We start from the raw sequence: 57,671 nt of genomic DNA on the forward strand, positions 1-57,671 counted from the left end.
GGTGCAGCTGGGGCAGTAGGTTCTGTCGTAGGACAAATCGCTAAGATAAAAGGCTGTCGAGTTGTCGGCATCGCTGGTTCCGACGAGAAAGTTGATTATATTACAAATACGTTAGGCTTTGATGAAGGCATCAATTACAAAACTTCCAACGTATACGAAGCACTTAAAAACGCATGTCCAAATGGCATCGATGTTTATTATGAGAACGTTGGTGGCGAGATTGGTGATGCAGCGATCAGTTTACTAAACAAATTTGCACGCATTCCAGTTTGTGGTGCGATTTCTTCTTATAATAAAAAGGAACAAGACCTCGGACCACGTGTACAAACAAAGCTAATCAAATCAAGTGCGCTCATGAAAGGTTTCGTTGTGGCTGATTACGCAAACCGCTATCAAGAAGGTGCAGAAGCACTTGGTAAGTGGTTAAAAGAAGGTCAGCTCACATACGAAGAAACAATCGTTGAAGGATTCAATCGTGTTCCTGATGCTTTTCTTGGACTATTCCAGGGGAAAAACCTTGGGAAGCAAATTGTAAAAGTCGCAGATCCAGACATTGCAGTACTTCCACATAATTAAAGAAATTTGGCCCGCCTTCCAATGGAAAGCGGGCCATTTTTGTTTCTCAACCTATCATGATGGTTATCTGTCCAATCATAGAGGAATAGTATTTACTAATAAACTATTTCCAGGAGGGCAACGATGGCAAAACTACTCCTTAACATTCTCGCTTACTTACTCGTCATTACCGTGAATGCACTGGCAAACATCATACCGCTAAATGGACAAACCACAGGAGAAATTTCAAATAAACTCAATGTGCTATTCACACCAGCAGGTTACGTGTTCAGTATCTGGAGTCTCATCTATCTTCTACTTGGATTATGGATACTTCGGCAATTTCCTAAAGCCAGAAGAAACCTCCCTGTTTATCAAGAAACCAGCAGTCTGTTTGTTTTAAGCTGCTTATTAAATAGCCTTTGGATCTTCATGTGGCATTACGAGAACTTTGGAGCGTCTGTGATTATCATGATTTTATTACTCCTAACACTCATTCGCCTTTACATGAAAGTCAAAGCGTCAGATGCTTCGTTTTGGGATCTCTTACCTTTTTCTGTTTATCTAGGATGGATTAGCGTTGCGACCATTGCAAATATAAGCTACTTCTTAACTAATATCGATTGGAATGGTTTTGGTCTCTCAGCCTCATTTTGGACAATTCTACTAATGATCGTAGCATCCTTACTCGCTAGTTATTTTTTGGTATACGAAAACGACTGGGTGTATCCGCTTGTCATCGTATGGGCATTGATTGGCATTGGCGTTCAAAACAAAGATACAGACGTACAGACCGTTGTTTTCACTGCCTATTGTCTAGCAACCATCATCACCCTATCGACCATTATCTACATGGTGAAGCAATTCAAGAAATAACAGAAACCCCCTTTCGCATTGGAAAGGGGGTTTTATCTATTTTATGCGAGTGATTTAAAGTCTTGTCCAAGTATTTCTTTCATACTATGCACCGTAATAAATGCCTTGTGATCAACATTACCTACATGCTTTTTCAGCTTAAGCAAATCTTTTCTTCCTAGAATGGTTGTGATCACTTCTTTTTCGTCTGAAGTAAATGCACCCCGAGCTGTATGAATCGTTGCGCCTTTACCTATTTCATTAACGATGAACGTACGGATTTCTTCGCTCTCTTTACTAATAATAACAATTTCTTTCTTTGCCTCAAAGGCTTGAATCGTATAGTCGATCACAAATCCATTCAAAATAACACCAAAGATCGCATACATACCAATTTCAGGACCGAACAAGAAAATGGAAAGCAATGCAATCGAAATGTCAGAGATCAATACTCCCTTACCAACTTCGATTGAAAAATACTTATTTAGAATCATTGCGATGATATCAGTACCACCTGTTGATGCTTTTTGATGAAAGACAAGTCCCATGCCCGCAGCTGCGATACATTGACCAATAATTAATTGAATAAGAATGTCCTGGCTAAATGGTTGAGTTACTGGGATAAATCGTTCGAACAACCAAACAGCTAACGATAAAGCAAAGCTTGAATAAATCGTTTTAACTCCAAATTTGGGACCGAGAAACAGAATTCCAACTAACAAAAGCACTGCGTTTAAGATGATCATGAACATACCGACCGATAAGTTTGGGACCAAATGGTTCATCACGATCGACAAACCGCTGACTCCCCCCGTTGCGAGACTGTTTGGAGAAAGGAAAAAATGTACGTGGGTGGCTACACCGAGCGCCCCTAGCGTGATAAGCAGATATGTTTTGATGTGATGAAGCATCATGTATCCCTCCCGTTGTTTTGTTTTCGTTTCATAAGCACAATCGGGATTATAATAGGGATTCATAGGTTTGTAAACAGCTTAAACCTAAGATTTCATAAGCAAACGTTTCCAGTTTCAAAATAGGCACTTATTACTACGATATTTAGGTATTTCGACAATAATTAGCAATTATATTCATAATTATCTAACTAAATCGACAAGTTTTACCACCTCAGTTTTTTCAATCAAACGTTTGTTTAACATCTGAGATTTCCCTCACATTCCTTCACTATTTCTACCTTTCACGAATCAATCGTGGTAAAGTAGAGGCAAAAGACACGAAAGGAGCTTTCCCGTGGTCATAACATCGATCATTATTGTTGTAGTCATTATGACGATTATTATAGCGGCAGCCTTCGGTCTAGCTGTTTCCAAAGGATATAGCGTCAAACATACAGTGGATCCGCTCCCTGAAGATAAGAACCATTCTCATGATGAGGAGGAAGAAAATGAACGGACAAAATCGAAGCAACATTGAACCAGGTAAAGAAGTTGAAATTGTATTGAAGAAAGACCAGCGCACTGGGAAGGTAACGAAAGGCATTGTGAAAGATATCCTAACAAAATCTTCTACTCATCCTCACGGCATCAAAGTTCGTCTTGAAGATGGGCAGGTCGGCAGGGTCAAAAGCATACTATAGAAAAAAGAGATCAGGCATGCCTGATCTCTTTTTTCTACTTTATTAATGGTGATAGCTGTCCGTTATAAAACACACTAAGTTCATGAAGTGCACGTGTACACCCTACATACAGCAGCTTTGCATCCTGTGCGTTATCTTTGTAGCATGTTTCTGAAGCATCGGCTAATATAACCGCATCAAATTCCAGCCCTTTTGTGAGGTAGATCGGCGTAATGGAGATTCCACCAGAATAGGAACGATCGTCGACGGTAATCAAATTCGCTTCAATGTTTTCTTTTTCAAATTCGTTGAAAAGAAGCTGACATTCATGAGCCGTCCTACCAACAAGCGCAATTGTCTTCATCCCTCGTATTTCCATCTCTTTAGCAGTTTCGAGTAACTGTGGTATCCGATGATCGCGAATACGGTGCACATTCACGCTTTTGCCACTTCGAAACACCGGAATTGCAGGCCGAACAGGTACGTTCGCTCGAGAGATGATGTTGTTTGCATACTCAATGATTTCAACTGTTGATCGGTAACTCTGTTCAAGTTCCATATAGAGTTCTCTTCCCTTAAATAAATTCCTAAATTCACTCCAGGTATGAATTCCCTGATAGCCATGAATACCTTGGGCTAAATCACCTAGGATTGTGAATGACTGACTGCGATTCACTTTCTGTAGTAAAGCGATTTGAAATGGAGAAAAATCCTGCGCCTCATCAATAACAGCGTGCTGAATCTTATCTTCATCTTTTATTCCAAATATCATGAACTGCAAGTATAACAGTGGTGCAAGGTCTTCAGCGGAGACCTTCTTTTCCCTTAGTCTTTTCTGTGTTTGTTTAACCATTTCATTCGGTAATACACTTGCCTTTTCCGTACCTTCTGACTTATTTTGAAATAACATTTTGTAAAATGTAAACGCGGTGTGTTTTGGCCATTGTTTAAAGTATGCATTCAGTTCTTTATTAGCAACTTTCCGATATTCTTTCTGAAGGTGGCTTCCCTCTATTTTCTTCACTTCATCTTTTATCCAAAGCTTGATACGGTTCATCAGCATCTCTCGTCGTTTTCCAACTGGATACACAGAGAGGTCATTCATCCAAACTGTTATCTTCTTAGATGGTATGAAAGCACCTTTCCATGCTACGAACTCGCCAGGAGTACCAATTGATTCTGAGAATGATTGAAGTGCATCATCAATCCATTCTTTAAAGTGAATCGAGCCCTTTAATCTGCCCTCACTCTTTTCAAAAGACGGCCGTTCCTCTTCATCCGCGAACCATTTATTGATTTGCATGTTTGAATCGTCTATAGATACCTTGTCATCTAGTTTTTGAATAACCCAATCCGCAAAAGTAGACTGCTGAATCCCTCCTACTCCAAGCTCTGGAAGAACTCCAGAAATATAATCAAGAAACATGCGGTTTGGTGCAAAGATGATCATGCGGTCCGCTGTAACGGTTTCACGATATTCATAGAGGAGATAGGCGAGTCGGTGAAGAGCAACCGTTGTTTTCCCACTTCCTGCAACCCCCTGAATAATGAGAGGAGTCGTTCGCTCCGCTCGGATAATATCATTTTGTTTAGCTTGAATCGTGGAGACGATATCTCGTAACTTGTTATCTTTCGTCTCACTCAATCGATACAACAAATACTCGTCAGAACCTGAGAGATCCTCGCTACCTTCTACATATGAATCAACAACTCGTTGAAGCGTTTGATCTCGTATCACGATGTTTCTCTTTAACTCGATATTGCCCTCTACGATACCATCCGGGGATTGGTAATAAGCTTCTTCCTCCCCACCAGTAAACGAATAGAACATACTGGCAACAGGTGCTCTCCAATCGACTACTAGCGTTTCCTGTGTTTCATCATCAGCAACGCCTACCTTACCTATGTAGTACGCTTTGGACTCTTTGCTGTCTTCCTGGAAGTCCATCCGAGCAAAGTACGGCTCTTTCGATGCAATTTGTAACGACGATCGATTCTGCTCACGAATACTTTCAAGAACTTGTTCAGTAACATCATCACCAGAATATTTAGGGTACTGTTTGAGTTTTTCTTTTTGCTTATTAATCTCCGCAGCGATTTGGCTGAGTTGCTGCTTCTCTTCACGATAGGCACTTTGAATTCGTTCATCCAATTCAGTTACCTCCTTTAGAGATATTTATCTCGATAGTAGAGACAGAAATCTTATATTATCACAAATACTCCCAAACAACAGTATATTTTCGGAAAATTTTAAATTCGTTTGATCTGCACAAAAAAACTCTCGCCGTAAAACGGCAAGAGCCTCTTCCTTTATACACTCACAGGATGACTTTCTTTTTCAAATGCAAGCACTGCTTCTTCAAACACTCGCAATCCTTCATCAATCTGTTCTTTTGAAACGATAAGCGGTGGAATCATCCGAATGACTTCCTGATGCTTCCCACAAAGATAGAACAGCACACCCTTTTCTAGTGATAAGTCCAGGATTCTCATCATACCATCTCCATCTGGTGCACCTGTTTTCGGATCGATGATTTCGATGCCAATCATAAGGCCTACGCCTCTGACTTCACCGATTACTGAATGTCTAGATTTAATCTGCTCCAATCCTTCAAGTGCATATGCTCCCATATTCTTTGAATTATCCAGAAGGTTTTCTTCCTCAATCACTTCAAGAGTAGCTATAGCTGCTTCACAGGCGATCGGATTTCCACCGAACGTTGTTCCATGAGTTCCCATCGGCCATTGACTCATCAGTTCTTTCGATGCAACGGTTGCACTAAGTGGCATACCTGATGCAATTCCCTTAGCGATCGCCATAATATCAGGGGTTACATCAAATGTCTGTGCTGCGAACCAGTCACCTGTTCGTCCAAACCCAGTCTGAACTTCATCAAAGATAAGAAGAATGCCATGACGATCACAGATTTCGCGAACTTTCTGTAGCCATTCCTTCGGTGGAATAATATATCCACCTTCACCTAGAATCGGTTCCACAATCATACAAGCTACTTCTTCGGGTGTAACTTGATGATCAAATAAACGCTCTACATCTTTTTCAAGCTCAGTAGCACAATATTCTCCAGGGTCTTCTCCTTCTGGGCAAGCTTTCGCGTCTGCGAATGGAAGTTGATAGGTTAACCCATTCGGTTGTAGAAACTTACGATATTTACTTTTAGATGTACTTACTCCTAGCGCACCAAGAGAACGTCCGTGGAAGCACCCTGTAAATGAGACGACGTATTGGCGCTTCGTCACATATTTTGCTAGCTTTAACGCACCTTCGATCGCTTCTGTACCGCTGTTGGCGAAGAAAAAGCAATCAAGATTCGGCGGCATGATGCCACCAAGACGTTCAGCTAAATCCAAAATCGAATCATACATAATGACGCCTGATGGGCCGTGCATAAGCGAATCAGCGCCTTTTTTAATCGCCTCGACAACCTTTGGATGACGGTGTCCTGTATTGGCTACGGCAATTCCTGAGGTAAAGTCTAAATATTTCGTTCCGTCAGCACCATAGTAGTAGCAACCTTCTTCTTTAACTACTGGAAGGTTCGGATGATCTTTCGCCATGCTTGGTGCTAATAGTTCTGACATTCTGTTGTATCTTTCTTCAAATGATGGATTCATAATGTCCTCCTTAAGGTGTCAGTTAAAAGAAAAAGTGAGCCATCACCACGATGATTGGCAATGTAATAATGGTTCTTTGGATAAAGATGATTGCTAATTCAAGAACAGAGATCGGTATCTTTGACTTCACTAGCAATATACCAATTTCAGACATGTAAATTAGCTGTGTTAACGAAACTGCTGCAATGACGAATCGAGTAAGCTCGCTCTCGATCCCTGTTCCAATAACAGCTGGTAAGAACATATCAGCAAAACCAACTAACATCGCTGGTGCCGCTGCTGCCGCTTCAGGAATTTGCATCCATTGAAGAATCGGGACGATCGGCATTGCTAAATATGTAAAGAAAGGCGTGAATTCTGCAATGATCAAAGCGATTGTTCCTAGTGCCATGACAAGCGGAATGAGGGCAAAATAAATATCTAGTACAGTATGCAGCCCCTGGCGAGCAACCTGTTTTACACCTTTGACATGAGAAGCCTTCTCTAATGCCTTTTCTAGTCCCCATCTGTAATTGGATACACCTTCTGGAACATCTTCAGAAATTTGCTTACCGGTTACTTCATAATACGTATCTTCTTTTCGTGATAGGGGTGGAATTCTTGGACACACAACTGCTGCGATAAGTCCTGCCACTACAACTGTTGAGTAAAATGGAACGAACATATCCTCAAGTCCTATGAAACTAATAACTACTAAACTAAATGCGATTGAGTTGATTGAGAAGTTTGTCGCAATGACAGCTGCTTCTCGTTTCGTATAGTACCCTTCTTCATACTGTTTTGTTGTAATTAGTACACCAACCGTACCCGCTCCCATCCAAGAGGCAAGAGCATCAATTGAGGAACGTCCTGGTAGCTTGAATAATGGGCGCATCACGCGTTGAAGTGATGTACCAATAAAGTCCATCAATCCAAATTCAAGAAGAAGTGGCATCAAGAGACCCGCAAACAAGAACCAAGCAGCAAGTACTGGCACAAGTGCATAAAGCATTGTTCCACCTGAAACATCTGAAATGACGAATTCAGGACCAAATTTGTATAGCGTCATAACTGCGAAAAGCGCACCTATCATTCTGGTAGCAACCCAGAACCAATTTACATAGAATAGTTGCTTAAGAAACGGGCGTAGCATAATCGATTTCGGTTCAAATATCTTTGTAAATATAGGAATGATAGCAGAAATAATTAATACGATCGTCATCAGTCCTGGAAGCACAGACTCAAGGCTTGATTGAATGGATTCAGCCATGATCCCAACACCGATTGTGATTTTCCCTTTAAACGGTATTGGAACAAGAAATAATAGAACACCGATCAAAGATGGAATCAAAAACCATAAGTAATGACTTAAAGGGTGATTTGATAGCTCACCTTTCCCTGCTCCTTCTACCGTATATTTGCTTTGTTGTTTCGCTTCCATTGGTCACGCTCCTCAATTTAATATTAATACAAATTCTTGCATATTAATTTAAAAGAAGCAAGAAGAGATTTACTCCTTCTCTTCTTTTTAATGCAAGATGCGTGCCAATTGTCAGTTAATTCTGTATTTTTTCATCTTTCTTACCACGCTTGGCTGGCTGATGCCTAGTGCTTCTGCCATTTTGGTAGTGGTTCTAAAACTCCGTTTCGCTTCTTCTAGTTTCCTTTTTTCCACTTTTTCTAGTGATTCTTGTAAGCTCTCACGAAAATTATTCATTTCTGAATAGCTATCCTCTTCCAATCGGTATGGTTCTGGTAGATCTTCTAATTGAATAATAGGTGTATTGGATGTGACCACAACCCGCTCGATTAAATTCATTAATTCCCTAACGTTTCCTCTCCAATCAAGTTGACTTAATTCATGAAGCACCTTTTTATCCATGACTCTCTTTCGGTTGTATTGCTGACAAAACTTGTTTAATAAGTTGTGAATCAGGGGGATAATGTCCTCTCTTCTATCTCTTAATGGCGTAAGAGTAATCGGCACGACATTAAGACGGAAGTATAAATCTTCACGAAACAATTTTTCAGAAACTGCTTTCACTAAATCACGATTTGTCGCACTTATAAGCCGAAAATCGGAGTGAATTTCCTTTCTCCCACCTACTCGATAGAACCTTTTTTCTTGAATAAGCTTTAACACTTTCACCTGGTTTGATAATGACAGTTCTCCCACTTCATCGAAAAACAACGTTCCGCCCGCTGCCAATTCTGCTAAGCCCATACGACCGCCTTTTCTCGCTCCAGTAAATGCACCATCTTCATAGCCAAAAAGCTCTGCTTCAAAAAGCGATTCGGGTATTGCACCGCAATTCACTTCAATAAAAGGCTGCTCCTTTCGCTCACTATTCTTATGAATAAAACGAGCCATTTCTGATTTTCCTACTCCTGATTCTCCTAATAGTAGGACATTTACATCTACTCCTGAGATTTGCTTAGCAGTCGCCACTAGTTTTCTTATATCTTCACTTCGACCGATAATGCCATCGACTGTATCCTGCTGTGATTTAAGCCAATTGAGTTCATTACGAACTCTCTCCATTTCTGCCGACATTTCTTCCATTCCTGCTTTGATCTCCATCAATTCGGTAACGTCGTGAGAGTAGCTAACAATCCGTATTAGCTTTCCACCTTCATCGTGAACCGGAAGACCCGTTACAAGAAGCTGTTGCCCTTTAGGACCCGTCTGAACAAACGTTACTCTTTTATTCGATTCGACAACCATCGGAGTAGCAAGAGGCGTAAACAGCCCTTCCTTCTCAAGCTCATATACCGAGCGACCCATCAAATCTCCTGCTTTCACACCGTACACTGTGCCTGTTCCCTCACTCGCTTTGACAATAATTCCACTTGGATCCGTCACTAGAATATCATCCTGTAGTGAATGAAAAATCGCCTTATACTCATTCCATGCATCCATGTTGATCCCACCTGCTATTCAATTATGAATAATTTTTTTATAAACTTAAGTTAAACTCTATAAATAAAGGGTTTCAAACTATTCATTTTTGAATAGTCTGATATCAATTTTAACATACCTGTGTATGTACTACATTTGTTCACAAAAAAGCATGGAGAAAAAAATAAAATAAAAAAGCACCCGTTTTCCATATGAGGAAAACGGGCGCGTTACTTCTACCAGATTGATTCTACCCATTCAGGGTGATCGATAAATGGATTTCGGTTGTGCTGATATTGACTGTAAATCACTTCGTTACGATTTCTTTCAAAATCATCTACTGGATCAGATTCATGCCATGTTTTAAGTACAGATACTTTTCCTATATAAGGCGAGGAGCCGTTGCTGACTTGATCGTTCACCTCAAGATCTACTTCCCCACTATCTCCTTCATATCGAACAGCCATATAAAAAATCATTCTCGCGACATCGCCTTTTACACTATCACGAGGTTCCCATGAATCACTGTCGTAATAATTACCTGGTGCCTCAGAATTTTGAGAACCACCATTATCAAAATCTAAATTTCCTCGTGAACCGTTCACTGTTACATCAGTAGGTCGCAAGTGATGGATATCGGTACCTGGTCCCATTGCAGTTCCAAAATCTCCGTGAGATTTTGCCCAAACGTGTTCACGGTTCCAATCGTCAACGTTCCCACCATTCTCATACTTACTTTTCGATTGACCGCTGTAAAGCAAGAGAACGTTGTTTGTATTCATTGGATCCTCATCTGTTACTCGGAGAGCATCCCAAACCTGACTATATGAAAGTTCTGTATGATCATCGATGACTGAATGGAGTTCTGATTTTAAAGAGTTTCCGCTCTTGCCTTCTGCGGAACTATAGTATTCTTCATAATCCCCATTGCCACCATCTCCGCTGCTACCTTCTACCAACTCCATTTCGGAAGCATTCTTCTCACCTGGATGGGCAAAATAATCAGCCAAAGAACCAGTAATCTTAATTTTTTCTCCCATTAATTCAGGGTTGCTCTTCAACCCAAACTCGCTTCTAAACTGTGAAGGAATCTGGACAAACAACATATCCTCCATGTTCGACTCTCCAGCTTGATCGGAGATCGCCATAGCATAATTATCTTGAAAGTTACTCGTCGAAACAGAAGTTGTCGATTCTGGTTTCCCAACAATATATCCCTCTACCGTTACACCTGTTTCTCCCTGATTCGCTATTCCCTGTGCAACTGAATAAGGTGATGAAGAAGTGCCTGAGCCCGATGCATTTGAAGGTGTGATCGACATATACAAAAAGGTCAGCGAAATGGCGATCATGATTAAAACAGTAACAAGTACACGATTTCTAGCAGTAGTCATATGGAACCCTCCCTGGTTTAATAGCCCTCCTAAAGGCTACTACTAGACTAAACGTACATTATTAAGCTGATTGATACACGATGTAAATGTTACTTAATTTAAGTGAGACTTTTGAACTAATTGCCCAACCAAGGAGACTATAGACCTAGAAATTCGCATTTCTTGAAGTTACCAAAGGTTTTAGTTGTCATCACCTTTCATCAATGCGTTTTGTCATATATAATCAATTAAGATTGTTAAACATTAAACAAAGGGTGTTTCCTATGAGTATATTAACCGTGAAAAACCTTACTCACGGCTTCGGTGACCGAGCAATATTTGATGATGTATCGTTTCGTCTTCTAAAAGGCGAACACATTGGACTAATTGGTGCCAATGGTGAAGGGAAGTCTACCTTCATGAACATAATTACTGGTAAACTTGAGCCTGATGAAGGAACTGTCGAATGGTCAAAAAATGCAAGAGTTGGGTATCTTGATCAACATACAGTATTAGAAAGAGGTATGACGATTCGCGACGCTTTAAAAGGCGCTTTTCAATACCTATTCGATTATGAAACAGAAATGAATGAGCTCTTCGCAAAGATGGGCGATGCTTCTCCTGATGAGTTAGAAAAACTCATGGAAGATACCGGTACATTACAAGACGTGCTAACGAACAACGACTTTTACGTCATCGATGCAAAGGTTGAAGAAATCGCGCGGGGACTTGGGCTTGATGAGATCGGACTGGAAAAAGACGTCCAAGATTTAAGTGGAGGACAAAGAACGAAAGTACTTCTTGCTAAGCTTCTGCTTGAAAAGCCTGAAATCCTTCTTCTTGATGAGCCTACAAACTATCTTGATGAACAGCACATCATATGGCTTAAGCGCTACTTAAAAGAGTATGAGAATGCGTTCATCCTAATCTCACATGATATTCCATTCTTAAATAGTGTTATTAACCTTATTTATCACATGGAGAATCAAGAATTAACAAGGTATGTAGGCGACTACGATAATTTCCTTGAAGTCTATGAAGTAAGAAAACAACAATTGGAGTCTGCTTATAAGAAACAACAGCAAGAAATCTCTCAGCTGAAAGATTTTGTCGCACGAAACAAAGCTCGTGTAGCGACGCGTAACATGGCGATGTCCCGTCAGAAGAAACTGGATAAGATGGACGTCATCGAACTTGCAAAAGAAAAACCAAAGCCTGAATTTAACTTCAAGCAAGCGAGGGCATCAGGTAAATTGATTTTCGAAACGAATGATCTTGTGATTGGTTACGACGAACCACTTTCACGTCCTCTTAATTTATCTATGGAACGCGGGCAGAAGATTGCACTTATGGGTGCCAACGGTATTGGTAAAACCACTCTACTCAAGAGTATTCTTGGTGAAATCAAGCCAATCAACGGATCAGTTGAAAAAGGGGATTACCTTTACATTGGCTATTTTGAACAGGAAATTAAAACGAAAACAAACAATACATGTATAGAAGAAGTGTGGAGGGAATTTCCTCACTACAGCCAAGCCCAAATTCGAGCAGCATTAGCTAAATGTGGCCTTACAACCAAGCACATCGAAAGTAAGGTAGAAGTTCTGAGTGGTGGAGAAAAAGCAAAAGTTCGACTATGTAAACTGATGAATAATGAATCGAACCTCCTTGTACTCGATGAGCCTACGAACCACCTTGACGTTGAAGCGAAAGCAGAATTGAAACGTGCTCTACAGGCATATAAAGGGAGCATCATCCTGATTTCTCACGAACCTGAATTTTATCAGGATGTTGCAACTGACGTTTGGAATTGCGAAGACTGGACGACGAAATTAGTATAATTCATCGGACGAGACTTATCTCTTATAAAGGGATAAGTCTTTTTTATGTGTTCAGTGAAAGACACCTGAGATCATTCGAGTACAACACTCTATTTCCGTGGAAATATTCTATTATTCGATCCTAATCGACTCATATTCCCTGACTATTCTGCACGAATTACAATCCTTTACATTCCTTTACTCAAGCGTTAAACTGTATTTCATGATTTTATTTACCTAGGTAACTATTTTAACGGAGGGCTTTATGATAACAACTAATGACATCTTTCATTCTCTTAATCAAAAAATGCGCTTCATTATTAAAGAAGCGAACGATAAACTTAACGAATTCAATTTATATACCTCCCAATGGGCTATTCTTTACTGCCTGGATCAGTTTGGACCTATGAAGCAAACTGACATATGGAAATATTTAAATGTTGAAGCCCCTACTACCACGCGTACGATTACTCGAATGGAAAGCAACAACTGGATCAAGCGTTCTGAGGGGGAAGACAAACGCGAGCGTATCGTTTGCTTAACTGAATATGCACAATCGAAACTTCCTGAAATTAAAGCATCGATCTTCGAAATGGAAGAATCGTTGCTGCATGGTTTGTCTCAAGATGATCAAGAACAATTCATGACCCTTCTAAATAAGATTGGGTCAGAGAAAGAAGTGGTTACACATGGCTAACAAACGCCCTATTTGGTCAAAAAGTTTTATTAATATCTTTGTGAGCAATTTATTTATCTTTGTTGTTTTTTACGCTCTGCTAACTCTATTACCTATTTATGTAACAGATGCGATGGGTGGAACGGAGTCTCAAGCCGGCTTAATTATTACGATCTTTCTATTATCAGCAATCTTCGTTCGTCCCTTTTCTGGTAGATTGATTGACCGATTCGGAAAAAAGAAAATGCTTGTCATTAGTGCCGGTATGTTTGGTATTGCTACGTTTCTATATCCAATAACTGATCAATACATTCCACTTCTATTCCTTCGTTTTTTCCATGGAATGTGGTTTAGTATCGTCACGACAGCAGCTGGTGCGATAGCTGCAGATTCCATACCGCGAGAACGACGTGGTGAAGGACTCGGTTATTTCGCAATGAGTATGAATGTAGCCGTTGTCGCAGGTCCTTTTCTTGCATTGACGCTACTCCAGTTCGTTTCTTACCTCTCGATCTTCTTAGTCCTTAGCGGCATTATGATTATAGGTTTATTCTGTACGATTTGGGTCAAAACGATCGAGCCTGAAACGATCAAAAAGAAAAGCTTAACGATGGAAGACTTATTTGAACGTCGTGTATTTCCTATCGCAATGGTAGGTCTATTTCTAGCATTCTCATACGCCAGCGTGATTTCATATATATCGTTATATGCAAAATCACTAGGACTTCTTGATGCTGCAGGTTTCTTCTTTGCAGTTTTTGCTGTTGCAATGCTTGTCTCTAGACCATTTACCGGAAGAATGTTCGATACACTCGGACCAAATACCGTTATCAAACCAGCTTTCATGCTATATGCTCTCGGACTTTTAACCCTGAGCTTTACAGGTACATCATGGATGCTGCTTGTTGCAGGTGGCCTTATTGGGCTCGGCTATGGTTCTATCGTGCCCAGCTTTCAGACCCTTGCAATCCAAGCTGCTCCAGAATCGAGAAGCGCTCATGCGACAGCAACCTTTTTCACACTATTTGATATCGGCATAGCTACAGGATCATACGTTCTTGGACTGGTTGTCCATTCACTTGGTTATTCAAAATTGTACCTCTTCCTTTCTGTTTTCGTAGCAGGCATTTTAGTCCTTTATCAGTGGATTTCAAAACGTAAACCAACAGAAAAACAGCTTCAATCCCAAGCAAATTATTAAGAAATAGTTACCATAACGTGTTAATGGGTTGAAGTACTCAGAAAAAATAGCTATTATTGGGGAATCTAATTTTTCTGAGAGAGAGTTGACAACCATGAGTGTAATCGAAGAAATAAATTCCATTTTATGGGGACCCATAATGATTTCACTTCTTTTAGGAACCGGACTATTCTTTACGATCAGACTTGGTTTCATCCAATTCACCGGACTAAAAGAAGGATTTCGCCAAACATTTGGCCCCCTCTTTTCTAAAAAGAAGAAAGAAGGAATTTCATCCTATCAGGCCTTATCTACTGCAATCGCAGCGCAAGTTGGCACAGGAAACTTAGCAGGTGTCGCTACCGCAATTGCGGCAGGAGGTCCTGGTGCAATATTCTGGATGTGGATTTCTTCTTTTCTAGGTATGGCCACTATTTTTGCTGAAGCTGTCTTGGCACAAAAATTCCGTAAAAAAGAAAATGGCGTCGTCAAAGGTGGACCTGCCTACTATATTCGTGATGGACTTGGTAGTAAGAAGCTAGCAGTATTTTTCGCCATCGCCATTATTGCAGCGCTTGGCTTTGTCGGGAACATGGTTCAATCAAACTCGATTGCCGACGCCTTTCATACCGCCTTTAATATCCCCCCACTACTGATCGGGATTATCGTTGCGATTCTAATTGGACTAATCCTACTTGGTGGAATAAAGCGAATCGCCACGTTTGCAGGAAATGTAGTTCCAGTAATGGCTCTTCTCTATATTATCGGAGCAATGGCAATTCTAATCTTAAACATTGATCTCGTACTTCCAGCGTTGTCTCTAATCGTCGAGTCAGCTTTCACACCTGAATCTGCAGGCGGAGGAGTACTCGGGGCTTCCATTAAGGAAGCCATCAGATACGGAGTTGCACGAGGATTATTTTCGAACGAAGCCGGAATGGGGTCTACCCCACACGCACACGCGGTTGCAAATGTGAAACACCCCGCTGAACAAGGTTTTGTTGCGATGGTCGGTGTTCTAATCGACACGGTCATTATCTGTACTGCAACGGCACTCGTCATCCTCGTTACAGAAGGCGCTGGATCTAATTTAACTGGAATTGAGCTTACACAAGCTAGCTTTTCGAGCGGACTTGGTAGCTTCGGTATCTATTTTATTGCATTCAGCCTATTGTTCTTTAGTTTCACGACAATTCTAGGCTGGGCTTACTTTGGTGAAACGAATGTGAACTTCTTATTCGGAGAGAAAGGTGTACCCATTTATCGCGGGCTCGTCCTTTTATTCATAATCGGGGGTACCGTGCTTAACGTTCCTTTCGTATGGCAACTTGCCGATACGTTCAACGCTTTTATGGTGCTTCCTAACTTAATCGCGCTGATTGCACTAAGCGGCATTGTGAAGAAAGCATATAAAGAAATTAAGCCTTGATCCTATAAGCCATAACGCAAAAAAAATCGCTAACCTTTCCAGGAGGTTAGCGTTTTTTTGTTAAAGATGTGCGTTGATATTTAAGCTTTTTAAAACAATCTCTTCCTCGGAAACATCTACAACATTTATTCCCGTATTGTCTTGAAAAATCTTACGATAGTTAGTAAACGGCATCCCAAGTACCCCTGCTAGGAAGAAACGAATCGTATTATTATGAGCAACAACAAGGATTGTATCCTCTGGATGCTTTATAGCCATCTCTTTAAAGAAATCAGATGCTCTTTCATACATCTCTTTGGCTGTTTCTCCTGTTCTACCAGCTCTCGTTTCCCATGGATTAGCCATCCAGCTATGCCAGGACTCTGGGTCTTCAGCGATGAAGTCTATCTTTGCTCTACCTTCCCACTCCCCGAAGTCTCCTTCAAAAATACGTTCATCGGATTGAACAGTTAGATGCAGATCGCCGAGAATGAGTTCTGCTGTATCACGCGCTCTAATTAAGGGAGAAGCATAAGCAGCATCAAAGCGCACATTCTTTAAGAAGTTGCCTGCATTGACCGCCTGCTTTCTACCAAGAGAAGATAATCCTATATCCGTTCGTCCGCAGTATAGATCTCCAGCTGCGTTCCATTCACTTTCTCCGTGTCTGACGAGATAAATACGCGTCATTCTTCAAATCCTCCTATGTTAACCTGCGCCTTCAATAGGCTTTATACAGCTCCAGTGTGCCAAATCTTTCGGTCGTTTCGCCATTTCGATTGAGACATAAATCGTCTCATTCTCAAGGGCTCCAACGCCCTTCAGATTTAAGCGGCCCACTTCCGCTTTTATTATTATGTAGGGCTATTCTTCATCATGCAAGTCACAAAGGAATCCGCCAGCAATTTACTGGCGGACTTAACTTACTGAACTGCCTGAAGCCCTGCCTGGTTCAAGAAGTTCCAAGGCTTATTAAAGTGTGGTTGGAAGAAGAAATCTACGAACCCCAGATCATCTACTGTCATGTTATTTTGAATACATACAGACAGTGTATTCACAGATTGAGTAACATCGGCTTTTGAAATGACCTGAGCTCCAACAATGCGGCGACTCTCTTCTTCATATACAACTTTTAACGTGATCACTTCATAGTCTGGCATAAATTCAGGACGATTGTTTTCTTTTATTGTGATTGCTTTCACATTCATACCCGTACGAATCGCCGCTTTCTCAGTTAACCCAGTTGATGCCATACTGTGGTCAAAAAGATGCAAGCCTGAGGTTCCCTGTGTTCCCATATACTTGATCGTTGGTTTCATGATATTCCTACCTACTAGCGTTCCCATTCGTACAGCATTTGTTGCTAGAGGGATATAAGCATGCTCACCAGTAGGGTTATATTTAATCGCACAGCTGTCTCCTGCTGCGAAAATATCTTTATTACTTGTTCTCATATACTCATCTACGATGATAGCCCCGTTATCCAACATTTGCACCTGTCCTTTTACAAGCTCAGTGTTCGGTCGAAAGCCTACACAAAGAATAACGAGATCAGTACTATATTCACCCATGTTTGTATAAACCCTCGTTACTTTACCGCCATTCCCTTCGAAACGTGTTACTGTTTCGTTTAGCGCAAGACTGATTCCCTTTGTTTTGAAATCCTCTTCGATAACGTCTGTGAACTCCGGATCCAAATATTTGCTCAAAATACGATCTTCACCATCGATAAGCGTCACTTCTTTTCCGTACTTCTGAAAAGCTTCTACAAGTTCAACACCTATATAACCAGCCCCAATGACTGTAACACGTTCTGCATTCGCTGCTCGTTCAATAATTTTGTTAGCCTGGTTATAGTTCTTTGATAGAAGAATGTTATCAAGTTCTATTCCTTCAATTGGAGGAACCACAGGCCAAGAACCTGTTGCCATGACGAGCTTATCAAATTCATCCTCAAGCTGCTCACCAGTTTCTAAGTTTCTCACTTTAATTGTCTTTTGATCTGAATCTATAGAAAGCACTTCATGCTTCATTTTCATGGTAACACCCATATTTTCTAACTGGTCAGGAGAAGAGTAGAATAATCCTTTAGGGTCTTTCACAACGCCACCAACATACAGTGCTATGCCACACGATAAGAACGAGACATTATCGTTACGTTCGTAAACCGTAACCTCTGCTTCAGGATAGAGATTTGCTATATTTGAAACAGATGCTGTTCCAGCATGTGTACAACCTACTACTGCTACTTTCATAGATATTCCTCCTGCACATGTGAAATTATTCACATGTATGTTATCAGTTATGTGAAGTGATTCACAATTAACTGTAACCTTAGTATATTCCAGGATTGATGATTTCGCAATCACCATGCTCACTGTTTCACAAATCATTCACTTTTAGTAAATACCCTCCCTCCTTACCCATACTTGTTTTGATGATCCTTCTTTTTCTCTAAGTATTCTTCATCCGTTCTGACAATTTTCCACGTTTCTTCAAAGATTCTTGCTGATTCAGCTTTCTCTTCATCTATTTGCCTTTCTTTAACCTCACCATCCTCATTATACTTTTTTCCACCTTTGTAATTCGCATAGCGTCGAGACCTTGTATAGCCCATCTGAATGAACTTTCTAGACATATCCATTCCTACGAAATCATCATTTTTCTTATACTCTTCAAACATTTGATAGATTTTCTCTGAAGATTCTTTAGCAATCTCAGGAGTCTTAAATCTCCAGTGTGGCAAGATTTCACTTTTGTATGGTTCCACTAACAAGACTCCCTGCTCTCCTCTTCCTACCCTATACTTCTCTGGACTTTCACGAAAATCTATCTTTTTAAAGTCACTATCATAATCAAAACTCATTTTAATGACCTCCTCTTGCATTACTTTTCCCATTTAAAGAGAGAAGGTAACCAGTTTCAGCCTATCATGCAGGTTTTAAGTTTCAAACAAACGTTTGATTGAATCAAAAAAGACGCCCGTAACGCTACGGACGTCTCGTTCTTTATTCGTGTGATGACTCCTCAACCATTTCCTTTAGATCAGCCAGGTTTTCACCCTTAAACTGTTCTCCATCTACGAAAAGTGTTGGTGTCTCGCTCACATTTAATTCTTCTGCATACCTTAAATCTTCATCAACAGCATTTCTTCCGGATCCATCTTGAAAAGCCTTCATAACTTCTTCCGTTTTTTCTTCACTCACTAATCCATTAAGTGTTTTCTCAAGAAATTCATCCGTATAGATATCTTGTTTCACAGCTTTTGAATTCTTAGGTTGTTCATCAAACATCACATGGTGAAATTGCCAGAATACATCGTTCCCAAGCACTTGATAGACAACTTCAGAAAACCTCGCTGCTCGCTTTGAGTCTTCATGAATAACAGGGTAATGGACATAGTAGAATGTCACTTTACCCGTAGCTATAAGCTCCTCTTGTATTTGAGATAAGAAGCTTCCATTAAACTCTTTACAAGCAGGACATTTGTAATCTCCGAATTCAATGATTTCAACAGGTGCGGATGCTTTCCCGAGACTCGGCTGTTGATCAAGATTAAAGCTATCAGCCTCTGATGATCCTTTTGAAACAATAAAGATGATGAGACCAATCAAAGTAATCCCTACTGCCCACACTATTGGTCTTCGGATCGACCACTTCATCTTGCCACTCTCCTGTTAGTCTCTTGATTCTACTTTCTGACTTGTTATTTCAATCGTCCAGCCTTTCTTCTTTAAGAAGTCCCAAAGACTCAATGGACCACCGCCTCCTAGAATCAATGAAAATGCCATTGCCAAAAGAGCAATGTCCAGCTCATAACCACCTAGCATTCCTGTTGACCGCTTCACTGTAAGTAGCGCACCGATAAGTATGATAGAGAATAGCACGCCCACAACACGAGTTCCAAAGCCAAGAATCATTAACACACCACCGGTCAATTCAATGATTCCTACTACATAAGCAAGAAACCCTGATAATCCAATTGTTTCAAAGAAAGCTACTGTATTTTCAATTCCGTCCGAAAACTTAAAGAACCCATGAGAGAAAAATAGGATTCCAAGAGCAAGTCGAATTATTACTAACCCAATATGGGGGTAGGTCTTCATTATCGTTCCTCCCCAAGATATATTTTGACATCGTTCGACATATCTATTTATATCAAAGGTATCATAGCCAGATTGCTTATTGCAAAGCTATTTAGGTATTCATTGCTTTTCTTGACGAATCATCGTAGCATTTCTAATAATTTGATTGATTACCTCTGAAAAGACGAGCCCAACAGCAATCGATCCGGAGATCATGAATGCTTTCGCTGCTAGATTGATCGCCGTATTATAATCATTTTGCACAAAATGCCTCATCGCATCATATGCAAGACCACCAGGGACAAGAGGGATAATACCTGCAACACTAAAAATAATCACAGGTGTTCTATATACCTTCGCAAATATTTGACTAATTACAGCTATGAAAAAGGATGCGGTTACGGTAGCGATGACTGCATCGATTCCAGATCTCTCCATTAGAAAATAAATAACCCAACCACTCATGCCGACCAATCCACCTTTTAATAAAGAGGATTTAGGGGCGTTAAACATCACACCAAAACCGGTGCTTGCAATAAAGCTTGTAATAAGCTGTGCAACGAACGTCATCAACTTTCTTCCCTCCTATAAGAATGACACGACAACTGCTATCCCAGCTCCGATTGCGAAAGCAGTCAGAAACGCCTCTGCCCCTTTCGAAAGCCCAGATATAAGATGTCCTGCCATCAAATCGCGTACAGCATTCGTTATCAACAGCCCTGGAACGAGCGGCATAACAGATCCAATTATAATTTTATCTAGCTGAGTCCCTAATCCTGTATACACAAAGAATACAGCCATCAGTCCAATAACAAACGATGCTAGAAACTCTGAGAAAAACTTTATAGGAACAAGTCGATTAAACCATGTCACGCTAAAAAAGCCTCCTCCACCTGCTAAAACAGCAGGGAAAAAGTCATCCCAGCTTCCCTGAAACATGATAAGAAAACATCCACTAGCTATAGCAGCAGCAACTAATTGCACTCGAAATGTATATCGCTCTGATTGTTTGTCTAGTTTCTGAAGCTCGTAGTAAGCTTCTTGTATAGAAAGGTCTCCACCACTGATCTTTCTTGAAATACTGTTCACCATTGCGACTTTATGGAGATCGGTCGTGCGTTCTAGAATACGTATTAACTGTGTTTTTGATGGCTCTGGTCCTTCTACTGTGAAGAATATACCTGTTGGCGTAACATAACTATCCGAATCGGCAGCACCATAGGCTTCAGCTATTCTTCTCATCGTGTCTTCAACGCGATACGTTTCTCCGCCGTTCTGGAGCATAACCTTGCCAGCGAGTAGACACACTTGAATGACCTCGTACGTATTTAAATGTTGTTTTTCCATGAATTTCTCCTGACACGTTTTAAAATCACTCTATTTAACACTTAGTTTATATGAACAGTATATTCCTTATCAAATCCCTCTGTATACAGAAGGATTTGATGATAGAAAACAAAAAGCAAGCGCAGGTGGTCACCTGCGCTGTTAATTCGATACTCTCTGCATTTGAGTATAAATGGACATATAGGTATTCGATTCTTCAATTTTGCCCATTTCTCTGTACACTTTCGTTAGCCATTGGACAGGCGTAGGATCAGTTGGGTGCATTTCCATTTCCCAATCAAAACATTTGATCGCTTCATCATACTGACTTAGTTTGTGATAGAGCTTTCCTAGTTGAAATTGTTTATCTGGATCATCCTGTATCTCTGCCATCGTCTGAATAGTCGTCAAAATAGGGAGGTCTTTATTGTCCTCGTACAATGGCTTGAGCCAATCGAAGACAAAGTCGATATCGTACCGTTCAAGAAGTTTCGGTACCAAAGTTTGAAGTAGTAAAGGAAGATGTCGGCGATTTTCTTGTACGCACAAACATTTTTGTAAAAGCGTGAGTTCGATAGCGTCCATATCGGTTTCTAGATCTTGAAACGCTTCTATCATTTGTTCACATTCTTTTTCTGTGATTTCATCTTGTCGTGATGCGAGTAAATTTATAGCTTCAGTGGTTTTCTTTAATTCAATTAGGGATTGAAAGACCTGTTTACGGAGAACATTTAAATGTGGCGCTTCGGAGTACATATTCCACAAAAGGAGCGCTCGTTCATGATTGGAAAGAGGAAAATCAATGGCAGGAAGTGATTGTTCATTCTGATTATGTGAGGATTGGAGGTACATCTTTAAAGTCAGAGCAGAATGATCGATCTTTCGACCATCACGTTTATATAGGGAATCGAGGTATGTCTTGTTAGATGCTAAATCTTTATATGCATTTATTTCTGCGTATAGAGGATCGGCTTCATGAAGCTCTCGTCCTCCCCATTCATAGATCGATTTCACTTTTTGAAATTCTAACTGATTGGACAGTTCTTGGGCCCATTTCGTTGAGAAGTCTGCGTATAAAGCCACCATAAGGATTTGGAATGCAAGACGAAGCTGGCCGTTTCTTCTATATTCATAAAAGTACTTTCTTTGTAATTGCATGATTTTTTCTTTTGGAAGAAAGGAGTCGAAATAGGAAAAGATAAAAACTACTTCTTGAGGAGAATACTTTTTTTGAATGTTTTGTAAGACGTGTTTCGTGGACTTCAAAACAATAGTGTGAGGTTCAAGGAATTTCGTTATCAATGGATGTGGGGCATTGAGGACAATACCATCCTGAAAGGCTTTTTCTATGAGGGATCCAGACTGTACTTCTATACTTTTACCAGTGATAAAATCGTTTTGATAAAAGAATAGATAAAATTTACTACCGTTCGCCTTCACCGTCTTGAGAATCTTCATTCTATGATGAATCGCCATACGTTCGATACGTAATTGGACAGGCTTGTGATTCGAGATGAGTGTGACGCTTTGTTTTTGCTCGATCATTCAAATCCCTCCGGGCAGAGCTGATTTTATTACTACCCTTATTCTACCATTCAAATGTCTAAGAGAAAAGCACGCTAAGAAATGCTTCGTTCACCATTCCTTTATTTGGATAAAGTTTTGATGTTAGTTTTTCTAACATGATTTCTAGAATATTTTCTCTTTAGCATGTATAATAGGATTTTGTATTTCAGAAAAGTCAACTCAAACTATCTGAAAAGTTAAATTTTTATAAAAAATTCCAGTAACTGAGTTAGTTTTTACTTCATAATGGGAAGATGGGTAATATAGCATATTCTTCTCAAAATCTAATATATAGGGGGAAATACATATGGATCTTTTAGAATCAATTGTATCCGCCGGAAACACGCTCGTCTGGTCGAACGTCTTGATCTTCGTCCTCATTGGCGTAGGACTGTATTTCACGATTCGCTCACGATTTGTGCAATTCCGTCTTTTCGGTGAAATGTTCCATGTCCTTGCAGAAAAGGACACGATGAAAGGTAGAAAGAAATCGGTCTCCAGTTTGCAAGCATTCTTCATTAGTACAGCATCACGTGTTGGTACTGGTAACCTTGCAGGTGTTGCTTCTGCTGTAAGTATCGGTGGTCCAGGTGCAGTATTCTGGATGTGGCTGATCGCATTACTAGGTGCGGCAAGTGGTTTTGTTGAAAGTACCCTTGCTCAAATTTATAAAGTCCGTGATGGAGACGACTTCCGCGGTGGTCCTGCTTACTATATGCAGCGTGCCCTTAAGGCGAGATGGCTTGGGATTATCTTCGCCGTTCTCATCACATTTAGTTTCGGTCTCGTCTTTAACTCTGTACAATCAAACACGATTGCACTTGCATTCGAAAATTCCTTTGACGTCAACCGTTGGGTTCTAGGCGCAATTCTTACTGTAGCAACTGCAATCATCATTTTCGGCGGTGTTCGCCGAATTGCTGTTGTTTCGCAAATTATCGTTCCGATCATGGCTGGAATTTATGTTCTTGTTGCGGCATACGTATTGATCGTTAATTTCGCTCAGGTTCCAGACATGTTCGCACTCATCTTCCAACATGCCTTTGGACTTAAAGAAGTGACTGGTGGTGGTGTTGGTGCAGCCATGATGCTTGGAATTAAACGTGGGCTATTCTCAAACGAAGCTGGTATGGGTAGTGCGCCAAACGCCGCTGCTACTGCCGATGTATCACACCCGGTCAAACAAGGTCTTATTCAAGCACTCGGCGTATTCGTCGATACTTTATTAATCGCTACTGCTACTGCATTTATGATTTTGATGTCTGATGGATATGTTGATTCTAAACTTGATGGTGTACAGCTAACCCAGGAAGCGATGAACCAACACCTTGGTGGCGGTGCCGGTATATTCGTAGCCATCGCAGTCTTACTATTTGCCTTTAGTTCGATTATCGGGAACTACTACTATGGTGAAACGAATATTGAATTTATCAAATCTAGTCCAACAGCTAAATTCATCTATCGACTCGCTGTTCTCGGTATGGTTATGTTTGGAGCGAATGCCGGATTTGGAATCGTTTGGAGCATGGCCGATCTTTCAATGGGACTCATGGCATTACTTAACTTAATCGTCATTGCGCTCATTGGTAAAGTTGCTTTCGTTGCCTTGAAAGATTACCGCGATCAACGAAGAGCCGGACAAGATCCTCAGTTCTATAAAGATACGATTAAAGGGCTAGAATCCGACATCTGGACAGATAATCCAGTAAAAGATAAGTCTAACTAACGATTTTTTACCCTCTGACGAATTAGCCAGTTTCGCTAATCTCTTCAGAGGGTATTTTTGTTTATAAGTTAATCTTTGAAAGGAGCGTGTTTTACAATGAGTAATAACAAAGGTTTGAGCGACAAAGTAAAAGGTGCCGTTTCTAAGGCAAAGGGTGAAGTGAAGGACCAGGTAGGAAACGCAAAGGATGACGCTCAACTTCAGGAAGAAGGAAAACGAGATAAATCGAAAGGTGAATACCAAGAGCGCACTGGAGAAGTGAAAGACCGAAACAATAAATAGCAAAGAATGCGGGGATATTTACCCGCATTCTTTTTTTTAGGATAAGGAACGCACAAACTCCTCCACTACCTTATTAAATCGCTCAGGTTCTTCAAGAAATGGACAATGGCAACTATTTGTGAAAATTTCAAGTTTTGAATGAGGGATTTCTTTATTTAAATGCTCTCCTGCTGCAATAGGGATTAATTTTTCTTCCTTCCCAAAACATAAAAGTGTCGGGATAGAAATTTCATTAAGATAAGGACGACAATCCACGATCGATTGGTCGAATAAGATTGCGCTAGCGATTGATGCAGGAAGTTTGGTCGTCTCTTCAAGCATCCATTCTAACTCTTCATCCGGAACTTCATCTTTGAACATTAATGGTAGAAATCCCTTCAGTAATCCCCTCTGGTCGGTTTGAATTTGTTGCATCATACCAGTTAAAGCCGGGAGATCAAATGCACCGATTTCAAAGTCAGGCCATTTAAAATCAGATGCCAGCTCATCTACGATAACGGTTCCTTTTAATCCTTCTTCACCAAACTGGTGAATGTATTCCCAAATAACAAAAGCCCCCATCGACCAGCCGACTAGAGTAACGTCTCTTAGATCTAGCTTCTGTATAAATTGTCTCAGGTCCTTTGCATAGGTTGCCACAGTGTGACCAGAATCAGAATGTGTAGATTGTCCATGCCCTCTAAGGTCTAGGGAGATTGCTCGATACTTCTGTCTAAAGTACGGAAGTTGTTTCTTAAAGAAACGACTGCTCATCCAAACGCCATGGATAAAAATTATTGGGCTTCCCATCCCGACATCTTCATAGTACAGCTCTACGCCATCTTCAAGTTTCATTAACGCCATATACACTGCCTCCCTACAGCTCTCATTCACTCTCTAGATTGATTGGATTCACTTAACAATTTACGCTCAACCTACTTAAAACATTCTCTATTCCTTTCGACACAAATCGATTGGTACCTGTCACTCAATTTGGTAGAATACGAATCAAAAGGAGGAATAACAATGGGGATACTCAGCGGTTTCATGGGTAACGCTTCGACAATGGATAAAGGTGAGGTCAAGAAAGAACTCTCGAACATCCTTTCAGAAACAGAAGAAGTCAATGCGGCATTCAAGCTTTTGCGTGACTTAATCGTATTCACAGATAAGCGCCTACTGTTTGTAGATAAACAAGGGATGACCGGGAAGAAAATTGAGTACCATTCCGTCCTTTATAAGAGCATCTCACACTTCTCTATTGAAACTGCGGGACACTTCGATCTAGATGCTGAATTAAAAATCTGGATATCAGGATCTCAGGCACCAACAGTTTCAAAGCAATTCAAGAAAGATGATAGCATTTATGATGTACAAAAGATTCTCGCGGAATTATGCGGATAACAGTAAATTCTTCAAAAGAAAGCAGGCCAGCGAATGGTCTGCTTTCTTTTTACGCACTTTCATTATCTGAACGTTTTCCCTGACACCTCTTCCATTAACTCACAGAACTGATCCCACGTTTTTGGATATGCATTCGAGCCATGCTTTTCAATAACTTTATCGTCTGTTTGTATCTCTACGGACCAAGAAGTGCCATCTAATATTGGTTGTTCTGGTTGGTAATCTTTCTTCCACCTCAAAACATTTGTGGATTGTAGGGAATCTATAGAATGAAGGTTTTCATAGATTGTGTTAATCGTTATAGGGTCCTCCCCCATTGAATTTTCCCACTCCAAGTAGGTTACTTCACCTGTCTTCAATACCCACTCAACTTGATAGCTACAACCAAAGAACCCACCTACATACGCTTTGACCTTATTGATTTTGCGATAAGCATGTGCCACCGCTTCGTCTCTTGACCATTCAAACTCACAACTCTTACAGTGATATTCTTTGTTCAGTGTGGGAAGAGAACCACCTCCTAATAAGACTTCTCCTCTTTCCACTTGAGGCAATACATCACGTGTAGGCATACCATATATGATTCTCGCCGATTGCTTTGATCCACAAACCGGGCAAACGCTGTACTTAATTGTCATCGAACCACTCCTCGTCATTCTACCTAGAATTTATCCTCACTTTATCACAATTGTTAAATTAAGGAATGTATTTATTCACCGTCTGTTTTCCCTCGCTGATGAAAAGCAGTATAATGAAAAGAAACCGCTCTATTATTCGACATTCTTCGATACAATACGGGTGGTGACAGGTACCAATATCAGGAGGCTTTACGATGTTTGAATTGCTACTTACGATGCTTGAGCGTCTTGGGATTATCGTAACGATTGCGTTTGTGTTAACGCGCTTTCGCTTTTTTAGAGAAATGATTTACAATGAGCGTCTTGCTCGGAAGCAGCAGTACGTTGCGATTGGCTTCTTTGGGTTCTTTGGCATCATTGGTACATATACAGGATTAACGTTCAACACCGAGTCATTTCAGTTCAATGCATGGCCTCTTGGCGTGTCTTCAGATGAAGCAATTGCGAACTCTAGGGTGATTGGGGTTGTTCTGGCTGGACTACTTGGAGGCTATCGTGTAGGAATCGGTGCAGGTCTTATCGCAGGTGCCCACCGTTATTTTCTCGGAGGCTTTACCGCTCTCGCTTGTGGGCTAGCAGCAATCATCGCAGGATTAATCTCAGGGGCCCTACATAAACGAAACCGTCATGTGAAACTTCAATCAGCTTTTCTGATTGGAGCTGGTGCAGAAGCAGTCCAAATGATGGTCATACTCGGACTATCAAAACCATTCGAGAACGCATTAGCACTCGTAGAAGTGATTGGTCTACCAATGATATTAGCAAATGGCATAGGGTGCGCATTATTCTTACTGATCATTAAGAACGTGGTGAATGAAGAGGAAAAAGCAGGTGCTCTTCAAGCGCAGAAAACACTCCGTATCGCAGACCAAACGCTTGGCTATTTACGAAAAGGACTTACAACGAGTTCGGCAGCTGAAGTATGTCGTATTCTCCATCGAGAAGTTGAGGGCAGCGCGGTAGCTATTACGGACAAAACTCATATTCTAAGCCATGTTGGCATGGGGGACGATCACCATCAAGCTGAAAATACGATTCAAACAAGTATCACAAGAGATGTGATTCAAGATGGAGAAATGATGATTGCAAACGATCAAACGATTCATTGTGCTGACAAAGACTGTCCTCTTGGTGCCGCAATCGTCGCTCCATTAAAGCAACGAGGGGAGACAATTGGAACATTGAAATTTTATTTTCAATCTGAAAAAGAGATTACGAATGTCATCACAGAACTCGTTACTGGTCTAAGCGTTCTCTTGAGTAACCAGCTAGAAATAGCTGAAGCCGATAAAGCCTATCAGCTCGCGAAGGAAGCTGAGATCAAAGCGTTGCAGGCTCAAATTAGTCCGCACTTTTTATTCAACTCTCTGAACACGATCGTCTCTCTAGTGAGAACGGAGCCAGCAAAAGCACGGAAGCTTTTACTATCCCTATCCCATTTTCTTAGACAAAACTTGTCTGGCACGACAGCGAATATGACTACCCTTAATCAAGAATTAAAACATGTAAAAGCATACCTTGAAGTGGAGGAAGCGCGCTTCGTGGACAGGCTTCGTGTAAACTATGATATAGAAGAGCACACACTATATAGAAAGCTTCCACCACTGACTTTACAACCGATCGTTGAGAATGCGATCAAACACGGTATAAAGAATAAAAACACAAACTGCATCGTCGAGATCAGCATTACCTGCCAACAACAAGAAACTCTTGTTAGTGTGAAAGATAACGGTGAAGGGATTTCACCAGAGAGACTGAAAGAGATCGGCAAAGCCCCTCTAGATTCTGAAAGCGGAACAGGTCTCGGGCTTTATAACGTTAACCGCCGTCTCACAATGCTCTATGGGGATCGTGCTGGTCTTCAGATTACTAGTGAACAAGACAATGGAACGACAGTCCGCTTTTTGATTCCATCTATGGAGGAGTAACAAATGAATGTAATTAAAACATTAGTTGTCGATGATGAACGATATAGTCGTGAAGAACTCGTCCACCTTCTTGGTGATTTTAACTTGATAGACATTACGGGTGAGGCAGACTCAGGACAAGAAGCTGTCGTCAAAGCAATACAGCTTCAACCTGATGTTGTTTTCTTGGATGTGGAAATGCCTGGCATGAATGGGATGGATGCTGCTAAAGCGCTTCTAGAACTGAAAAAGCCCCCTTTCATCGTTTTTGCAACAGCTTATCCTGAATTTGCAGCTGAAGCATTCCGTTATGAAGCGGTAGATTATTTGTTGAAGCCTTATGATGAACAGCAGCTCGCCCAAACCGTGCAACGTCTGGAGAAACTGACTTCTTCTACAAATAAAGAATCATCGCCTCAAATAACAAATGGGAAGCTATCTATTGAAACAGATGGGGAAATCCATTATATCGATCCAACCGATATTCTTTATATTTGCCGTGACGATCGAGTTTCTCGCATCATTCTTAAACTCAATGCGTTCGAAGTCAAAATGACTCTGAAAGAATTAGAAAACCGACTATCTACTTATCCTTTCTTCCGCATTCATAAAAGCTATATCGTCAACCTTACGTACGTTTCTAGGCTGACACCCTGGTTTAATGGGGCTTATCAACTTGAGCTAGATGGAGTCGATGATAAGCTCGCTGTCAGTCGAAATTATGTGAAGTCTCTTCGCTCGAGGCTTGAGTTATAAACGTGCATGTTAAACGCTTTCACATACATCTTACCCACCTTTTTCTACATCTTGTCCAAATCCCCCCCACTCTTGCCCAATCTTTCCTATAATTTATGTAAACGCATACAAGGAACGGAAAGGTAGGAGTTAACATGATTACATTTCTAGTAGGTATAGCACTTCTAGTAATAGGCTACTTCACGTATGGAAAGTTTGTTGAAAAAACGTTCGGAGTAAACGGTGCAAGACATACACCTGCATATACACATCAAGATGGTGTCGATTATCTTCCAATGAACACACCGAAAAATTCACTGATTCAGCTATTGAATATAGCAGGAGTAGGTCCAATTTTCGGCCCAATCCTCGGGGCACTTTATGGTCCAGTCGCTTTCATATGGATTGTTTTTGGGTGTATTTTTGCCGGGGCAGTGCATGACTATTTAACAGGTATGATTTCGATTAGAAACCGTGGCGCTCACTTACCAGAGCTCGCTGGGAAGTTTCTAGGAAAAGTTATGAAACATGTTGTAAACGCATTCGCAGTACTCCTTCTATTGTTAACGGGTACAGTATTCGTTACCGCACCAGCAGGACTTCTAAACAACATGATGAACGGCTGGGCAACGATGGGGCTCATTCTAGGAGCTATTTTTATATACTATATTATCGCTACCCTATTACCGATCGATAAGATAATCGGACGCTTTTATCCTATCTTTGGCGCACTTCTACTTATTAGTGCACTTGGAGTTGGGGCTGGACTTGTATTTACAGGCGCGCCGATCCCTGAAATCAGCCTTTCTAACTTACACCCAGACAGCGCACCAATCTTCCCACTGTTATTCTTAACGATTTCTTGTGGTGCACTTTCAGGCTTCCATGCGACACAGACACCTATTATTTCGCGAACGACACAAAGCGAAAAACAAGGACGTCGTATCTTCTATGGCATGATGATTGCAGAAGGTATTATCGCTATGATCTGGGCGGCAGCTGCTATGAGTCTATTTAACGGACCAGTTGGATTGAACGAGCTACTTGCAAACGGTGGTCCTGCTGCGATTGTAAGTGAAGCTTCCACTCTTATGCTCGGTGCGATCGGTGGAACACTTGCAGTGCTTGGTGTTATCGTACTACCAATTACTTCTGGCGATACAGCATTTCGTAGTGCTCGTATGATTATTGCGGACTACTTCAAGTACTCTCAGAAAAAGATTGCGAATCGTCTATGGATCGCACTACCGCTATTCGCAGTCGCATTTGCTCTAACAAAAATCGATTTCACGTTGCTCTGGCGCTACTTCTCTTGGGCAAACCAATCAACAGCAATGATTGCCTTATGGGTCGGTGCGATGTATCTATTTATCGCTAAGAAAAACTACTGGATCGCAATTATTCCGGCAGTATTCATCACAATGGCGACTACAACGTATATCTTGAATGCACCTATTGGATTTAGCTTGCCACTTAACGTTGCCTATATCGGTGCAACGATCATCACGATCAGTGTCATCATCACCTTCTTCTACGCCGCTCGTAAACAACGTGCAGCTAATATTCCATTAGAAGAAGACATAACCGGATGGGACAGTGTTGCGTAATGGGTTGCTGCAACCCTAAATACAGAGAAACAGTCAATGAAGAGGAACAAAGAATCAACACGAACGGCAAACAAACCCTTCCTCTCGTAGGAAAAGTTGTTCTCGTTAGCATCTTCCTGTTCGGATTAACACTGATCGGACTATTGTAACGAAAGCCCGCTGGCAAACGCCAGCGGGCTTTCTTAATTTGAAAAACGACTAGGTCGAACGCTTCACCTATTTCTTTCATATTCTATTAGAACAATGGGAAGGTATCCTCTCCCTGCTATCCGTTCAATTACTACTAGAAATGAGGAGAAGCATGTCCTTTTATGAAGAATTCACTAACAACATTGATAAATGTGTGAAGATCCTTTGTCACGACGGTCATGTTTATCACGGCTATATTGATCAAGTAGATGAAACTCATGTTTATCTACGCCCTCTCGGTAGTAAGCAGAAGGAATCAGAAGATACGAGTTACTTCTTTCTTGGAGCTGCCCTAATCTCAGTTCCCTTTACTGCAATCGATGATATTTCGTTTAATCCCTTCCATTATTGGTAAAGTAAACTACTAACTTAACATAATAAAACGCTCAGCATCTGAGCGTTTTAAACGTGGCTCTCACTCACTTTTTTCTCAAACATAGCAAGCTCCATCAGCTTCCCGCTCGGACCTTTTTCAGTTACTGTTTTGACCCTTCTGAAGCCATTCTTCTCTAATAATGAAATTGAGCGTTCATGATTTTTATGCGTATAGGCCTCAATTGTTTCAAGTCCCATTGCATGAAATCCATATTTAAGAACTTCTTTGAGAGCTTCAGTCATCAGCCCTTTTCCAGTATTGCCTGGATGAAGTCCATAACCTAGCTCACCTTTTCTTCCGTCACTAGAAAGATTCCATAATGAAATCGTCCCAATAACAGCGTTTGTTGAAGCATCTGTAATCGCCCAGATCACCCAGTTATTCTCCTCAACACCCGTATTCATCTTTTTAATGAATTGGCGGCTGTCTTCGAGGGTCTGGTGTTCAAGCATATCAACATATGGAAAATGCTCTTTATTACAATGATAATTATAAATAGGAGCTACGTCACTCTCAGATAGTTTCCTAAGGCATAACCGGTTAGTATGCAAAACTGGAAAAGGGTGAAAATTATGTGGGGTCACTAGTGTTCATCCTTCCTTTTGGTAAATTACTGCTGTGAACATTGGAATATAGGCTATGGTAATAAGTCTCGTGTCCAAGCACTTTAATGGTTTGTCCATATACTATTATAGATAAACCGGGAGTGTGAGACCATGCCTTGTATAATTAAAGGACCAGTTATCATTGAGAACAATAGTGGTACCGTTGTCCAATGCGCTCATACGATTTCCCCTATCTCTGCTAGTAAAACAGTTACAGGATCAGGCGGAGGTAATACGGGTTCATTTATGATCGTCAATAATTTCATTAGTATTACTGTTAAATATAAGTAGCCTCATTATAACTTATAAATCTTATCATTCCTCCCCAATCGTCACGCACGATTGGGGAGTTTTATTTTGTAACGGATTCGCTCTACCATCTCGATGTGAGATAATAAACAGAGTACCTATTACATAACGAGGTGAAATAATGGAGAAATTATTCTACGGAAACGATGAAAACCAATTTGGGGAGTTACGCATCCCAGAAGGCGATGGCCCCCATCCAGTTGCTGTCGTGATTCACGGTGGGTTTTGGAGAGAACCTTTCAAACTTGATCAAATGCGCAATGTTGCTGAGGCATTGACTGCCAAGGGTATCGCGACTTGGAACATTGAGTATCGCAGAGTGTCAGATCGAGGGAGATCATGGCCTGACACACTAACAGATGCTGCTAAAGCATGCGATCATCTCTACTCCCTTAAGGAAAAGTACACACTTGATTTGAGCAAAGTGATTACGATTGGTCATTCTGCAGGAGGACACCTTGCGACATGGTTAGCTGCTAGACATAAGATTAGTAGCGAAAGTCCACTTTATTCAGATCAACCTCTTCCAATCGCAGGCGTTATTAGTCTTGCTGGCGTAACGGACCTTGAAATGATGCATGATGTGCACGAATACCGAGATGAGACCTTATCACTCGCACCGAACAATCCTACTGCCGATTTGATAGGTGGCTCTCCAAAGGAATTTCCTGAACGATACAAACACGCATCCCCTATCGAGCTACTTCCTTTAGATGTGCATCAAGTACTCATCCATGGAGCGCTAGATATTCATGTACCAATCGGAATCAGTAGCCAGTACCATAGAGAGGCTCAGGAATCAGGAGACTTTGTGAAACTAGTAGAACTCCCGCAAGCAGAACATTTCATGCTGACAAATACGACTTCCTCAGCGTGGGAATTAGTGATGGAAGAAGTAGAGCTACTGTTTTTATCAATACAATAAACACCTTAATGTCAGGAAAGGTACAAAAGGAACACCCTTTCCTGATTTCAAACAAACGTTTGATTAACGATTTAGAACTGATCCACACGACACCAGGAGGATCACATTCTACATGCGTAGTTTGCAGAACATGCTGAACAGAAATGCCCCCCTCTCTACCCTTGAGGAAGTTAATCAACCGTTTCCTACTTTCACACCTTTAACACTATAAAGAAAGGGAAGTAGATTTTTTCTACTTCCCTTTCAAACAAACGTTTGATTAACACTCTTCACTTTTGTTAAACAGACTTCTTTTCACAGTGAAAGAAGGAGCTTACATCAACTTTTTCTTCTTATACAATTCCGATATACGACATCAATATTCCAACCACAGTCGCGATAAATGGAATGAGTAATCCAACAAAGAAAATATCTTTATAAGAATCTTTGTGGGTTAAACCGGTAATGGCGAACACCGTCAATAATGCTCCATTGTGCGGAAGGATGGATGCACCAGATGCTACCGCCGTGATACGGTGTAGAATCTCAGGATTCATACCCATATCCATCGCTTGCTGATAGTAATCAGACCCAAGAGCGTTTAAAGTAATGTTCATTCCGCCTGAAGCAGAACCGGTAATCATTGCGAGTAATTGAGTGGCTAAGGCATCAGAGATAACAAGCCCGCCTTTTATGTTCAACAGCGCTTCTTTAATCGCTGGAAAAGCAGGGGAAGCTTGTACGACAGCACCGAAACCTACTGCTGCGCCTGTATTTACAACCGCTGTTACGGCCCCTTTCGCTCCATCATTCAAAGCCGTGATGAACTCATGGAATGCTTTCCAATTCAGAATAATCGTTAAAATAATTCCGATTAACAACGCAATCAGCATGTCTACGTTGAAGATATTAATAAGTAATACAACACAGATCAATGGCAAGAACGATAAAAAGACATTTGGATCGTACCCTTCGCTTTCAGTCCCCGTTTTGCTTTGCGGCTCAGTAAAGCCCTCACCTGCTTTGGTAAGTTTATTAGCTCGGTACGAAAGATAAAAATAACCGCCTACAGCCATGATCAATCCGGTTACAACGCCCATGATCGGCGCGGCCATCATCGTTGTATCAAAGTATTCAGTTGGAATATAGTTTTGTACTTGTGCTGTACCTGGTAAAGCGGTCATCGTAAATGTGAACGCACCAAGTACAATCGTCCCCGGGATCACTTTTCGGCTGATATCTGCCTCTCTGAACAAATTGATGGCAAGTGGATACATGACGAATACGACAACAAATAGACTAACACCACCATAAGTCAGAATCGCAGCTCCCAAAAGCACCCCTAAAATCGCTCGTTCTTTCCCGACAATTCTAGATAAAAAGCTTGCGACTTTCCGTGCGCTTCCCGTAACTTCCATAAGCTTTCCGAAAATAGCTCCAAATAAGAAGATCGGGAAGAAATCTTTCGCGAATGTTGAAAACCCGGTCATGAAATCAGAGGTGAACGCTTCTAGAATATCCATGCCGGAAAGAATCGCTACAATAGAAGCAGCAATCGGAGCAATCCACAGAATCGACCATCCTAAGTAAGCCATGATCATAAGGGAAACAAGTCCAATAATGATTGCAAACATCTCTATACCTCCTTTGATAATAATTATGAACAAAACAACGTTTGACAAAAATCGACATCAGTATTTACAACAAGAAATATCTTACTCCTACGTTTCATAGGAATCAATAGATTAAATAAGATAGAGAATTTAAGAATTATTCTCTAAAAAATGAAGATTTCGCGTAATTCACTATAAGTGAAATGCTAATTCGTTTTGGTTACAATCGACCTTAAGACATAAGCTATTGCTTATGACAGACTGAAATGAGAGGTTGAGAGACATGGTTGAAAACAAAGTAGTATTCATAACAGGAGCAGCACAAGGAATCGGGTATCAAATCGGAGAAATGTTTGCCAAGAACGGTGCGAAAGTTGTTTTATCTGATATTAATGAAGAAGGGGTAGAAAAAGCCGCAAAAGCGCTGACCGACCAAAACTTAACTGCAATTGGAGTAAAAGCGGATGTAACGAGTGAAGAAGAAATCAATGCTGCAATTAATCAAACGGTTGAAACATACGATCGCATTGATGTTCTTATCAACAACGCTGGACTTCAACACGTATCGCCAATCGAAGAATTCCCTACTTCTAAATTTAAATTAATGCAGGACATCATGTTGACAGCTCCATTTATCGCGACGAAGGCTGTTTTTCCCATCATGAAAAAACAAGGAAATGGCCGCATCCTGAACATGGCTTCCATTAACGGCGTCATCGGGTTCTCAGGAAAAGCCGCATACAATAGTGCGAAACACGGCGTGATCGGTTTGACGAAAGTGAGTGCACTTGAAGGGGCGGAACATGGCATCACAGTTAACGCCATAGCACCTGGCTATGTAGATACACCACTCGTTCGCGGTCAATTAGAAGACTTGGCGAAATCTCGTGGAGTAGAATTGGAAAAAGTGTTAGAGGAAGTCATCTATCCTCTTGTACCTCAAAAACGCCTACTAGACGTTGAAGAAATTGCAGACTACTCCATGTTCCTTGCAAGTGATAAAGCGAAAAGTGTAACAGGACAAGCCGTCGTAATCGATGGCGGATATACAGCTCAATAAGCTTCAAAGAGCTTTTGAACACGAATTAAAGCGAGCCGACTACTGGATGTAGTCGGCTCGCTTCTTTTTTTGTTCAATTCCCATCTCTTATTATTCGCCCAGATGCGTGAACCACCTCACATTTAATACAATGTGTCCGGTCATATCCATAATCCATCAAAAGAAGCATAAGCCTAGATAGGCTTATGCTTCTCAGGTTGTCGAGAAAGTCTCGACAACCTATTTTTTTTGCCTTTTTTTATTTCACCCTTTTGTTAAGCTAGAGATAGATTCTTTTTAGGCGGTGATGTAATGTTTCAATCTAAGAAAGATCGGCAGAATGAATTAGAAATGGTAACGATTGATGAACTTGTCCCTGATAACCACTTATTACGTAAGATCGACCACTACATAGATTTCTCCTTTATCCCTGAAAAAGTCCGTCCTTATTATTGTGAAGACAACGGCCGTCCATCCCTTGATCCCCTAGTATTATTTAAGATGATGTTTATTGGATATATTTACGGCATTCGCTCTGAACGCGAATTAGAGCGTCAAATTCAAACGAATGTCGCGTACCGGTGGTTCCTCGGATTGAATTTAACCGACGCCGTACCCCATCACTCTACGATCAGCTGGAATCGCAGAATGCGTTTTAATGAAACAGATATTTTCCAAGAGGTTTTTGATGAGGTCGTCCACCAGGCTATGAACCATCGAATGGTGTCAGGACGAGTTCTCTACACCGATTCCACACATCTAAAAGCGAGCGCGAATAAGAAAAAGTTCTCCAGGAAAGACGTTCATGTAGAAACGGCCGACTATATAGATGAACTCAATGAAGCAGTGGAACAGGACAGGTCTGATCATGGAAAAAAGCCTCTAAAAGAAAAGAAGGAGGTGAATAAGACGAAGGAAATCAAAGTCAGTCATACTGATCCTGAGAGTGGTTATTTATATCGAGAACATAAACCTGAAGGTTTCTTTTACTTAGATCATCGCACCACAGATATGAAATTCAACATCATTACCGACGTCCATATTACTCCAGGTAATATTCACGACTCCAAACCTTATTTACAACGGTTAGACCGCCAGGTAAAACGCTTCGGTTTTAAAGTAGAAGCAGTCGGTCTAGATGCAGGATACTTAACAGCCCCTATTTGTCACGGACTCGAACAACGAAACGTATTTGGCGTTATCGCTCATCGTCGCTACCAAAGTAAAAAAGGATTTCTTCCGAAATGGAAATACAAATATGATGAAAACCTCGATCGATATGTTTGTCCTCAGGGTGAGGCACTGGCGTACGCGACGACGGACCGAGAAGGGTATCGTCACTATAAGTCGGACCCCACGAAATGTAAGACTTGTCCTCTTCTGGCACATTGCACTGAGAACCAGAAGCACCAGAAAACCATCACACGCCATGTGTGGGAAGGGGCAAAAGAAAAGGTTCGTCAGAACCGACTTTCCAATGAGGGAAAGTGGATTTATCGCATGAGAAAAGAGAAGGTTGAGCGTAGCTTCGCAGATTCAAAAGAACTGCATGGGCTGCGTTATTGTCGCTTGCGTGGAAAACAAAAAGTAAGAGAACAAGCGTTACTGACTGCCGCCTGTCAGAATATGAAGAAGATTGCCCTTCACTTAGACCGGGTGAGCTAGGTGAAGGAGAGTTTTTTTCATAGTACTAACATTAAAATTTAAAAAAACGACCTCAAAATACAAACCAACAAAAAAAGCTTGTAGAAGAACCTGGGGTTCCTCTACAAGCTGAGAAGCATAAGCCTAGATAGGCTTATGCTTCTTTTCTAGCTCACTTGCGTTCAATGACTGCAACACACTCCACGTGCGTCGTATGCGGAAACATATCAACAGGTTGAACTTCCTTCGTCTCATACCCACCATCTTCAAGGATTCTAAGATCTCTCGCTAACGTAGCTGGGTTACACGATACATACACAACTTTCTTAGGATTCATATCGAGAATTGTCTCTAATAGAGACTCATCACAGCCTTTACGAGGTGGATCAACGACGAAGACATCAGGCTTGATGCCTTTTTTCTTCCACATCGGAATGATAGTTTCTGCTTCGCCTACTTCAAATTCTGCGTTCGTGATGCCGTTTAATTCAGCATTTCGTTTCGCATCTTCAATCGCTTCAGGTACGATTTCGACTCCGTAAACTTTTTTCGCTTTCTGAGCTAGGAAGAGAGAAATCGTTCCGATTCCACAATACGCATCGATGACCGTCTCTTCACCAGTTAATCCCGCATACCGTAAGGCTTGATCATAAAGAACCTTTGTTTGATCAGGGTTCACCTGATAAAACGAGCGTGCAGAAATAGCGAATTTAATATCACCGATCGTATCGTAAATGTAGTCATTACCCCAGAGGACACGCGTTTCGTCACCAAAGATCACGTTCGTACGCTTAGGATTAATGTTTTGTACGATCGACTTCACACCAGGTACTTGTTTCGTGATATCACGGATAATATTCTTTCGGTTCGGTAAATCTTTCTGTTTCGTTACTAGAACAACCATAACATCCTTCGTTTGTTTACCGTACTTTGCAACAACGTGTCTCAACGTACCACGATGACTGCGCTCATCGTACGCACGGATACCGTATTTCTCAGCAATACCTTTCACGACTTCTAGCACACGATCATTTTCTTGCTCTTGGATGAGACATTGATCCATATCGATGATCTTGTGACTACGCTGCTGATAGAAACCGGCAACAATCTTGCCACCTTCTTCTCCAACAGGAACCTGAGCTTTATTTCGATAACGCCAAGGATCTTCCATTCCGAGCACCTCATGGATAGGAACGTCGATTTTACCAATTCGCTCCATGACGTCTTTTACTTGTTTTTGTTTAAACTTTAACTGACTTTCGTACGTGATATGTTGCGTCTGACAACCTCCACACTTATAAAAGATTGGACATGGCGGCGTGTTTCGCTCTTCACTTTCTTCCAACACCTCGACGATTTTACCAAATCCGTAGCCCTTCTTCGTTTTGACTACTTTCACTTTCGCTATTTCGCCTGGAATTCCATAAGGGACAAAAAGCGTATATCCCTCTACTTTTGCGACACCGGCACCATCATGAGAAAGGTCTTTGAATTCTACGTCGACTATGTCGTTCTTTGTTACGGGCGTTTCTTGAATACTCATATTTTCAGTCCTTTTCCGTTCAATGTCATGTACAAAAATTGTACCACAGTGTGAATCGATATAGAAATTGGTTCGTTCCCGCCCAATTTACACCAAGTAAAAAAGCCAGAGATTAAATCTCTGACTTCTCCTCCTCAGGTAAGGAGTTTTTCATCGCTTCTTCATCTGTTGAATGCTTTTTATTCGTTTTTGATGGTACAATCATCGTTATGTGACGATAGAGGTTTGTAAACTCTGCAGGAAGAGGGCCTCCGTATTCGCCATCAAGATTAAGCTGCATTTTATCGACGGCTTCTACCTTAATTTTACTAGCCTTTTTGTAAACAACGTTAGGATCATTAATATGATCCCCTCTTAGTGCACTACTCGCAATCCGAATAAACTCAGCAATATTGGTTTTCTTCAAAATCATAAGATCAAAAAGACCGTCATTGAGAGATGCATGTGGCGCAAGCTTCTCAAATCCGCCTATAGAGTTTGAGTTAGACACGAGGAAAAGCATAATTTCATCCTCGAATAATTTCCCGTCATATTCGATTCGTGTCTTTGTTGGACGGATCGAAGGTAGCATCTCGATCCCTTTCATATAATAAGCAAGCTGGCCTAGCATCGTTTTAAGCTTACTTGGAACTTCATACGTTAATTCCGTTAAACGCCCACCACCAGCGATATTAATGAAATAGTGATCGTTCACGCGTCCTACATCGATCGGCATCTCAAGACCTTCACAAAGAACATCCATAGCGCCCTCGATCGTTCTCGGTACACTGATCGCGCGAGCAAAGTCATTTGTCGTTCCAACAGGAATAATACCAAGCTTCGGTCGGTACGGCTGCTCAGCTATTCCATTGATCACTTCATAAATCGTTCCATCTCCGCCAGCCGCGATTACAAGATCAAACCTTCTCTCAACTGCGATACGAGCCGCTTCAATCGCGTCTCCTTCACAAGTAGTCGCATGTGCAGATGTTTCATATCCGTTTATTTCAAGACGTTCCAATATATATGGTAACGAACGTTTCACCTGTTCTCTTCCGGACGTGGGATTGTAGATCAGTCTAGCACGTTTCATCCTTCATCATCCTATCTTCTGTATCTCTATTCTATACTTACCATTATAAACCAATAGTAATCTGTTTTCGCATGATTGAAAAGCCTCAAAAGCTCGACAATTTCGCACGATTTCCCTACTAATATATGTTTAACAAACAAAAAACGCCCACATCACCGTGACCGTTTCAACCCGAATAACCTCAGATATGATTATATTCGTTTAGCCTAGAAAAAGCAATAAATGTACAGAAAAGCGGAGCGCTTAGAAACGGAGAAATTGGAACTCCTATAATCACTTAAAACAAAAGGCACTTATATTGTTGCTTTAGAAAGAATTTCTGTATTAAGAACCCCACTTAGCTAATTGGAACGGAAATCCCTCCCACTCTTATAGCAACAAGGTTTACGATAAGAGCCAAACAAAAAAAAGCCCTCCAAACAGGAGGGCTTTCACAAATCAAACTATCGCTTATCCATTTCCTCTACAATCAACTTGTTAACCATAGGAGGATTGGCTTTACCTTTAGTTGCTTTCATCACTTGTCCGACAAGGAAACCAAGCGCACGGTCTTTACCGTTCTTGTAATCCTCGATCGACTGTTCGTTCTCGTCAAGAATGCCTGTAACGATCGTGCGAAGCTCGCCTTCGTCAGAAATTTGTACAAGGCCTTTATCCTTAACGATTTGTTCAGGATCGCCACCTTTTTCGATAAGGTCTTTAAATACTTTCTTAGCAATCTTAGATGAAATCGTACCTTCATCGATTAATGCAATTAGTTTACCAAGACCTTCAGGTGTTAAGGCTACTTCATCAATTTCCTTATAGTTAGCATTCAAGTATGCAGAAACTTCACCCATCAGCCAGTTAGAAGCCTGCTTAGGATCTGCACCTTGTCCAATTGCTACTTCAAAGAAATCGGACATCTTCTTGGATTGCGTAAGAACCATCGCATCGTACTCTGGAAGATCATACTTATTCACATAGCGTTCACGTCTAGCATCAGGAAGCTCAGGGATATCACGACGTACTCGCTCCATCCACTCTTGATTGATGGCAAGACGGACAAGGTCAGGTTCAGGGAAATAACGGTAATCGTCAGAGCCTTCCTTCACACGCATAAGAATTGTTTTCTTACCTGCTTCATCGTAGCGGCGTGTTTCTTGACCGATTACGTTTCCAGCAAGTAGCTCTTTCTCCTGGCGTACTTCTTCATACTGAAGACCTTTATGAACGTTAGCGAACGAGTTCAAGTTCTTAAGCTCTGTCTTCGTTCCGAACTCTTCCTGTCCATATGGACGAAGTGACAAGTTCGCATCACAGCGGAGAGAGCCTTCTTCCATCTTACAATCAGAGACTTCCGTATATTGTAGGATTGCTTTCAACTTCTCAAGATAAGCATATGCTTCTTCAGGTGTACGAATATCTGGCTCAGATACAATCTCAACAAGAGGTGTACCTTGACGGTTAAAGTCAACGAGTGAATGATTTTCTCCATCCACATGAGTCAGTTTACCTGCATCTTCCTCAAGGTGAAGGCGAGTAATGCCAATTCTCTTCGTCTTACCATTCACTTCGATATCGATCCACCCATTTTCACCGATCGGCTTATCGTACTGAGAAATCTGATATGCCTTAGGGTTATCTGGGTAGAAATAGTTTTTACGGTCAAATTTCGTGTCTTCTGCAATTTCGCAGTTTAATGCCATAGCAGCACGCATTGCGAAATCAACAGCCTGTTCATTCATAACAGGAAGCACACCAGGGTGTCCTAGACAAATCGGGCACACATTCGTGTTAGGAGGCGCACCGAAATTCGTTGAACAGTTACAGAAAATCTTCGTGTTTGTCTTAAGTTCCGAGTGAACTTCAAGACCAATAATTGTTTCAAAATTCATCTTCAGTCGTCCCCCCTTACAGCTCTGGTTTAGCTTTATGATGATCAGTTGCTTGCTCGTATGCATGAGCTACGCGATAGACTGTGTTCTCATCAAAATGCTTTCCGATTATTTGTAATCCGACAGGAAGTCCATTAGACAACCCACATGGAACAGAGATGGCAGGTACACCAGCTAGGTTAACGGGAATCGTCAAAATGTCGTTAGCGTACATCGTTAATGGGTTATCAATCTTTTCGCCCACTTTAAATGCAGGTGTCGGTGTCGTTGGTCCAATAATAACATCGTAGTCCTCAAACACTTTTTCAAAGTCGTTCTTGATCAGTGTACGAACCTTTTGTGCTTTTTTGTAGTAAGCATCATAATATCCTGAGCTTAACGCAAACGTTCCAAGCATAATACGACGCTTCACTTCCTCACCAAAGCCTTCGCTTCTTGTTTTCTTATATACATCAAGAAGGTTATCAGCTTCAGCACGAACGCCATATCTTACCCCATCAAAACGCGCAAGGTTTGCTGATGCTTCAGAAGAAGATAGTAGGTAGTACGTTGCTACAGCATACTTTGAGTGCGGAAGAGAAACTTCTTCCCACGTTGCACCAAGTTCTTCAAGTTTTTTCAGTGCGGCAAGGACTTTATTCTTCACGTCTTCGTCTACACCTTCAGCAAGGTACTCTTTAGGTACAGCAATACGTAGACCCTTCACGTCTCCAGTTAAACTAGAAAGGTAATCAGGTACATCAACATTTGCTGACGTTGAGTCCATCTTGTCATGTCCCGCAAGTGTCTGAAGAAGATATGCGTTATCTTCAACTGTATTTGTAATCGGACCGATTTGGTCGAGTGAAGATGCGAATGCAATCAATCCAAAACGAGAAACACGGCCATACGTTGGCTTTAACCCAACAACACCACAAAATGCTGCCGGCTGACGAATCGAGCCACCGGTATCAGAACCAAGTGAGAAGAATACTTCACCAGCCGCAACAGCTGCGGCAGAACCACCGCTTGATCCGCCTGGTACATAGTCCGTATTCCACGGGTTACGAGTACCATAGAAACCTGAATTCTCGTTTGAAGAACCCATTGCGAACTCATCCATATTTAGTTTTCCTATCGTAACAGTTTCGGAAGCTTGCAAACGCTCAACTACTGTTGCGTTATGTAATGGTTCAAAATTTCCTAATAGCTGACTTGCAGCAGTTGTACGAAGACCCTTTGTAACGATGTTATCTTTCACACCGATCGGTAATCCGAAGAGTAACCCTCTTGCATCTTCCGTACCTAACTTATCATCAAGGGATTTTGCAGCTTGCATAGCCCCTTCTTCATTTAAGGTCATGAATGCCTTTACTTTGTTTTCAACCGAGTTAATACGGTCAAACGAACTTTGAACAAGTTCACTAACTGATAGTTCTTTCTTGTGTAGCAAGCTATGGAGCTCGCTTATGCTTTTATCAAACATCGGTATCTCATACCTCCCTTACTCAAATATTGATGGAACCTTTACTTGTCCATTTTCTTCATCCGGTGCGTTTTTCAGCGCTTCCTCACGTGAGAGCCATGGCTGTACTTTGTCTTCACGAAGAACATTCTTTAAATCAAGAACGTGAGTAGTTGGTTCAACGTTATCTGTATCTAGTTCATTCAGCTGCTCTGCCATCGAAATAATGTCATCGAGCTGAGTTGTAAACTTTTCGACTTCTGATTCATCCATTTCAAGTCTTGCCAGGTTTGCAACATGCTTAACCTGTTCATTTGTAATTCTGGACATCTCTTTCACCTCCGTAAAATTCGAACAACCTGCAATATATAGATGATACCAAAAACAGACTTCATTAAGCAACAGAATGCCGCTTTGTCAATATTAAACAAACGTTTGATTATATGCTCTCAATCAAACGTTTGTTTAACCCTTATGACCTTATACTGCCCTTTCATATCGAACTATTTGTATAAGAATAAAAAAAGACCCACTCCAAGTGGAGTGAGTCATTATCTTACTATTAAAGTTTTGAAGATTTTGCTTCATCAAACTCTGCTTCAATTTCTGGTCCAGGTTCTTTACCAACATAGCTGAATGCCAATACTGCGATCCAGCATAGGATGAATCCTGGTACGATTTCGTAAAGGTCGAACAGGCCACCAGATAGTTGCTTCCAGATAATAACTGTGAAAGCACCTACAAGGATACCAGCAAGCGCACCGTTACGAGTCATGCGTTTCCAGAACAAGCTTAGGATGATAACTGGTCCGAATGCGGCACCAAATCCTGCCCAAGCATAACTTACAAGACCTAGTACACTGCTCTCAGGGTTGTAAGCAAGAAGGATTGCTAGCAATGCGATTGCAAGTACAGCAATACGACCTACCCATACAAGCTCAGTTTGGCTTGCGTTCTTACGAAGGATTGCTTTGTAGAAGTCCTCCGCAACAGCACTAGAAGATACTAGAAGCTGAGAGTCAATAGTACTCATGATTGCAGAAAGGATTGCTGCAAGTAAGAATCCTGAAACCCAAGGGTTAAATAGGATTTGAGTAAATTCGATAAATACTGTCTCAGAGTTTTCAAGACCACCTGAGAAGAATGCGATACCGATGAAACCAGTGAAGATCGCACCGAATAGTGAAACAACCATCCAAGTCATACCAACAAGACGAGCTTTTGGAATTTCTTTTGATGATTTTACTGCCATAAATCGTGTAATGATATGAGGTTGTCCAAAGTACCCAAGTCCCCAAGCAAGAAGGGATAGAATACCCATGAAGCTCATACCAGTGAAGATATCTAAGTAAGTTGTGTCCATTTCGCCAACTTGGTTGACTGTTTCGCCCCAACCGCCCATTTCAAAGAGCGCAACGATTGGTACAACAACTAGAGCTAGGAACATCAAGATTCCTTGGAAGAAGTCTGTCCAGCTTACTGCTAAGAAACCGCCGAGGAACGTATAAGAAATAATTACGATTGCACCGATCCACAAAGCACTTTCGTAGCTCATGCCGAACGAACTTTCAAACAGGATTGCGCCCCCAACTAGACCTGAAGACGTATAGAATGTAAAGAATACAAGAATGACAATTGCTGAGATAACACGAAGAGCTTTTGATTTATCACGGAAACGATTTTCAAGATAATCCGGTACCGTAATGGAATCATTTGCTACCTCAGTGTAACGACGAAGACGTGTTGCCACGAATTGCCAGTTCAGGTAAGCTCCGACCGCGAGCCCAATCCCGATCCAAATCTGGCTCATACCACCTGCGTACATTGCACCAGGTAATCCGAGTAAGAGCCAACTACTCATATCTGACGCACCCGCACTAAGGGCTGCAACAGACCCACCTAATCTTCTTCCTCCAAGAACATAATCTGATAAGTTGCTTGTTAGTCGGTAAGAAATTAGACCGATTGCAAGCATTCCGACAAGATATACTATAAATGTGACTAACGTAGGCGTTTCAATACTCATCTAGTACTATTCTCTCCTTTCAGTAAAAAATGTAATTATGGATAGTATGACTAATAAAGGCATCGGTATAAGTAACCAGAACCAAGTTGCTGTTGTTAAGGTGTATTCCACACTTTCACCTCCTTTAAGTCATTATTCACAGGTATGCATTTTCCTGAGAATTTAAATTATCACTATAGACCATAAGTCCTTTTACAAACCAATGATTACTATATCACAAAATATTTTTCAGAACAATGAAAATATTATATAATAAAACCTTTTGTGTATATTTATTCAATATTACCCTTCCATACGGTGTCATATAGAAGTATGTGGAATAAGTATTCAATTAAATTAATTAAAATTAATTGGCGAATATGTAAACAAAAGACATACTTTAGTAACATTTACCCACCAAAAGAACATGTTAATCATCATTTTGAAATTTTCTTTAGTATTTTTGTTTTTTTTATAATAACCCGTTTCAATTAATTACATTCACAAGGTAAAAAATCATAAAAGAAAAGCACTCTCGAAAACAACGAGAGTGCTTATTTGATCTGATATACTCTAGTACATTTCAGAAATTGTTTTCGCCTGCATATGAAGGATCAAGTAATCAGGTCCACCTGCTTTAGAGTCAGTACCTGACATTTTGAACCCACCGAACGGATGGTAACCAACGATTGCGCCCGTGCAATTTCGGTTGAAATAAAGGTTTCCTACATGGAAATCTACCTTCGCGCGTTCGATGTGCTCACGGTTGTTTGTAATAACAGCACCCGTAAGTCCATATTCAGTATTATTTGCGATTTCGAGAGCATTGTTGAAGTCCGTTGCTTTCGTCAAGCAAACAACTGGTCCAAAGATTTCTTCCTGTTGCATACGAGATTCAGGGTGAAGGTCAGCAAATACTGTTGGTTCAATGAAGAATCCTTTTGAATCATCTCCTTTACCACCAGCAACTAGACGTCCCTCTTCTTTTCCGATCTCAATATAGCTCATGATTTTATCATAAGCACCTTGATCGATTACTGGTCCCATGTACACGTCAGGTTTCTTTGTTTCACCCATAGAAAGCTCTTTTGTAAGTTTAACGACACGATCAAGTACTTCATCATATACGTCCTGATGGATGACGGCACGTGAACCAGCAGAACATTTCTGTCCTGAGAATCCAAATGCTGAAACAACGATCGCTTCAGCAGCAAGTTCAAGGTCAGCAGTATTATCAACAACTACCGTATCCTTACCACCCATCTCAGCGATTACCTTCTTCAGGTGTTTTTGACCAGGTTGAACTTTTGCAGCACGCTCATAAATACGCGTACCTACTTCAAGAGAACCAGTAAATGAAATCAATGCAGTCTTAGGATGGTCTACAAGGAAATCACCTACTTCTTTTCCACTACCTGGAACAAAGTTAAGTACACCTTTCGGTAAACCTGCTTCTTCTAGAACTTCCACGAATTTAGCCGCGATAACAGGTGTCGCACTTGCAGGTTTCAATAGCACTGTATTGCCTGTTACAAGTGGAGCAACTGTTGTGCCTGCCATAATCGCAAACGCAAAGTTCCATGGAGGGATAACAACAGATACGCCAGCCGGAGTATAAACATAACGGTTATATTCATTAGGGCGACTGATTATTGGTTTCCCTTCGCCAAGATCAATCATCTGGCGAGCATAGTATTCCATGAAGTCGATTGCTTCAGCTGTATCAGCGTCCGCTTCCTTCCATGGCTTACCTGCTTCTTTTACTAGATACGCCGAGAATTCATGCTTACGACGGCGTACGATCGCTCGCAGCACGGAATAGAACATCCGCACGAGCACGAGCGGACCATTTTCTCCAGCCTTCAAGAGCTTGATCAGCTGCTTGAATAGCTTTTTCAGCGATATCTTGATTCGCTTTAGAAACTCTACCTACGACTTCTTCTTTGTTCGCAGGGTTAATAGAAACGATCTTATCCTCGGTGCTAATGCGCTCACCGTCTACGAGAAGATCGTGATCTTTTCCGAGTTCGCCTTCAACTTTTTTAAGCGCTGCTTCGAACGCCTTACGGTTATCATCTACCGTAAAGTCTGTAAATGGCTCATGTTTGTAAGGTACTACCATGTAAATCCAGCCTCCTTGTCGATTAAAACGTTTTCACATCTATTATTCTATCATGTAATGACACAATTCTTCAAACAAAGAAAATATTGCCACAATTTCAGATAGAATAATATGGTTTTTATTACTATATATTGGCTGTTTCCTAAATCACTTTCTACTAAACCCTTATTTTTGTATAATCTTGTCACTCTCTAAATCGGAAAGATTACTATTTGCAAGGTGGGTAAATTCCTATATAATGAACTACAGTGAATCACAGTAAAAGGTAAAGGGAGTTTAATATGAAAAGATACGTGGTGGTAGCATTCTCGCTATCTTTATTTACGTTTCTGTTGGTTGGCTGCGCTTCAGGTAGCAATGAAACGTCTGAAGGCAAGCTTGTGATCTATACAACGTTATATCCAACTGAATATTTCGCTGAACGAATTGGAGGGGATGCTGTTAAGGCAGAATCTATTATCCCTCCTGGGAGCGATGCACATAGTTTCGACCCAACGACTCGAACGATGACACAGCTAGCGGAATCTGACTTGTTTATATTCAATGGTGCAGGCCTCGAAGGTTTCGCAGATACAGCAAAGGATATCCTTCAAAAAGAAGGTGTCATGACACTCGAAGCTTCAAATGGTATTGATCTTGCTGAAACAGAAGAAGGTCATGAAGAACACGATGAGGAAGATGGAAATCACCATGAGCATGACCATGGGAATGTAGACCCTCACGTCTGGATCGACCCTGTTTTTGCGATTGAGCAAGCGAGAAATATTAAAGATAGTCTTATCGAACTAAATCCTGAGCAAGAGAAAGAGTTTGAAGCGAATTTCAAAAAGCTCGAAGATGACTTATTAGAAATCGACCAGTTGTTTAAGACAATGGTCTCCAATGCAGAAAAGAAAGAATTTCTAATCTCTCACGATGCCTATGGGTACTGGGAGAAGCGCTACGGACTTGAGCAGCTGAGTGTCTCCGGGCTCTCACCATCCCAGGAACCAACCCAGCAACAGCTTGAAAAAATTATCGAAACAGCGAAGAATTATAATCTGTCATATATGATCTTCGAACAAAATGTTACGCCTAAACCAGCGAAAACGGTTCAGAAAGAACTAGGACTTGAACCTCTTCGAATTCATAACCTCTCCGTTCTCTCAGAAGATGACATTAATAACGATGAAGATTACCTTTCTCTTATGAAGAAAAATATCCAAACACTAGAGAAAGCACTAAACGAATAAGAATAAGAAGGCTTCTACGAATGCGTAGAAGCCTTCTTCATTAGTTATAAATATGAACGAACGGTTCATCATTATTTGGGTCTTTCACAATAATACTTTCTGGTTTACCGTTACTCGTAATATAAATCGATACGGGTAGATTTTGTTGGAACGTATCGTTACGCTTTTTAACCAAGCCAGTAACAAACTGAGTAAAGGAAATGACCTCTGCTTTACTATAAAACTGTATAGGAATTTCTACTTTCAACCGTCTTAATTCATCCTGTTTGTAAAAACCTGAACCGATCACACCTACAAAGTTAGGAAAGAAATCCTGAATTTCACGAGTAAAGTCTGCGAATTTTTCGGCATCAGCAGGAAACTCATTATCGGCTTTGTCAGATGGAAAAGCGACATATTCTTCATTTAGATCTTTCCAAGAGCCAGCACTTGTCTTCCCTTCTTCAACGATTGTACTAGCGACAAAGTTACCTGGCACTACTGATTGCCTCGGTTCTTCAATGAAAAGCGTAAACATAACAGGGACATCGTGTTCTTCTCGAATCTTTTTGAGGATCGGCTTGATTGCTTCCTTCCCCTTTTGAATAACGTTTTCCCGATCCAACTTAACGTTGCCGGTATATTTCAGTCCTTCTTCATCCAACACTGAATATGGATACTCAGAATACAAAGAGAGGGCAATCGAAATACCGCCTAGCTGCAGTTCATCCTTTTTGTTTTGTACATAGTAATCCTGTTCATGAATAAAGGATAGGAATTTCGGATTGCTTTTTTCTGCTTCGATCACTTTTTCGTGCTGAGCAGGATCATCCTCCACGCCCAGAGCAGGGTTTACCCCCTCACTATCACCCTTTTTTCGATATAACCAACTGTGAATTTGCTCAGAATCAAAAAGCTGACCTTCTTTAAAGAAGTATTTCTCTGGATCAAACTGTTCCTGAGAAAGACGAATTAATCCCATCTCAAGGGAATCAACATCAAGTCGATTATCAACTCCTGCTGTGATAAGACCTCTTACCTCTGAAGCATCAAGAGTGTTCTTGTCTCCCTTTTTCTCTAGTACGGAACGGTAATACTTCTCAGATGTCTTAATATCTTCACTGACGATCATTTCTTCACTTTCTTCACCCTTAGAATTAGGCACTTCCACTGAATCTTCCTGCTTGTCCTTCATAAAACTAGGAACACAGCCTGATAAAATCAGCGAAAGAGCCATCACACTACCGATGATCGCTCGCATCTTTCGCATTATTTCCCTCTCCTCATTTGGTTAACTCCTCGACGAATTTGTTTTCATCCCATACTTCTATACCTAACGATTCAGCTTTCTCGAGCTTTGAACCGGCATCTTCCCCTGCAATGAGTAAGTCAGTGCTTTTACTTACACTCCCTGTTACTTTTGCGCCTAGTTCTTCAAGCTTCTTCTTAGCTTCTCCACGACTCATTTTCTCAAGCTTCCCTGTTAATACAACGGTTTTTCCTGCAAACATGGAATCGATGTCCTCAACAGCTACTGGCTTCGGCCCTTTATAAGTCATGTTCACACCAGCTTCTTTAAGTTCTTCAACCAGATCATGCACTTCTTCATTCTGAAAATATCTCACAACAGAGTCTGCCATCTTTTGACCCACTTCGTTGATCGCTTCAAGGTCGTCAATCGTGGCTGCCATTAAACTGTCCATCGTACCAAATTGCTGCGCCAGTGTCTTTGCTGCCTTCGATCCTACATGACGAATTCCTAGGCCAAACAACAATTTCTCTAGTGAGTTATCTTTTGAAACCGCAATGGCTTCTAATAAGTTCGATACCGATTTCTCGCCCATTCTTTCAAGTTCGATGAGCTGTTCATGTGTAAGCTGATAAATATCAGCAACATCATGGATGAGCTCTTCTCTAAACAATTGAGTAATTACGCGTTCCCCAAGACCGTCGATGTTCATCGCGTTTCTAGAAACAAAGTGAATTAATCCTTCACGAAGTTGTGCAGGACACTTTGGATTAATACACCTTAAAGCAACTTCTTCTTCGAGGCGTACGAGATCACTTTCACACTCAGGGCACGTTTCAGGCATTGCAAAGCCTTGCTCTTCTCCAGTTCGGCGTTCTTCAAGTACTGAAACCACCTCAGGAATAATATCGCCGGCTTTTTTCACAACAACGTAGTCACCAATTTTTATATCTTTCTCTTTGATTAGGTCTTCATTATGAAGAGAAGCGCGCTGGACAGTTGTACCAGCGACTAGCACAGGCTCTAGTCGAGCTGTAGGCGTTACTACACCCGTTCTTCCTACGTTCAGCTCGATATCGAGCAGTCTTGTCACAACTTCTTCAGCAGGAAACTTATAGGCGATTGCCCACCGCGGGCTTTTAGCAGTGAAACCTAGCTCTTCTTGATGTTCGAGCGAATCCACTTTCACTACAATACCATCAATCTCATACGAAAGATCAGGTCTTCTTTCAGACCAGCCACTAATATAGTCGATCACAGAATCAATTGAGTCACAACGTTTCCACTCAGGATTCGTTTTAAAGCCTAGCTTGCTAAGATAATCGAGACCATCTGAATGGGAGTCGATTTCTTCTCCGTCTACCGTTCCTACGCCATAAACGAAAATCGATAGATTACGACTAGCTGCAATTTTCGGGTCTAACTGACGAAGCGATCCAGCAGCTGCATTCCTCGGGTTAGCAAACACATCTTGTTCATTCTTCTCACGGTCTTCGTTTAGCTTCATGAAAGAAGGCTTAGGCATATAGGCTTCGCCGCGAACTTCCATACTAACCTTCTCACTAAGACGAAGTGGTATTGCAGGAATCGTCTTCAAATTCTGCGTGATGTCTTCACCGATCGTACCGTCACCGCGCGTCGCGCCACGGACAAACAAACCATCTTCGTAAATTAAAGATACCGCAAGACCATCGATTTTCAATTCACATACATAAGAAAAGTTTTCGCCTATACGATCACGTACACGTCGGTCGAAATCTTTCAAGTCTTCTTCCCCAAAAGCATTTCCAAGGCTGAGCATCGACACGCGATGCTCAACCTTTTGAAACCCTTCTAGCGGAGGACCACCAACTCGTTGTGTAGGCGAATCATTCGTACGAAGCTCAGGATGCTTTTCTTCAAGACTTAGAAGCTCATTCATCATTCGGTCGTATTCAGCATCCGGTACACTCGGCTTGTCCAACACATGATATTCATAATTATATTTATCTAGAAGTTGTCTCAGTTCTTTAATACGTTTACTAGCTTTCTCATTTTCCACTATCAAACCCTCACCTTTCAGGATCGCTATTCTTTCTCAATCGGAGCGAACTTAGCGAGAAGTCGCTTAATGCCTACAGGAGCAGGAAATGCAATATCAAGCTCTGTTGAATCTCCCTCACCTTTGACGCTGACGACTGTTCCAACACCCCATTTACGATGACTCGCCTGGTCACCCACTTTCCATGCGAGTGCCTCTCCACCTGTAGAAGTAAGCTGTGGACGACGAGGTTTCTTCGGCGCAGCTGGTCTCGTTGGACGAGAGTTTGAATTGGGTGTAAACGGTGAAGGTTTTTCTTGACCCTCTTTCTCCATTAGTTCTTCAGGAATTTCTCCAATAAAACGAGATACTGGGTTCGTGTTTGTCTTACCATATAAGGTCCGCATACGAGCATTCGTTAAGTAAAGCTCTTCTTCCGCTCTCGTTATACCTACGTAGGCTAGACGACGTTCCTCTTCCATCTCTTCTTCTTCAAATAATGACCGACTATGAGGGAAGACGCCTTCTTCCATCCCGATTAGGAACACTGCCGGGAATTCAAGTCCTTTTGCTGAGTGAAGCGTCATGAGCGTAACGGCTTCTTTTTGTTCCGTCTCATCTTCATCGAGTTTATCGATATCCGCTACGAGAGCTAGGTCCGTTAAGAATGCAACCAAGCTTTTATCTTCACTCGCTTTTTCGAATTCTTGAGTAACAGAAAGAAATTCATTAATGTTCTCTAAACGAGATTGTGCTTCGATCGTATTCTCATTTCTTAGTGCATCACGATATCCAGACTTATCAAGAACTTCCTCAACTAACTCAGATACTGCAAGATACTCTTGCATTTGGGTCCAGTTTGCAATCAAACTTCCAAAGCTTCCTAGTGATTTAGTGAAACGAGCGCTCAGTCCCATTTGTTCCACTTCTTGCAGAGCAGTGAATATAGAAATGTCTTGATCAGCTGCGTATCGTGCTACCTTATCCATTGTGGAAGCACCTACACCCCGCTTAGGTACGTTAACAATTCGAAGCAAACTGATGTCATCATCAGGGTTGGCAATTAACCGCAAATACGCAAGCAAGTCTTTAATTTCTTTCCGATCGTAGAACTTTGTTCCGCCGATAATGTTATACGTAATGTTTGATTTGTTGAGGATTTCCTCAATAACACGTGACTGTGCGTTCGTGCGATACAGAATGGCAATCTCTGAATTCGTACGTTTCCCGCTGTTTACCATATCGAGAATCTTACCTGTCACAAATCGGCTTTCATCGTGTTCATCGTTCCCCTGATAATACGTGATTGATGGGCCATCTTGATTATCAGTCCAAAGCTTCTTAGGCTTACGATTCATATTGTTATCAATAACAACGTTCGCAGCTTGAAGAATCTTCTTCGTTGAACGGTAATTTTGTTCTAATAGAATAACACGTGCACTCGGATAATCCTTTTCAAATGAAAGGATATTTTGAATATCCGCCCCACGCCAACGATAGATCGACTGATCAGAATCACCTACAACACAAAGGTTCTGATACTTCTCGGCCATCAATTTAACGAGCACATACTGCGCTTTGTTTGTATCTTGATACTCATCCACATGGATGTATTGAAACTTACGCTGGTAGTATTCGAGAACTTCAGGTACCTTCTTAAATAGTGTGATCGTGCGCATAATCAAATCATCAAAGTCCAACGCCTGATTTTTACGAAGCTGCTTCTGGTATTGCTCGTATACATCTGCAGCAATTTCTTCAAATGGACCTTTCGCACTCGTCTTATAGTCTTCTGCTGTTTGAAGTTCGTTCTTCGCTGAACTGATACTTCCAAGAATACTTCTAGGATCGAATTTCTTGGGATCTATGTTCTTATCTTTAAGAATCTTCTTTATTACCGTGAGCTGATCACCAGAATCTAAAATCGTGAAGTTACGATTAATCCCAATGCGGTCACCGTCTCTTCTCAAAATTCGCACACACATCGAGTGGAATGTTGAAATCCAGATATCCTCTGCCACTGGTCCAGTGATCGAATACACCCGATCCTTCATTTCTCTAGCAGCTTTGTTCGTGAACGTAATCGCGAGAATATTCCACGGTGCAACTTGTTTTTCTACAAGTAAATACGCAATCCGATGCGTAAGAACTCGTGTCTTACCACTTCCCGCTCCCGCCATAATCAATAGCGGTCCATCTGTATGCTTGACCGCCTCCTGCTGTTCAGGATTTAATCCATTTAATAATTTATCAACTAATCGTTGCATGTTTCGCACCCCTTACAAACATATGTTCTTAATTCCTATTTTACCCGACCGATAGGAGAGAATCAATTTCCTTTAACAGCAGCCACTGTTTTCAGCGCCTTCTTCACATCATCATAGATACTATTCCCCACAATAACGGTATCAGCATAAGCAGCCATTTCTTTGGCTCTTTCAGGAGAATCGATCCCACCGCCATAAAAAAGCTGCGTCTCTTCAAGCGCATTGCTAACCTTCTCAACGAGATTGACATCACCGTAAGTGCCACTGTATTCCACATAAAAAATCGGCAACTTAAACATCTTCTCCGCCATACGAGCGTAAGCCAGAACATCACCTTCTTCAAGGTTTGTTTCCGCAGAGGTTAATGTAGCAACCTTTGAATCGCTATTCAAAATACAATAGCCTTCCATAACAATTTCATCCCAATTCATGATCTCACCAAATTCTTTCACAGCTTCATGATGCAATCCAGTCACCCAGCGACTATCCTTCGTGTTCATCACGGTTGGAATGAAATAAAAATCGAACCCCGGCGTAACGGCCTCTACCGAAGACACCTCAAGCGCACAAGGCACCGCATAACGACGAATCCTAGCAAGCAGATCCAACGTACGATCTAACGTAACACCATCAGACCCACCAACAATCACCGCATCCGTCCCAGACTCACAAATCAACTCCAGATCATGATCTTCAATCTCTTTATTAGGATCAAGCTTAAACACATGCTTCCAACTGCTATAATCAAACATCAAACCGCTCCTCCTACTTTTCCTCATAAATTGGATTATATCAGAGAAACAACGAAAAGCGGAAGTGGCCGTTTAGATCCGACAAGCGCTGGAACCTTTCAATTTGAACACGCCCTTTGTGTTCAGGTTGAAAGGTGAAGCGATCGAGGATCTGGCCACTGTAGCTGGACATACGAAAAGCGGAAGTGGGCCCGTTTAAATCCGTAGGGCGTTGGAGCCCTTGCGAATGAGACGATTTGTGTCTCAATCGCAAGGGTGAAACGACCGGAGGATTTGGCCCACTGCAGCTGGACACCGAAAAGCGGAAGTGGCCGTTTAGATCCGACAAGCGCTGGAACCTTTCAATTTGAACACGCCCTTTGTGTTCAGGTTGAAAGGTGAAGCGATCGAGGATCTGGCCACTGCAGCTGGACACAAGAAAAGCGGAGGGGCGCGTTCAGGAACGGAAATATTGGAACTCTTGAATGGGAACACGCTTTTTGTGTTCCTATGAAAGAGTGAAATATTGGAGTTCCTGCGCCCCGCAGCTAGACAAGAAAAGCGGAACTGGCCGTATAGGTCCGAAAGGCGCTGGAACCTAATGGAATGAAAACGCTTTTTGTGTTCAATCCATTAGGTGAAGCGACCCGAGAGCCGTCCACTTAGCACACTAAAATGATTGATTCAAAGGAGCGAAGTTCGATTCTCCTTCCCCACATAAACAAAAAAAGAGCCGAAATCCGGCTCGTTTTTATAAATTAATCATTATTATGGACACGATCGAGTGTCATTTGATAGCCATCGTTGCCATAGTTTAGACAACGTTTCACACGAGAAATAGTAGCTGTGCTTGCGCCTGTTTCTGTTTCGATCTTATGGTACGTATAACCTTCTCGAAGCATTCTAGCAACCTCTAATCGCTGTGCTAGCGATTGAATTTCGTTAACTGTTGCAAGATCATCAAAGAACAAATAACATTCTTCTAGATCTTTCAATGAAAGAATAGCTTCAAATAGTTGATCGAGTGTTTTACCTCGTAGTTTATCAATTTGCATATATTAGCACTCTCCTTACTGATTACTTGTAACTACATTTAATTCAGGTACGATATTTACCCAAGTTTGTCCTGGAATAAGCGGAACAGAGCTTCCGTCTTTCACCGCGGTAATGCGTCCATTCTCATTTTTCCACGTTACTTCCGTTTTTACACCTTCTTGTAATAAAACTGCACTTCCGCCAGACTCTAAATCGATCGCTCTTCTTCCATAATCATCAATTATCTGATGATTCGCTTCCACGACCAAGACATTTTCCAATGCGATCGTATCTTTTGTCTCGCGATCTTTCATCAACTCACCGTTAACAAATCGCTCATAAACGCCGTCATTGTATCGATACGAGACGTGATATGTGTCGCTATAAGCAAGCTCTACTGATGTGTCTTCTTTTGAATCTCTCTTTTCATTATCAAAAATAAAAGGTTTCGGACTTTGCTTCAGGTCATAGCCATTAGTAGTCGCGCCTTTTTTAATCCGTTCCGTGGTGATATATGAATTGTGTGGCGCCTTTCTGAAAGAAGCTCGTTCAAATAACGTTCCATCATATTGCATGCCATTTAGATGGTCGACTGCACCGGAATTCAAGATGGTTTGAGCAGAAGGTGAGTACCCATGCGCAACGAAAATCCCATTAAATCCTGCATTTAATTCGATAAAATAATCCCGAGCACTTCGAACTGGTCCAACAATGTCTGGATAGTCACTTTGATAAATCGCTAACAACCTGGTGATCTTACCTTCAACGAGCATTTCATATACGATATCTGCTTTGTGAAGTCCAGACTGGGGCCTTGCTTTAGGATGATTATTCACGACTACACTGATTACACGCTGATCGCTATTCTCAGTAGCTACACCCGTGAGGGGCGCTTGTTCTGATTGAACTTGATCAACTTTTTTATTCATTGATGAATCTTGCACATTGGCTGATTCCGCTCCTGTTTTCTGAGCAGTATCCTTTTGAGAACAGCCGGCAAGTAACCCTACAGACAAAATAACTGCCAGTGAGACGCGCAATTTCCCCACGTCATCACGCCCCCTTTGCTTATAAAGTCTATCCTTTTATATTTTACCGCATTATCGCAGGAAAAAGTACCGTCTTTCTCTTTACATCATAAATTCCCTGTTGAGTCAACCGTACAAAAGGTAAATGAGTTGAAGAAAAGAAAAGCAAACTATATATGGGA

52 protein-coding genes and 1 pseudogene (2 of these 53 running past the window's edge) are annotated in these 57,671 nt (G+C 41.3%); 21 read left to right on the plus strand and 32 right to left on the minus strand.

The window, feature by feature from the left end; all coding sequences use genetic code 11:
* Together SJY16_RS18980 and SJY16_RS18985 are read left to right on the plus strand one after the other, a co-directional pair.
* Nucleotides 1–576, plus strand: the 3' portion of a protein-coding gene (locus tag SJY16_RS18980; RefSeq protein ID WP_377891619.1) for an NADP-dependent oxidoreductase. The gene continues 456 nt to the left of window position 1, outside the view; only the last 576 of its 1,032 coding nucleotides appear in the window; the start codon falls outside the window, past its left edge; its stop codon occupies nucleotides 574–576.
* 123 nt (nucleotides 577–699) lie between these two features.
* A complete protein-coding gene (locus SJY16_RS18985) occupies nucleotides 700–1,431 on the plus strand; it encodes a TspO/MBR family protein (protein WP_377891621.1) in 732 nt (243 codons plus the stop codon).
* A 41-nt stretch (nucleotides 1,432–1,472) separates the two neighbouring features.
* On the opposite strand, the gene SJY16_RS18990 is transcribed toward SJY16_RS18985, so the two are convergent.
* On the minus strand, nucleotides 1,473–2,324 hold the full coding sequence (locus SJY16_RS18990) for a YitT family protein (RefSeq protein ID WP_377891623.1): 852 nt from the start codon (nucleotides 2,322–2,324) through the stop codon (nucleotides 1,473–1,475).
* Between the two features lie 334 nt (nucleotides 2,325–2,658).
* On the opposite strand from SJY16_RS18990, the gene ytzI reads away from it, so the two are divergent.
* Complete coding sequence (ytzI, locus tag SJY16_RS18995) at nucleotides 2,659–2,841, plus strand: YtzI protein (RefSeq protein WP_377891625.1); 183 nt, start codon at nucleotides 2,659–2,661, stop codon at nucleotides 2,839–2,841.
* On the plus strand, nucleotides 2,813–3,004 hold the full coding sequence (locus SJY16_RS19000; RefSeq protein WP_377891627.1) for a YwbE family protein: 192 nt from the start codon (nucleotides 2,813–2,815) through the stop codon (nucleotides 3,002–3,004). The genes ytzI and SJY16_RS19000 overlap by 29 nt, the downstream gene beginning before the upstream one ends.
* A gap of 34 nt (nucleotides 3,005–3,038) precedes the next feature.
* On the opposite strand, the gene SJY16_RS19005 is transcribed toward SJY16_RS19000, so the two are convergent.
* The 5 genes from SJY16_RS19005 to SJY16_RS19025 form a co-directional block, all read right to left on the minus strand.
* On the minus strand, nucleotides 3,039–5,123 hold the full coding sequence (locus SJY16_RS19005) for a HelD family protein (RefSeq protein ID WP_377892344.1): 2,085 nt from the start codon (nucleotides 5,121–5,123) through the stop codon (nucleotides 3,039–3,041).
* 170 nt (nucleotides 5,124–5,293) lie between these two features.
* Nucleotides 5,294–6,616: an aspartate aminotransferase family protein gene (locus SJY16_RS19010; protein WP_377891629.1), complete on the minus strand. Its 1,323-nt coding sequence runs from the start codon at nucleotides 6,614–6,616 to the stop codon at nucleotides 5,294–5,296.
* A gap of 22 nt (nucleotides 6,617–6,638) precedes the next feature.
* On the minus strand, nucleotides 6,639–8,036 hold the full coding sequence (locus tag SJY16_RS19015) for a YjiH family protein (RefSeq protein WP_377891631.1): 1,398 nt from the start codon (nucleotides 8,034–8,036) through the stop codon (nucleotides 6,639–6,641).
* 111 nt (nucleotides 8,037–8,147) lie between these two features.
* Nucleotides 8,148–9,515 carry a sigma-54 interaction domain-containing protein gene (locus tag SJY16_RS19020; RefSeq protein WP_377891633.1) on the minus strand — a complete coding sequence of 456 codons (1,368 nt, stop codon included), beginning with the start codon at nucleotides 9,513–9,515 and terminating at the stop codon, nucleotides 8,148–8,150.
* Nucleotides 9,516–9,730: 215 nt separating this feature from the next.
* Nucleotides 9,731–10,888 carry an endonuclease gene (locus tag SJY16_RS19025; RefSeq protein WP_377891635.1) on the minus strand — a complete coding sequence of 386 codons (1,158 nt, stop codon included), beginning with the start codon at nucleotides 10,886–10,888 and terminating at the stop codon, nucleotides 9,731–9,733.
* 263 nt (nucleotides 10,889–11,151) lie between these two features.
* On the opposite strand from SJY16_RS19025, the gene SJY16_RS19030 reads away from it, so the two are divergent.
* From SJY16_RS19030 to SJY16_RS19045, 4 genes are all read left to right on the plus strand, one after another.
* Complete coding sequence (locus tag SJY16_RS19030; RefSeq protein WP_377891637.1) at nucleotides 11,152–12,708, plus strand: ABC-F family ATP-binding cassette domain-containing protein; 1,557 nt, start codon at nucleotides 11,152–11,154, stop codon at nucleotides 12,706–12,708.
* 244 nt (nucleotides 12,709–12,952) lie between these two features.
* Nucleotides 12,953–13,384 (plus strand): MarR family winged helix-turn-helix transcriptional regulator, encoded by a 432-nt coding sequence (locus SJY16_RS19035; RefSeq protein ID WP_377891639.1) that lies wholly within the window; start codon nucleotides 12,953–12,955, stop codon nucleotides 13,382–13,384.
* The gene (locus SJY16_RS19040) at nucleotides 13,377–14,564 is read left to right on the plus strand and encodes an MFS transporter (RefSeq protein WP_377891641.1); all 1,188 of its coding nucleotides are present in this window, start codon (nucleotides 13,377–13,379) and stop codon (nucleotides 14,562–14,564) included. Before SJY16_RS19035 ends, SJY16_RS19040 begins: the two co-directional genes overlap by 8 nt.
* 139 nt (nucleotides 14,565–14,703) lie before the next feature.
* Complete coding sequence (locus tag SJY16_RS19045; RefSeq protein ID WP_377891643.1) at nucleotides 14,704–15,972, plus strand: alanine/glycine:cation symporter family protein; 1,269 nt, start codon at nucleotides 14,704–14,706, stop codon at nucleotides 15,970–15,972.
* Between the two features lie 60 nt (nucleotides 15,973–16,032).
* On the opposite strand, the gene SJY16_RS19050 is transcribed toward SJY16_RS19045, so the two are convergent.
* From SJY16_RS19050 to SJY16_RS19085, 8 genes are all read right to left on the minus strand, one after another.
* Nucleotides 16,033–16,641 carry a histidine phosphatase family protein gene (locus SJY16_RS19050; protein WP_377891645.1) on the minus strand — a complete coding sequence of 203 codons (609 nt, stop codon included), beginning with the start codon at nucleotides 16,639–16,641 and terminating at the stop codon, nucleotides 16,033–16,035.
* A 233-nt stretch (nucleotides 16,642–16,874) separates the two neighbouring features.
* Nucleotides 16,875–18,206, minus strand: coding sequence for an FAD-dependent oxidoreductase (locus SJY16_RS19055; protein WP_377891647.1), 1,332 nt, complete (start codon nucleotides 18,204–18,206; stop codon nucleotides 16,875–16,877).
* 164 nt (nucleotides 18,207–18,370) lie between these two features.
* On the minus strand, nucleotides 18,371–18,817 hold the full coding sequence (locus tag SJY16_RS19060) for a DUF4385 domain-containing protein (protein WP_377891649.1): 447 nt from the start codon (nucleotides 18,815–18,817) through the stop codon (nucleotides 18,371–18,373).
* 142 nt (nucleotides 18,818–18,959) lie between these two features.
* Nucleotides 18,960–19,613 carry a DsbA family protein gene (locus SJY16_RS19065; protein ID WP_377891651.1) on the minus strand — a complete coding sequence of 218 codons (654 nt, stop codon included), beginning with the start codon at nucleotides 19,611–19,613 and terminating at the stop codon, nucleotides 18,960–18,962.
* Between the two features lie 15 nt (nucleotides 19,614–19,628).
* A complete protein-coding gene (locus SJY16_RS19070) occupies nucleotides 19,629–20,057 on the minus strand; it encodes a DoxX family protein (RefSeq protein WP_377891653.1) in 429 nt (142 codons plus the stop codon).
* A gap of 99 nt (nucleotides 20,058–20,156) precedes the next feature.
* Nucleotides 20,157–20,606 carry a threonine/serine exporter family protein gene (locus SJY16_RS19075; protein WP_377892345.1) on the minus strand — a complete coding sequence of 150 codons (450 nt, stop codon included), beginning with the start codon at nucleotides 20,604–20,606 and terminating at the stop codon, nucleotides 20,157–20,159.
* Nucleotides 20,607–20,621: 15 nt separating this feature from the next.
* Complete coding sequence (locus tag SJY16_RS19080; protein ID WP_377891655.1) at nucleotides 20,622–21,383, minus strand: threonine/serine exporter family protein; 762 nt, start codon at nucleotides 21,381–21,383, stop codon at nucleotides 20,622–20,624.
* A 141-nt stretch (nucleotides 21,384–21,524) separates the two neighbouring features.
* Complete coding sequence (locus SJY16_RS19085; protein ID WP_377891657.1) at nucleotides 21,525–22,907, minus strand: tetratricopeptide repeat protein; 1,383 nt, start codon at nucleotides 22,905–22,907, stop codon at nucleotides 21,525–21,527.
* Nucleotides 22,908–23,235: 328 nt separating this feature from the next.
* Here SJY16_RS19085 and SJY16_RS19090 point away from each other — a divergent pair, with 328 nt between their 5' ends.
* Nucleotides 23,236–24,654 carry an alanine/glycine:cation symporter family protein gene (locus SJY16_RS19090; protein WP_377891659.1) on the plus strand — a complete coding sequence of 473 codons (1,419 nt, stop codon included), beginning with the start codon at nucleotides 23,236–23,238 and terminating at the stop codon, nucleotides 24,652–24,654.
* A 96-nt stretch (nucleotides 24,655–24,750) separates the two neighbouring features.
* A complete protein-coding gene (locus SJY16_RS19095) occupies nucleotides 24,751–24,936 on the plus strand; it encodes a CsbD family protein (RefSeq protein WP_377891660.1) in 186 nt (61 codons plus the stop codon).
* Nucleotides 24,937–24,972: 36 nt separating this feature from the next.
* On the opposite strand, the gene SJY16_RS19100 is transcribed toward SJY16_RS19095, so the two are convergent.
* Nucleotides 24,973–25,779, minus strand: a complete 807-nt coding sequence (locus SJY16_RS19100; protein WP_377891661.1) for an alpha/beta fold hydrolase — start codon at nucleotides 25,777–25,779, stop codon at nucleotides 24,973–24,975.
* A 162-nt stretch (nucleotides 25,780–25,941) separates the two neighbouring features.
* Here SJY16_RS19100 and SJY16_RS19105 point away from each other — a divergent pair, with 162 nt between their 5' ends.
* Entirely contained in the window at nucleotides 25,942–26,319 is a 378-nt protein-coding gene (locus SJY16_RS19105) for a PH domain-containing protein (protein ID WP_377891662.1), read from the plus strand.
* Between the two features lie 62 nt (nucleotides 26,320–26,381).
* Here SJY16_RS19105 and SJY16_RS19110 read toward each other — a convergent pair whose 3' ends face one another.
* Nucleotides 26,382–26,957 carry a hypothetical protein gene (locus SJY16_RS19110; RefSeq protein ID WP_377891664.1) on the minus strand — a complete coding sequence of 192 codons (576 nt, stop codon included), beginning with the start codon at nucleotides 26,955–26,957 and terminating at the stop codon, nucleotides 26,382–26,384.
* A gap of 194 nt (nucleotides 26,958–27,151) precedes the next feature.
* Between SJY16_RS19110 and SJY16_RS19115 the strand changes: the two genes are divergently transcribed.
* The 5 genes from SJY16_RS19115 to SJY16_RS19135 all read left to right on the plus strand — a co-directional run bounded on the left by SJY16_RS19115 (nucleotide 27,152) and on the right by SJY16_RS19135 (nucleotide 31,750).
* Complete coding sequence (locus SJY16_RS19115) at nucleotides 27,152–28,885, plus strand: LytS/YhcK type 5TM receptor domain-containing protein (RefSeq protein ID WP_377891667.1); 1,734 nt, start codon at nucleotides 27,152–27,154, stop codon at nucleotides 28,883–28,885.
* Between the two features lie 3 nt (nucleotides 28,886–28,888).
* The gene (locus SJY16_RS19120; protein WP_377891670.1) at nucleotides 28,889–29,620 is read left to right on the plus strand and encodes a LytR/AlgR family response regulator transcription factor; all 732 of its coding nucleotides are present in this window, start codon (nucleotides 28,889–28,891) and stop codon (nucleotides 29,618–29,620) included.
* A 134-nt stretch (nucleotides 29,621–29,754) separates the two neighbouring features.
* Nucleotides 29,755–31,206: a carbon starvation CstA family protein gene (locus tag SJY16_RS19125; protein WP_377891673.1), complete on the plus strand. Its 1,452-nt coding sequence runs from the start codon at nucleotides 29,755–29,757 to the stop codon at nucleotides 31,204–31,206.
* Complete coding sequence (locus SJY16_RS19130) at nucleotides 31,206–31,355, plus strand: hypothetical protein (RefSeq protein ID WP_377891675.1); 150 nt, start codon at nucleotides 31,206–31,208, stop codon at nucleotides 31,353–31,355. Before SJY16_RS19125 ends, SJY16_RS19130 begins: the two co-directional genes overlap by 1 nt.
* 152 nt (nucleotides 31,356–31,507) lie before the next feature.
* A complete protein-coding gene (locus SJY16_RS19135) occupies nucleotides 31,508–31,750 on the plus strand; it encodes a hypothetical protein (RefSeq protein ID WP_377891678.1) in 243 nt (80 codons plus the stop codon).
* Nucleotides 31,751–31,797: 47 nt separating this feature from the next.
* Here SJY16_RS19135 and SJY16_RS19140 read toward each other — a convergent pair whose 3' ends face one another.
* Nucleotides 31,798–32,355, minus strand: coding sequence for a GNAT family N-acetyltransferase (locus SJY16_RS19140; protein WP_377891680.1), 558 nt, complete (start codon nucleotides 32,353–32,355; stop codon nucleotides 31,798–31,800).
* A gap of 132 nt (nucleotides 32,356–32,487) precedes the next feature.
* Here SJY16_RS19140 and SJY16_RS19145 point away from each other — a divergent pair, with 132 nt between their 5' ends.
* Together SJY16_RS19145 and SJY16_RS19150 are read left to right on the plus strand one after the other, a co-directional pair.
* Nucleotides 32,488–32,667: a spore germination protein gene (locus tag SJY16_RS19145; RefSeq protein WP_377891683.1), complete on the plus strand. Its 180-nt coding sequence runs from the start codon at nucleotides 32,488–32,490 to the stop codon at nucleotides 32,665–32,667.
* 139 nt (nucleotides 32,668–32,806) lie between these two features.
* Entirely contained in the window at nucleotides 32,807–33,610 is an 804-nt protein-coding gene (locus tag SJY16_RS19150) for an alpha/beta hydrolase family protein (RefSeq protein WP_377891686.1), read from the plus strand.
* A gap of 332 nt (nucleotides 33,611–33,942) precedes the next feature.
* Here the strand turns inward: SJY16_RS19150 and SJY16_RS19155 are convergent, their stop codons facing one another.
* Nucleotides 33,943–35,223 carry a GntP family permease gene (locus SJY16_RS19155; protein WP_377891689.1) on the minus strand — a complete coding sequence of 427 codons (1,281 nt, stop codon included), beginning with the start codon at nucleotides 35,221–35,223 and terminating at the stop codon, nucleotides 33,943–33,945.
* A gap of 262 nt (nucleotides 35,224–35,485) precedes the next feature.
* Between SJY16_RS19155 and SJY16_RS19160 the strand changes: the two genes are divergently transcribed.
* Nucleotides 35,486–36,262 carry a 3-hydroxybutyrate dehydrogenase gene (locus SJY16_RS19160; protein WP_377891692.1) on the plus strand — a complete coding sequence of 259 codons (777 nt, stop codon included), beginning with the start codon at nucleotides 35,486–35,488 and terminating at the stop codon, nucleotides 36,260–36,262.
* A 291-nt stretch (nucleotides 36,263–36,553) separates the two neighbouring features.
* A complete protein-coding gene (locus SJY16_RS19165) occupies nucleotides 36,554–37,906 on the plus strand; it encodes an IS1182 family transposase (protein WP_377888055.1) in 1,353 nt (450 codons plus the stop codon).
* Between the two features lie 151 nt (nucleotides 37,907–38,057).
* On the opposite strand, the gene rlmD is transcribed toward SJY16_RS19165, so the two are convergent.
* The 7 genes and pseudogenes from rlmD to pruA form a co-directional block, all read right to left on the minus strand.
* Nucleotides 38,058–39,428 (minus strand): 23S rRNA (uracil(1939)-C(5))-methyltransferase RlmD, encoded by a 1,371-nt coding sequence (gene rlmD / locus SJY16_RS19170; protein ID WP_377891694.1) that lies wholly within the window; start codon nucleotides 39,426–39,428, stop codon nucleotides 38,058–38,060.
* A 112-nt stretch (nucleotides 39,429–39,540) separates the two neighbouring features.
* Entirely contained in the window at nucleotides 39,541–40,500 is a 960-nt protein-coding gene (locus SJY16_RS19175) for a diacylglycerol kinase (RefSeq protein ID WP_377891696.1), read from the minus strand.
* Between the two features lie 443 nt (nucleotides 40,501–40,943).
* Nucleotides 40,944–42,377: an Asp-tRNA(Asn)/Glu-tRNA(Gln) amidotransferase subunit GatB gene (gene gatB / locus SJY16_RS19180; protein ID WP_377891698.1), complete on the minus strand. Its 1,434-nt coding sequence runs from the start codon at nucleotides 42,375–42,377 to the stop codon at nucleotides 40,944–40,946.
* A 16-nt stretch (nucleotides 42,378–42,393) separates the two neighbouring features.
* On the minus strand, nucleotides 42,394–43,848 hold the full coding sequence (gene gatA / locus SJY16_RS19185) for an Asp-tRNA(Asn)/Glu-tRNA(Gln) amidotransferase subunit GatA (RefSeq protein WP_377892347.1): 1,455 nt from the start codon (nucleotides 43,846–43,848) through the stop codon (nucleotides 42,394–42,396).
* A 12-nt stretch (nucleotides 43,849–43,860) separates the two neighbouring features.
* On the minus strand, nucleotides 43,861–44,151 hold the full coding sequence (gene gatC / locus SJY16_RS19190) for an Asp-tRNA(Asn)/Glu-tRNA(Gln) amidotransferase subunit GatC (RefSeq protein WP_377891701.1): 291 nt from the start codon (nucleotides 44,149–44,151) through the stop codon (nucleotides 43,861–43,863).
* Between the two features lie 232 nt (nucleotides 44,152–44,383).
* On the minus strand, nucleotides 44,384–45,847 hold the full coding sequence (gene putP / locus SJY16_RS19195) for a sodium/proline symporter PutP (protein WP_377891703.1): 1,464 nt from the start codon (nucleotides 45,845–45,847) through the stop codon (nucleotides 44,384–44,386).
* A gap of 552 nt (nucleotides 45,848–46,399) precedes the next feature.
* Nucleotides 46,400–47,948, minus strand: a pseudogene (pruA, locus tag SJY16_RS19200) (L-glutamate gamma-semialdehyde dehydrogenase).
* 281 nt (nucleotides 47,949–48,229) lie between these two features.
* On the opposite strand from pruA, the gene SJY16_RS19205 reads away from it, so the two are divergent.
* Nucleotides 48,230–49,180, plus strand: coding sequence for a metal ABC transporter solute-binding protein, Zn/Mn family (locus tag SJY16_RS19205; RefSeq protein ID WP_377891704.1), 951 nt, complete (start codon nucleotides 48,230–48,232; stop codon nucleotides 49,178–49,180).
* A 40-nt stretch (nucleotides 49,181–49,220) separates the two neighbouring features.
* Here SJY16_RS19205 and SJY16_RS19210 read toward each other — a convergent pair whose 3' ends face one another.
* The 7 genes from SJY16_RS19210 to SJY16_RS19240 form a co-directional block, all read right to left on the minus strand.
* Nucleotides 49,221–50,429 carry a CamS family sex pheromone protein gene (locus SJY16_RS19210; protein WP_377891707.1) on the minus strand — a complete coding sequence of 403 codons (1,209 nt, stop codon included), beginning with the start codon at nucleotides 50,427–50,429 and terminating at the stop codon, nucleotides 49,221–49,223.
* A 13-nt stretch (nucleotides 50,430–50,442) separates the two neighbouring features.
* A complete protein-coding gene (ligA, locus tag SJY16_RS19215; RefSeq protein WP_377891709.1) occupies nucleotides 50,443–52,449 on the minus strand; it encodes an NAD-dependent DNA ligase LigA in 2,007 nt (668 codons plus the stop codon).
* 26 nt (nucleotides 52,450–52,475) lie between these two features.
* Nucleotides 52,476–54,695, minus strand: coding sequence for a DNA helicase PcrA (pcrA, locus tag SJY16_RS19220; RefSeq protein WP_377891712.1), 2,220 nt, complete (start codon nucleotides 54,693–54,695; stop codon nucleotides 52,476–52,478).
* Nucleotides 54,696–54,757: 62 nt separating this feature from the next.
* A complete protein-coding gene (gene pcrB, locus SJY16_RS19225) occupies nucleotides 54,758–55,447 on the minus strand; it encodes a heptaprenylglyceryl phosphate synthase (protein WP_377891715.1) in 690 nt (229 codons plus the stop codon).
* 737 nt (nucleotides 55,448–56,184) lie between these two features.
* Nucleotides 56,185–56,481 carry a YerC/YecD family TrpR-related protein gene (locus tag SJY16_RS19230; protein ID WP_377891718.1) on the minus strand — a complete coding sequence of 99 codons (297 nt, stop codon included), beginning with the start codon at nucleotides 56,479–56,481 and terminating at the stop codon, nucleotides 56,185–56,187.
* A gap of 15 nt (nucleotides 56,482–56,496) precedes the next feature.
* The gene (locus SJY16_RS19235) at nucleotides 56,497–57,510 is read right to left on the minus strand and encodes a DUF3048 domain-containing protein (RefSeq protein WP_377891720.1); all 1,014 of its coding nucleotides are present in this window, start codon (nucleotides 57,508–57,510) and stop codon (nucleotides 56,497–56,499) included.
* A gap of 43 nt (nucleotides 57,511–57,553) precedes the next feature.
* Nucleotides 57,554–57,671, minus strand: the final stretch of a protein-coding gene (locus SJY16_RS19240) for an adenine deaminase C-terminal domain-containing protein (RefSeq protein WP_377891722.1). 1,622 nt of this gene lie beyond the right edge of the window; the window shows 118 of its 1,740 coding nt (coding positions 1,623–1,740); the start codon falls outside the window, past its right edge — the gene reads right to left on this strand; its stop codon occupies nucleotides 57,554–57,556.

This window comes from Alkalihalobacillus sp. R86527 (assembly GCF_042466185.1).
Classification (GTDB): domain Bacteria; phylum Bacillota; class Bacilli; order Bacillales; family Guptibacillaceae; genus Guptibacillus.

Coding starts and splice junctions, on each gene's coding strand:
- SJY16_RS19035 (WP_377891639.1), top strand. CDS start 12,953: ATGATAACAACTAATGACATCTTTCATTCTCTTAATCAAAAAATGCGC.
- SJY16_RS19065 (WP_377891651.1), bottom strand. CDS start 19,613: ATGAAGTGGTCGATCCGAAGACCAATAGTGTGGGCAGTAGGGATTACT.
- SJY16_RS19165 (WP_377888055.1), top strand. CDS start 36,554: ATGTTTCAATCTAAGAAAGATCGGCAGAATGAATTAGAAATGGTAACG.
- SJY16_RS19160 (WP_377891692.1), top strand. CDS start 35,486: ATGGTTGAAAACAAAGTAGTATTCATAACAGGAGCAGCACAAGGAATC.
- gatC (WP_377891701.1), bottom strand. CDS start 44,151: ATGTCCAGAATTACAAATGAACAGGTTAAGCATGTTGCAAACCTGGCA.
- SJY16_RS19100 (WP_377891661.1), bottom strand. CDS start 25,779: ATGGCGTTAATGAAACTTGAAGATGGCGTAGAGCTGTACTATGAAGAT.
- SJY16_RS19175 (WP_377891696.1), bottom strand. CDS start 40,500: ATGAAACGTGCTAGACTGATCTACAATCCCACGTCCGGAAGAGAACAG.
- putP (WP_377891703.1), bottom strand. CDS start 45,847: ATGAGTATTGAAACGCCTACGTTAGTCACATTTATAGTATATCTTGTC.
- SJY16_RS19015 (WP_377891631.1), bottom strand. CDS start 8,036: ATGGAAGCGAAACAACAAAGCAAATATACGGTAGAAGGAGCAGGGAAA.
- rlmD (WP_377891694.1), bottom strand. CDS start 39,428: ATGAGTATTCAAGAAACGCCCGTAACAAAGAACGACATAGTCGACGTA.
- SJY16_RS19080 (WP_377891655.1), bottom strand. CDS start 21,383: ATGGAAAAACAACATTTAAATACGTACGAGGTCATTCAAGTGTGTCTA.
- SJY16_RS19070 (WP_377891653.1), bottom strand. CDS start 20,057: ATGAAGACCTACCCCCATATTGGGTTAGTAATAATTCGACTTGCTCTT.
- SJY16_RS19050 (WP_377891645.1), bottom strand. CDS start 16,641: ATGACGCGTATTTATCTCGTCAGACACGGAGAAAGTGAATGGAACGCA.
- SJY16_RS19230 (WP_377891718.1), bottom strand. CDS start 56,481: ATGCAAATTGATAAACTACGAGGTAAAACACTCGATCAACTATTTGAA.
- SJY16_RS18985 (WP_377891621.1), top strand. CDS start 700: ATGGCAAAACTACTCCTTAACATTCTCGCTTACTTACTCGTCATTACC.
- SJY16_RS18990 (WP_377891623.1), bottom strand. CDS start 2,324: ATGATGCTTCATCACATCAAAACATATCTGCTTATCACGCTAGGGGCG.
- SJY16_RS19125 (WP_377891673.1), top strand. CDS start 29,755: ATGATTACATTTCTAGTAGGTATAGCACTTCTAGTAATAGGCTACTTC.
- SJY16_RS19135 (WP_377891678.1), top strand. CDS start 31,508: ATGTCCTTTTATGAAGAATTCACTAACAACATTGATAAATGTGTGAAG.
- SJY16_RS19020 (WP_377891633.1), bottom strand. CDS start 9,515: ATGGATGCATGGAATGAGTATAAGGCGATTTTTCATTCACTACAGGAT.
- SJY16_RS19045 (WP_377891643.1), top strand. CDS start 14,704: ATGATTTCACTTCTTTTAGGAACCGGACTATTCTTTACGATCAGACTT.
- SJY16_RS19205 (WP_377891704.1), top strand. CDS start 48,230: ATGAAAAGATACGTGGTGGTAGCATTCTCGCTATCTTTATTTACGTTT.
- SJY16_RS19110 (WP_377891664.1), bottom strand. CDS start 26,957: ATGACAATTAAGTACAGCGTTTGCCCGGTTTGTGGATCAAAGCAATCG.
- SJY16_RS19085 (WP_377891657.1), bottom strand. CDS start 22,907: ATGATCGAGCAAAAACAAAGCGTCACACTCATCTCGAATCACAAGCCT.
- SJY16_RS19150 (WP_377891686.1), top strand. CDS start 32,807: ATGGAGAAATTATTCTACGGAAACGATGAAAACCAATTTGGGGAGTTA.
- pcrA (WP_377891712.1), bottom strand. CDS start 54,695: ATGCAACGATTAGTTGATAAATTATTAAATGGATTAAATCCTGAACAG.
- SJY16_RS19090 (WP_377891659.1), top strand. CDS start 23,236: ATGGATCTTTTAGAATCAATTGTATCCGCCGGAAACACGCTCGTCTGG.
- SJY16_RS19025 (WP_377891635.1), bottom strand. CDS start 10,888: ATGACTACTGCTAGAAATCGTGTACTTGTTACTGTTTTAATCATGATC.
- SJY16_RS19075 (WP_377892345.1), bottom strand. CDS start 20,606: ATGACGTTCGTTGCACAGCTTATTACAAGCTTTATTGCAAGCACCGGT.
- SJY16_RS19055 (WP_377891647.1), bottom strand. CDS start 18,206: ATGAAAGTAGCAGTAGTAGGTTGTACACATGCTGGAACAGCATCTGTT.
- SJY16_RS19030 (WP_377891637.1), top strand. CDS start 11,152: ATGAGTATATTAACCGTGAAAAACCTTACTCACGGCTTCGGTGACCGA.
- pcrB (WP_377891715.1), bottom strand. CDS start 55,447: ATGTTTGATTATAGCAGTTGGAAGCATGTGTTTAAGCTTGATCCTAAT.
- gatB (WP_377891698.1), bottom strand. CDS start 42,377: ATGAATTTTGAAACAATTATTGGTCTTGAAGTTCACTCGGAACTTAAG.
- SJY16_RS19210 (WP_377891707.1), bottom strand. CDS start 50,429: ATGCGAAAGATGCGAGCGATCATCGGTAGTGTGATGGCTCTTTCGCTG.
- SJY16_RS19105 (WP_377891662.1), top strand. CDS start 25,942: ATGGGGATACTCAGCGGTTTCATGGGTAACGCTTCGACAATGGATAAA.
- SJY16_RS19010 (WP_377891629.1), bottom strand. CDS start 6,616: ATGAATCCATCATTTGAAGAAAGATACAACAGAATGTCAGAACTATTA.
- SJY16_RS19000 (WP_377891627.1), top strand. CDS start 2,813: ATGAACGGACAAAATCGAAGCAACATTGAACCAGGTAAAGAAGTTGAA.
- SJY16_RS19040 (WP_377891641.1), top strand. CDS start 13,377: ATGGCTAACAAACGCCCTATTTGGTCAAAAAGTTTTATTAATATCTTT.
- SJY16_RS19115 (WP_377891667.1), top strand. CDS start 27,152: ATGTTTGAATTGCTACTTACGATGCTTGAGCGTCTTGGGATTATCGTA.
- SJY16_RS19155 (WP_377891689.1), bottom strand. CDS start 35,223: ATGTTTGCAATCATTATTGGACTTGTTTCCCTTATGATCATGGCTTAC.
- SJY16_RS19095 (WP_377891660.1), top strand. CDS start 24,751: ATGAGTAATAACAAAGGTTTGAGCGACAAAGTAAAAGGTGCCGTTTCT.
- SJY16_RS19120 (WP_377891670.1), top strand. CDS start 28,889: ATGAATGTAATTAAAACATTAGTTGTCGATGATGAACGATATAGTCGT.
- SJY16_RS19145 (WP_377891683.1), top strand. CDS start 32,488: ATGCCTTGTATAATTAAAGGACCAGTTATCATTGAGAACAATAGTGGT.
- SJY16_RS19130 (WP_377891675.1), top strand. CDS start 31,206: ATGGGTTGCTGCAACCCTAAATACAGAGAAACAGTCAATGAAGAGGAA.
- SJY16_RS19060 (WP_377891649.1), bottom strand. CDS start 18,817: ATGAGTTTTGATTATGATAGTGACTTTAAAAAGATAGATTTTCGTGAA.